The 57671-nt window shown below is 64.5% G+C and carries 49 protein-coding genes, 1 pseudogene and 1 riboswitch (2 of these 51 cut by a window edge); of the genes and pseudogenes, 27 read left to right on the top strand and 23 right to left on the bottom strand.

From position 1 onward, the window contains the following. The 5 genes in view from ABD742_RS17950 to ABD742_RS17930 are tightly spaced (at most 35 nt apart) and all read left to right on the top strand, a layout consistent with a single transcriptional unit that may run on beyond the window. On the top strand, positions 1 to 327 hold the 3' portion of the coding sequence (locus tag ABD742_RS17950; protein WP_234753193.1) for a Gfo/Idh/MocA family oxidoreductase. Its footprint begins 669 nt before the window's first position; the window shows 327 of its 996 coding nt (coding positions 670-996); the start codon falls outside the window, past its left edge; it ends in the stop codon at positions 325 to 327. Next, on the top strand, positions 327 to 1382 hold the full coding sequence (locus ABD742_RS17945) for a Gfo/Idh/MocA family protein (protein WP_234753194.1): 1056 nt from the start codon (positions 327 to 329) through the stop codon (positions 1380 to 1382). Before ABD742_RS17950 ends, ABD742_RS17945 begins: the two co-directional genes overlap by 1 nt. Positions 1383 to 1417: 35 nt before the next feature. After that, on the top strand, positions 1418 to 2521 hold the full coding sequence (locus tag ABD742_RS17940; RefSeq protein WP_234753195.1) for a Gfo/Idh/MocA family oxidoreductase: 1104 nt from the start codon (positions 1418 to 1420) through the stop codon (positions 2519 to 2521). Next, positions 2521 to 3351 (top strand): TIM barrel protein, encoded by an 831-nt coding sequence (locus ABD742_RS17935; protein ID WP_234753196.1) that lies wholly within the window; start codon positions 2521 to 2523, stop codon positions 3349 to 3351. The genes ABD742_RS17940 and ABD742_RS17935 overlap by 1 nt, the downstream gene beginning before the upstream one ends. Next, positions 3348 to 4379, top strand: a complete 1032-nt coding sequence (locus ABD742_RS17930) for a Gfo/Idh/MocA family oxidoreductase (RefSeq protein ID WP_234753197.1) — start codon at positions 3348 to 3350, stop codon at positions 4377 to 4379. The genes ABD742_RS17935 and ABD742_RS17930 overlap by 4 nt, the downstream gene beginning before the upstream one ends. Positions 4380 to 4476: 97 nt before the next feature. On the opposite strand, the gene iolB is transcribed toward ABD742_RS17930, so the two are convergent. The 5 genes from iolB to ABD742_RS17905 form a co-directional block, all read right to left on the bottom strand. Beyond that, positions 4477 to 5370: a 5-deoxy-glucuronate isomerase gene (iolB, locus tag ABD742_RS17925; protein WP_234753198.1), complete on the bottom strand. Its 894-nt coding sequence runs from the start codon at positions 5368 to 5370 to the stop codon at positions 4477 to 4479. A gap of 17 nt (positions 5371 to 5387) precedes the next feature. Beyond that, positions 5388 to 6128, bottom strand: a complete 741-nt coding sequence (locus ABD742_RS17920) for a GntR family transcriptional regulator (protein WP_234753199.1) — start codon at positions 6126 to 6128, stop codon at positions 5388 to 5390. 246 nt (positions 6129 to 6374) lie between these two features. Further along, a complete protein-coding gene (locus ABD742_RS17915; RefSeq protein WP_234753200.1) occupies positions 6375 to 6824 on the bottom strand; it encodes a hypothetical protein in 450 nt (149 codons plus the stop codon). A 25-nt stretch (positions 6825 to 6849) separates the two neighbouring features. Beyond that, complete coding sequence (locus tag ABD742_RS17910; RefSeq protein ID WP_234753201.1) at positions 6850 to 7245, bottom strand: cupredoxin domain-containing protein; 396 nt, start codon at positions 7243 to 7245, stop codon at positions 6850 to 6852. Between the two features lie 127 nt (positions 7246 to 7372). Beyond that, positions 7373 to 8152: a gamma-glutamyl-gamma-aminobutyrate hydrolase family protein gene (locus tag ABD742_RS17905; RefSeq protein ID WP_234753202.1), complete on the bottom strand. Its 780-nt coding sequence runs from the start codon at positions 8150 to 8152 to the stop codon at positions 7373 to 7375. Positions 8153 to 8215: 63 nt separating this feature from the next. On the opposite strand from ABD742_RS17905, the gene ABD742_RS17900 reads away from it, so the two are divergent. Beyond that, positions 8216 to 9349, top strand: coding sequence for an LOG family protein (locus tag ABD742_RS17900; RefSeq protein ID WP_234753203.1), 1134 nt, complete (start codon positions 8216 to 8218; stop codon positions 9347 to 9349). A 337-nt stretch (positions 9350 to 9686) separates the two neighbouring features. Here ABD742_RS17900 and ABD742_RS17895 read toward each other — a convergent pair whose 3' ends face one another. From ABD742_RS17895 to ABD742_RS17850, 10 genes are all read right to left on the bottom strand, one after another. Beyond that, on the bottom strand, positions 9687 to 10514 hold the full coding sequence (locus ABD742_RS17895; RefSeq protein ID WP_234753204.1) for an IclR family transcriptional regulator: 828 nt from the start codon (positions 10512 to 10514) through the stop codon (positions 9687 to 9689). 121 nt (positions 10515 to 10635) lie between these two features. Then, the gene (locus ABD742_RS17890; protein WP_234753205.1) at positions 10636 to 11892 is read right to left on the bottom strand and encodes an aminopeptidase P family protein; all 1257 of its coding nucleotides are present in this window, start codon (positions 11890 to 11892) and stop codon (positions 10636 to 10638) included. Between the two features lie 32 nt (positions 11893 to 11924). Beyond that, positions 11925 to 13331: an MFS transporter gene (locus ABD742_RS17885; protein WP_234753206.1), complete on the bottom strand. Its 1407-nt coding sequence runs from the start codon at positions 13329 to 13331 to the stop codon at positions 11925 to 11927. Positions 13332 to 13613: 282 nt separating this feature from the next. Continuing rightward, complete coding sequence (locus ABD742_RS17880) at positions 13614 to 14588, bottom strand: ABC transporter substrate-binding protein (protein WP_234753207.1); 975 nt, start codon at positions 14586 to 14588, stop codon at positions 13614 to 13616. Positions 14589 to 14632: 44 nt separating this feature from the next. Beyond that, the gene (locus ABD742_RS17875; protein ID WP_234753208.1) at positions 14633 to 16666 is read right to left on the bottom strand and encodes an ABC transporter permease; all 2034 of its coding nucleotides are present in this window, start codon (positions 16664 to 16666) and stop codon (positions 14633 to 14635) included. Further along, complete coding sequence (locus ABD742_RS17870; protein WP_234753209.1) at positions 16666 to 17700, bottom strand: quaternary amine ABC transporter ATP-binding protein; 1035 nt, start codon at positions 17698 to 17700, stop codon at positions 16666 to 16668. Before ABD742_RS17870 ends, ABD742_RS17875 begins: the two co-directional genes overlap by 1 nt. Then, entirely contained in the window at positions 17697 to 19217 is a 1521-nt protein-coding gene (locus ABD742_RS17865; protein WP_234753210.1) for an aldehyde dehydrogenase family protein, read from the bottom strand. Before ABD742_RS17865 ends, ABD742_RS17870 begins: the two co-directional genes overlap by 4 nt. 8 nt (positions 19218 to 19225) lie before the next feature. Next, positions 19226 to 20968: a choline dehydrogenase gene (betA, locus tag ABD742_RS17860; protein ID WP_234753211.1), complete on the bottom strand. Its 1743-nt coding sequence runs from the start codon at positions 20966 to 20968 to the stop codon at positions 19226 to 19228. Positions 20969 to 21023: 55 nt separating this feature from the next. Beyond that, positions 21024 to 23531: a GcvT family protein gene (locus ABD742_RS17855; RefSeq protein ID WP_234753212.1), complete on the bottom strand. Its 2508-nt coding sequence runs from the start codon at positions 23529 to 23531 to the stop codon at positions 21024 to 21026. 50 nt (positions 23532 to 23581) lie between these two features. Continuing rightward, the gene (locus ABD742_RS17850) at positions 23582 to 23932 is read right to left on the bottom strand and encodes a bifunctional 3-phenylpropionate/cinnamic acid dioxygenase ferredoxin subunit (protein WP_234753213.1); all 351 of its coding nucleotides are present in this window, start codon (positions 23930 to 23932) and stop codon (positions 23582 to 23584) included. Positions 23933 to 24165: 233 nt separating this feature from the next. Between ABD742_RS17850 and ABD742_RS17845 the strand changes: the two genes are divergently transcribed. Genes ABD742_RS17845 through ABD742_RS17830 form a run of 4 tightly spaced genes read left to right on the top strand, consistent with a single transcriptional unit; the run spans position 24166 to position 28322 of the window. Then, complete coding sequence (locus tag ABD742_RS17845) at positions 24166 to 25362, top strand: NAD(P)/FAD-dependent oxidoreductase (protein ID WP_234753214.1); 1197 nt, start codon at positions 24166 to 24168, stop codon at positions 25360 to 25362. 45 nt (positions 25363 to 25407) lie between these two features. Then, a complete protein-coding gene (locus ABD742_RS17840) occupies positions 25408 to 26544 on the top strand; it encodes an aromatic ring-hydroxylating oxygenase subunit alpha (RefSeq protein ID WP_234753215.1) in 1137 nt (378 codons plus the stop codon). A 60-nt stretch (positions 26545 to 26604) separates the two neighbouring features. Continuing rightward, positions 26605 to 27693, top strand: a complete 1089-nt coding sequence (locus tag ABD742_RS17835) for an S-(hydroxymethyl)mycothiol dehydrogenase (protein ID WP_234753216.1) — start codon at positions 26605 to 26607, stop codon at positions 27691 to 27693. Beyond that, entirely contained in the window at positions 27690 to 28322 is a 633-nt protein-coding gene (locus ABD742_RS17830; RefSeq protein WP_234753217.1) for an MBL fold metallo-hydrolase, read from the top strand. The genes ABD742_RS17835 and ABD742_RS17830 overlap by 4 nt, the downstream gene beginning before the upstream one ends. Before the next feature lie 6 nt (positions 28323 to 28328). On the opposite strand, the gene ABD742_RS17825 is transcribed toward ABD742_RS17830, so the two are convergent. Beyond that, on the bottom strand, positions 28329 to 29153 hold the full coding sequence (locus ABD742_RS17825; protein ID WP_234753218.1) for an IclR family transcriptional regulator: 825 nt from the start codon (positions 29151 to 29153) through the stop codon (positions 28329 to 28331). 103 nt (positions 29154 to 29256) lie between these two features. Between ABD742_RS17825 and ABD742_RS17820 the strand changes: the two genes are divergently transcribed. After that, positions 29257 to 29994, top strand: coding sequence for a VOC family protein (locus ABD742_RS17820; protein WP_234753219.1), 738 nt, complete (start codon positions 29257 to 29259; stop codon positions 29992 to 29994). Between the two features lie 545 nt (positions 29995 to 30539). Continuing rightward, positions 30540 to 30782 carry a hypothetical protein gene (locus ABD742_RS17815; protein WP_234753220.1) on the top strand — a complete coding sequence of 81 codons (243 nt, stop codon included), beginning with the start codon at positions 30540 to 30542 and terminating at the stop codon, positions 30780 to 30782. Between the two features lie 377 nt (positions 30783 to 31159). Here the strand turns inward: ABD742_RS17815 and ABD742_RS17810 are convergent, their stop codons facing one another. Next, positions 31160 to 31831: a GntR family transcriptional regulator gene (locus ABD742_RS17810; protein WP_234753221.1), complete on the bottom strand. Its 672-nt coding sequence runs from the start codon at positions 31829 to 31831 to the stop codon at positions 31160 to 31162. A 154-nt stretch (positions 31832 to 31985) separates the two neighbouring features. On the opposite strand from ABD742_RS17810, the gene glyA reads away from it, so the two are divergent. The 7 genes and pseudogenes from glyA (at position 31986) to purU (ending at position 40784) form a co-directional block, all read left to right on the top strand. Then, a complete protein-coding gene (gene glyA, locus ABD742_RS17805; protein WP_234753281.1) occupies positions 31986 to 33356 on the top strand; it encodes a serine hydroxymethyltransferase in 1371 nt (456 codons plus the stop codon). Further along, positions 33353 to 34573: a sarcosine oxidase subunit beta family protein gene (locus ABD742_RS17800; protein ID WP_234753222.1), complete on the top strand. Its 1221-nt coding sequence runs from the start codon at positions 33353 to 33355 to the stop codon at positions 34571 to 34573. Before glyA ends, ABD742_RS17800 begins: the two co-directional genes overlap by 4 nt. 24 nt (positions 34574 to 34597) lie before the next feature. After that, positions 34598 to 34879, top strand: a pseudogene (locus ABD742_RS17795) (sarcosine oxidase subunit delta); the annotation flags it as partial. Positions 34880 to 34908: 29 nt separating this feature from the next. Further along, a complete protein-coding gene (locus tag ABD742_RS17790) occupies positions 34909 to 37854 on the top strand; it encodes an FAD-dependent oxidoreductase (protein WP_234753224.1) in 2946 nt (981 codons plus the stop codon). Continuing rightward, positions 37847 to 38482 carry a sarcosine oxidase subunit gamma gene (locus ABD742_RS17785; protein WP_234753225.1) on the top strand — a complete coding sequence of 212 codons (636 nt, stop codon included), beginning with the start codon at positions 37847 to 37849 and terminating at the stop codon, positions 38480 to 38482. Before ABD742_RS17790 ends, ABD742_RS17785 begins: the two co-directional genes overlap by 8 nt. Next, positions 38482 to 39873: an L-serine ammonia-lyase gene (locus tag ABD742_RS17780; RefSeq protein WP_234753226.1), complete on the top strand. Its 1392-nt coding sequence runs from the start codon at positions 38482 to 38484 to the stop codon at positions 39871 to 39873. The genes ABD742_RS17785 and ABD742_RS17780 overlap by 1 nt, the downstream gene beginning before the upstream one ends. Before the next feature lie 2 nt (positions 39874 to 39875). Next, positions 39876 to 40784: a formyltetrahydrofolate deformylase gene (purU, locus tag ABD742_RS17775; RefSeq protein WP_234753227.1), complete on the top strand. Its 909-nt coding sequence runs from the start codon at positions 39876 to 39878 to the stop codon at positions 40782 to 40784. 140 nt (positions 40785 to 40924) lie between these two features. On the opposite strand, the gene ABD742_RS17770 is transcribed toward purU, so the two are convergent. Continuing rightward, positions 40925 to 42409, bottom strand: a complete 1485-nt coding sequence (locus tag ABD742_RS17770) for a PucR family transcriptional regulator (RefSeq protein WP_234753228.1) — start codon at positions 42407 to 42409, stop codon at positions 40925 to 40927. Positions 42410 to 42517: 108 nt separating this feature from the next. On the opposite strand from ABD742_RS17770, the gene ABD742_RS17765 reads away from it, so the two are divergent. Beyond that, a complete protein-coding gene (locus ABD742_RS17765) occupies positions 42518 to 44047 on the top strand; it encodes a purine-cytosine permease family protein (protein WP_234753229.1) in 1530 nt (509 codons plus the stop codon). 11 nt (positions 44048 to 44058) lie between these two features. Then, the gene (locus tag ABD742_RS17760; protein ID WP_234753230.1) at positions 44059 to 45006 is read left to right on the top strand and encodes a polysaccharide deacetylase family protein; all 948 of its coding nucleotides are present in this window, start codon (positions 44059 to 44061) and stop codon (positions 45004 to 45006) included. Between the two features lie 166 nt (positions 45007 to 45172). On the opposite strand, the gene ABD742_RS17755 is transcribed toward ABD742_RS17760, so the two are convergent. Beyond that, positions 45173 to 46036, bottom strand: coding sequence for a matrixin family metalloprotease (locus ABD742_RS17755; RefSeq protein WP_234753282.1), 864 nt, complete (start codon positions 46034 to 46036; stop codon positions 45173 to 45175). Between the two features lie 103 nt (positions 46037 to 46139). Next, positions 46140 to 47303 (bottom strand): VIT1/CCC1 transporter family protein, encoded by a 1164-nt coding sequence (locus tag ABD742_RS17750; protein WP_234753231.1) that lies wholly within the window; start codon positions 47301 to 47303, stop codon positions 46140 to 46142. A gap of 268 nt (positions 47304 to 47571) precedes the next feature. On the opposite strand from ABD742_RS17750, the gene ABD742_RS17745 reads away from it, so the two are divergent. Beyond that, the gene (locus ABD742_RS17745; RefSeq protein ID WP_234753232.1) at positions 47572 to 47760 is read left to right on the top strand and encodes a hypothetical protein; all 189 of its coding nucleotides are present in this window, start codon (positions 47572 to 47574) and stop codon (positions 47758 to 47760) included. 38 nt (positions 47761 to 47798) lie between these two features. On the opposite strand, the gene ABD742_RS17740 is transcribed toward ABD742_RS17745, so the two are convergent. Together ABD742_RS17740 and ABD742_RS17735 are read right to left on the bottom strand one after the other, a co-directional pair. After that, positions 47799 to 48113, bottom strand: coding sequence for a hypothetical protein (locus ABD742_RS17740; protein ID WP_234753233.1), 315 nt, complete (start codon positions 48111 to 48113; stop codon positions 47799 to 47801). A 14-nt stretch (positions 48114 to 48127) separates the two neighbouring features. Further along, positions 48128 to 48247, bottom strand: a riboswitch (SAM riboswitch). An 85-nt stretch (positions 48248 to 48332) separates the two neighbouring features. Continuing rightward, positions 48333 to 49865, bottom strand: coding sequence for a sodium:solute symporter family protein (locus ABD742_RS17735; protein WP_234753234.1), 1533 nt, complete (start codon positions 49863 to 49865; stop codon positions 48333 to 48335). Positions 49866 to 50168: 303 nt separating this feature from the next. Between ABD742_RS17735 and ABD742_RS17730 the strand changes: the two genes are divergently transcribed. The 3 genes from ABD742_RS17730 to ABD742_RS17720 all read left to right on the top strand — a co-directional run bounded on the left by ABD742_RS17730 (position 50169) and on the right by ABD742_RS17720 (position 52766). After that, on the top strand, positions 50169 to 50744 hold the full coding sequence (locus ABD742_RS17730) for a helix-turn-helix domain-containing protein (protein ID WP_059388136.1): 576 nt from the start codon (positions 50169 to 50171) through the stop codon (positions 50742 to 50744). 271 nt (positions 50745 to 51015) lie between these two features. Next, positions 51016 to 52428, top strand: coding sequence for an ammonium transporter (locus tag ABD742_RS17725; protein ID WP_234753235.1), 1413 nt, complete (start codon positions 51016 to 51018; stop codon positions 52426 to 52428). Beyond that, positions 52425 to 52766 carry a P-II family nitrogen regulator gene (locus ABD742_RS17720; protein WP_234753236.1) on the top strand — a complete coding sequence of 114 codons (342 nt, stop codon included), beginning with the start codon at positions 52425 to 52427 and terminating at the stop codon, positions 52764 to 52766. Before ABD742_RS17725 ends, ABD742_RS17720 begins: the two co-directional genes overlap by 4 nt. Before the next feature lie 65 nt (positions 52767 to 52831). Here the strand turns inward: ABD742_RS17720 and ABD742_RS17715 are convergent, their stop codons facing one another. Continuing rightward, positions 52832 to 54820, bottom strand: coding sequence for an APC family permease (locus tag ABD742_RS17715; protein ID WP_344788665.1), 1989 nt, complete (start codon positions 54818 to 54820; stop codon positions 52832 to 52834). 244 nt (positions 54821 to 55064) lie between these two features. Between ABD742_RS17715 and speB the strand changes: the two genes are divergently transcribed. Next, a complete protein-coding gene (gene speB / locus ABD742_RS17710) occupies positions 55065 to 56129 on the top strand; it encodes an agmatinase (RefSeq protein ID WP_234753238.1) in 1065 nt (354 codons plus the stop codon). Beyond that, positions 56126 to 57671, top strand: the 5' portion of a protein-coding gene (locus tag ABD742_RS17705; RefSeq protein ID WP_234753239.1) for a thiamine pyrophosphate-binding protein. 119 nt of this gene lie beyond the right edge of the window; 1546 of the gene's 1665 nt are visible here — the first part of the coding sequence; the start codon lies at positions 56126 to 56128; its stop codon lies off the right edge, out of view. Before speB ends, ABD742_RS17705 begins: the two co-directional genes overlap by 4 nt.

The following is a 57671-nucleotide window of genomic DNA, read 5'->3' as shown; positions in this document are numbered from 1 at the left end:
GCCACCCTCGAACTCTTCCTCAACGCGCAGTACGGTTACACCACCCAGTGTGAGGTCGTTTCAGAGTTCGGCATCACGGCACTCCCGGAACCGGCTGCCCTGGCGACACGGCAGGAGCGGAGACGCAGTTCCGAAATCCCTGCCGACTGGCGTCCACGCTTCGCCGACGCTTACCGCTTGCAACTTCAGGCCTGGATTTCAGCCCTCGAAAAGGGAGAGCCTGCGCCGCTCGCCACGGGTGAGGACGGCCTGCGCGCCTCGCAGCTTGCACAAGCGATGATCCGCTCGCTCCACAGCGACGGAACCTACACGAAGGTGGTCTACTGATGGCTTCATCCGGCCTGCGGACATCGGGTCTGCCGGTGTCCCGGGTGCCGGATTCCCGCGACGCTCCCGGGTTGCGCTGGGGGATCATGGGCCCGGGTTGGATTGCCGAACGCTTCACGGAATCGGTGCAGGCCCATTCAACGCAGGTGATAGCCGCCGTCGGCTCCCGCTCTTTGGACCGGTCCAAGGCTTTCGCGGACGCTTTCGGCGTGCCTGCCGCGTACGGGAGCTACGAAGAGCTGGCCGCAGCTTCGGACATCGACATCGTGTACGTGTGCACTCCACACAACTTCCACCACGCGGCCGCCGTGCTCGCCATCGACGCCGGCAAACACGTCCTCATCGAGAAACCGATCGGCCTGAACGCTGCGCAGGCCCGGGATATCGCCGCGCGGGCCAAGGCAGCGGGCGTTTTCGCCGCCGAGGCCATGTGGAGCTTCTTCCTTCCGAAGTTCGACATGATCCGGCAAGTGCTCGACGCCGGGACGCTGGGTACCGTAACAACGGTCCTGGCGGAATACGGCGAGCACTTCGAACGCAGCCACCGCATCTTCGACCCCGCGCTGGCTGGCGGGCCTTTGCTGGATCTGGGCACCTACCCGCTGGCCCTCATCACCGAAGTCCTGGGGGCACCGGAACGCTTGGGCGCTTTCGGCCAGCACCACGAATCAGGTGTCAACGCCCAGCTCTCCGCCATCATGCAATTCCCGGGCGGAAGCCAGGCCGTCATGAATACGCACCTGCATAACTTCACCCCCACCGCGGCAACGATCGTTGGCTCCGAGGCCACGTTGACCATCGATGGCCCCTTCAACATGCCCGGCGGTTTCGAGATCCGGTTCCCGGACGGTACGCGACTTCGCCACAACGAGGCTGCGGGCGGGCATTTGGAAGGCCTGCACTACGAAGCCGCAGCGGTGGCCCGCGCCATCGCCGCCGGTGAGACGGAAGCCCAACATCGGCCCTTGGCCTCCTCCATCCGGACGATGGAAGTTGCCGATGAGATCCGCCGCCAAGTGGGCATTGAATTCCCGGGCGAAGGCAACGCCGCCTGAGCAATTGTTGTACTGACTATCGAAAGGACGGGCCCATGGCCTACATCGAACAGCACTCTTCCAGTCTTCCCACGCCCGTGCGGCTTGGCCTCATAGGCTCCGGCTGGATGGGAGCGTTCCACGGCGAAAGCATAGCCCGCAGGGTTCCCGGTGCGGTCCTGGCCGCCGTCGCCGATCCCAACGTGGACTCCGCAGCGTCCGTGGCTGCCCAGCTTGGTACCGCCAAGGTCACCGCAGACGCCGCGGACATCATGGCCGATCCGGACATCGACGCCGTGATCATTGCCAGCCCGGCGCGCTTCCACGCTTCCCTGATCGCCCAGGCCGCAGCCGCCGGCAAGCACGTGTTTTGCGAGAAGCCTGCGGCGCAGAGCCTCGAAGAGCTCGACGCCGCCGTCCTCACCGTCGAAACGGCAGGGGTACATTTCCAGATCGGCTTCAACCGCCGCTACGCCACCGACTTCCAGGCCGCGAAGAAGGACCTGGCCGAAGGAATTGTGGGGGAGCCGCAGCTCTTGCGCTCGTTGACGAGGGATCCGGGCACCGGGAGCATCGGACACGCAGCCAGGATTCCGGCCTGGACGATCTTCCTGGAAACCCTCATCCACGACTTCGACACCCTGAACTGGTTCAACGAAGGTGCCGAGCCGGTTGAGGTGTACGCCGTCGCGGACGCCTTGGTGGAACCGAGCCTGCGTGACCAGGGATTCCTGGACACCGCCGTCGTTACCATCCGCTACAGCAATGGAGCCTTGGCGGTGGCGGAAGCCAACTTCAGTGCCCTATACGGCTACGACGTCAGGGGCGAAGTCTTCGGCTCCAAGGGCATGGTGCAGGCCGGTCGGCCCACTGAAACGGCCGCCCTGAGGTACACCGCAGAGGGCCTCTCCGCGGAAACTCCGAGGCTCAACGTGGAACTGTTCCGCGATGCCTACACCGATGAACTCGTCGACTTCGCGGCGGCAGTCCGCGCACGCCGCGATGGCACGCAACCGCCGTCGGGCGCTTTCACCCTCACCCCGGGGGCGGCTGACGCGCGCCGCGCCCTCGCGATGGCTTTGGCCTGCATCGAGTCGGTCCAGCAAGGCGGACCGGTGGAGGTACCTACCGTCTCCGGCAACAGCAAGGCCGGTGTCTGATGCGGCTGGCCGTTTGCGCCGAAATGGTCTTTACGGAGCTGCCGTTCGTCGAACGGGCACGTCGGATCCATGAGGCCGGATTCGACGTCGAACTCTGGGACTCGAGGAGCAAAGACATTGCGGCACTCAAGGCGAGCGGCGCGGTCTTTTCCTCGATGACCGGGTACACCTCCGGGAGCCTGGTTGACGCCGACACCGCCGATGACGTCGTGAGGACGGCGGAAACGCTGATTCCGACCGCTTTGGAACTCGGCGTCAGCCGCATGGTGGTGCACTCGGCGGAACTGATCGACGGCAAAGCCGCCCGTCCTGTCTACCGGTCCAACGGGAGCATGTGGATCACGGGTGCCCGGACCTTGGAGCGCCTTGGCGCGCTCGGTGAAAAGCACGGACTGACGTTCTGCCTGGAAAACCTCAACACCGTGCTGGATCACCCCGGAATTCCACTGGCCCGCGCCAAGGACACTTTGGCGCTCGTGGAGGCGGCCGGACACCCCAACGTGAAAATGATGCTGGACCTCTACCACGCACAATTGGGGGAAGGGAACCTCAGCGAGCTGGTCCGCACCGCCTTGCCGCACATCGGCGAGATCCAAGTGGCGGACGTCCCCGGCCGCTGCGAGCCCGGCACCGGCGAAATCAACTACTCGGCCGTGGCCCGGGCGCTCGTGGCTGCCGGCTATGAAGGGACCGTCGGCATGGAGGCATGGGCCAGCGGAGACAGCATGGAGGCGCTTGAGGCGTTCCGCCGGGCGTTCACGATTGACGCCGACCCATCCGGGGGCGCGTCCCGGAACAGCTCAGCTTTTTCAACGGAGGTAGCACTATGAAGGACGTCATTCTCGGGCTGGTTGGAGTAGGGCGGATCGGCGTGATGCACGCCAACAACATCGGCGCCATCAACGGGCAACTGAATGCGCAGGGCATCAACGTGGAGTTGCGGCTCACGGACGTCGCCGAAGACCACGCGCGCAAGGTGGCAGCCGGTCTCGGGGCTCAATTCCTGCCGTCGGTAGAGGCTTTGATCGCCTCCGGAGTGGACGGACTGGTCATCGCGACCGGAACGGGCACGCACCCGGAACTGATCCGAGCGGGAGTGGACGCCGGTATCCCAGTGTTCTGCGAGAAGCCCGTGGCCATGAATGTGGCTGACTCTCTGCCTGTCCTGGAACATATCCGTGCCAACGACGGAGTGGTGCAGATCGGCCACCAGCGTCGCTTCGACGCCGGCTACCTCGAGGCCAAGCGCGCCTACCAAGCGGGGGAGCTCGGCTGGATCCACTCGCTGCGCGCTGTAACCTGCGATATGGCTCCGCCGCCCGTGGAGTTCCTGGCAACGTCCGGCGGGCTGTTCCGGGATTGCTCGGTCCACGACTTCGACATCCTGCGCTGGCTGACCGGCCGCGAAATCGTGGAGGTCTATGCAAAGGGCTCCAATAACGGTGATCCTGCCATCGGTGAAGTGGGCGATGTGGACACGGCCTTGGCTTTGATCACGTTCGACGACGGGACGGTCGGCACAGTGTCGGCCACCCGTTACAACGGTGCAGGGCACGACGTCCGCCTCGAAATCCAGGGCTCCAAGCGCTCCATCATGGTCGGCCTGGACGACAAGACGGCCATGGAATCAGCCGAGTCCGGGATCGCCTTCCCGTCCGGAGAACCCCACAAGACCTTCGCCGAACGCTTCGACCAGGCCTACCGTTCGGAAATGGCGGCCTTCGTTGAGCTGGTGCTGGGCCAGCGGGAAAACCCGTGCACCCCGGAGGACGCCGTCGCGGCTTCCCGCGTGGCGGATGCCGCGCAGGAGTCCCTGGCAAGCGGGGTCCCGGTCAGGGTGGCACTCGCTACGGCGTAGGCCGGTTAGGCGATTACAGGCCCCAACTGGCTCGCAGTTGTTGTCGTTTTGACGGCCCAGAACGACAACAACTGCTAGTTAGTTGGGTGTGGGAACCCTAGGCGCCGAACGGCAAGCGGGGGTCGATGTCTTGTCCATCCCAGCTCTGCCGCACCCACCCGTGATGGGGGTCGTCGCTGATGAGCCACTCGCGCACAGGTCCCGGGCCTGCCATGACGTTCAGGTAGTACAAGTCGTAGCCGGGAGCGGCCATGGCGGGGCCGTGCCAGCCATACGGAACAAGAACGACGTCGCCCGTCCTAACCTCCGCGGACACATCGATCGGGCGGTCATCGGAGGCGTAGACGCGCTGGTAGCCGATAGCATCGGCGTCTTCAGGGGCGCGGGAGCCTTCGGTCACCCGGGTCTCGAAGTAGTAGATCTCCTCGAGCTGCGTTTCGCCGTCCTTTTCCTCGTCATGCTTGTGCGGGGGATAGGAGGACCAGTTTCCCGCGGGGGTGAGCACTTCGCAGACGATGAAACGGTCGGCCTCGAGGGCGGCAGGAGTGCCGAAGTTATGGACCTGGCGCGAGCAATTTCCTGCTCCGCGCAGCTCAACCGGGGTTTCCGCGGCGGTCACGAGCCTGGTGGGGTACGACGCGTTGGCCGGGGCGGTCGCGACGGCGACGCGGCCGCCGTCGGGCGAACTGATGGTGACGGCAATGTTCGCGCCGGAATACAGGACATCACTGGGGCCATGGAAAACCGATGCCCGCCCCGCAAGGGGATATTCGACGTCGTCGACCGTCACCGTAAAGGCGCCGTTGAGCGGCACAATGATCCGCTCTTCAGCTGCGGCGGGGAGCTCGACGACGGCGCCCGCGGCGAGCGTGGCGACCTTGAGCCCGGTGTGGGCCCAACCGTCCACAGTCAAGGCGGAATCGGAAGTTCCGAGCGAGATGTCCCAATCGCCGTCGTTGGCGGTTCCCAGTGGATAGACCCAGTTGGCCATGAAGTTATATCCTTGCGTTAGCGCTGTACGAGTGTCATTTCAAAGCTGTAGGAATCGGCCCGGTACACGTGGTGGCCGGTCTCGACCATGCGTCCGGTGTCGTCGACGGCGGTGCGCTCCATGGTGACCAAAGCCGAGCCGACTTCTGCCTCCAAGAGCGGTGCCTGGTAGTCGTTGGCGATCATGGCGCCGATCCGCTGCGAGGCGAGGCGGAAGTTGACTCCGCCGCGGCGGAGGATGGCGTAGAGGCCCTCCGCCTGGAGCATGGACTCGTCCATGGTCGTGATGTCATCGCGGACCCAGTTCTCCATGAGCGCCAGCGGCTTACCGCCCACTTTGCGCAGGCGGGTGAAGTGATAGACCTTTGAACCGGCCGGAAGCTGGAGGGCGGTCAGCGTGGCTGCGTCGGCTTCCATGTGCGAGAAGCTGAGGACCTGCGTTGTGGGCTTTTTGCCATTATTAGTCAGGTCGTCATAGAGGCTGGAGAGCTCCAGGGGCCGGCGGACCTGGCTCGACACTACCTGGGTGCCGACGCCGCGTTTCCGGACCAGCAGGCCCGAGCGGACGAGTTCGTCCATGGCTTTGCGCATGGTGGGCCGGGACAGGTTGAGCTGGGCGGCGAGGTCGATTTCGTTGTCCAAACGGCTGCCGGGTTCCAGCACTCCGCTGTGGATGGCGGCCTCGATGCCCTGGACCACCTGATGGTACAAAGGCACAGGGGAAGAACGGTCGATAGTGAGGCCAAGTTGATTCGCCATTGCATGCTCCCTCGCATTCCGGGACTGTCCCGGAAGTTGCAAGCATGTCCGCTCATGTTCGCTTGATAGGACATACTGCTTTACTGATGATAGCAGGAGCATTGTGCGGGTCAAGGGTGACGAATGCGCGTCTATTGTGCCGTTTCAGGCCCCTTGTTTGGACCCTTGTTGGGACATGTCCAGACATCAGAACTATGCGTGGATGGCCCCGGCCGCGGCGACCCTGGCTTTCGGCGTCGGCCGCCTTCAGCGGCGGCGGCGGGCGCTCCCGCGTTGCCTGAGGTAACCGACGCCCGCCAGGACCGCGCCCAGTCCCTCGGCGACGGCGCTGAGGGACTTCTCGAAAAACCATACGGGCTCGTACATGGCGGGGATTGGGCCCAGGGCAGGTATGTCGACGTAACGATAGAGGAGGACCGCAATGAAGGCGCTTCCAGCGATGACCACCGCAGCCGCGTAGGCCGGCCGACTGCCGCGGACCAGGACATACAGGCCGACGAGAACTGCAGCGACGGCCTCAATCCGGAACAGGTTGCCTTCCCCGATTCCGCCAGGGGCACCCAATTGGTAGCCGGAGGCAAGATCGAAGTGCACCACTGCGTCGACGACCAGGGCTGCCGCCACAAGCAGTCGCAAAAGGATGTCCTTGGGCCTGCGGCTCATCGGCTTGCGCCGGGCCGCTTCACGAGTGCTCATTTCACTGTGCTCATTTCCCGAGTGCTCATTTCACGACCAGGGTTCCGTGCATATTGGGGTGGTAAGTGCAGTGGTAGGGGTAGCTGCCCGGTGTGGTGGGCGCCGTGAACTGGGCTGTTCCGCCCCCTCCGTCGACGGCGGCGTCGAAGGCCTTTCCATCGTCTGCGGTGACCGTGTGGGCCTGGGTGTCCTCGTTCTTTACCGTGATTTTGGCGCCCGGGCTGACCGAGACAGGTCCTTGATAGCCGAAGTCCTTGATGGTGATGGTGAGCGATTGGGAGGACGGAGCGCCGGAGGACGCGGCGGAAGGTGGGCTCGATGATGCGCCATAGCCGCCGGTTCCGGACGACCCGCAACCGCTCAAGGCGATCAGGGCGGCCGCCGCAACGATAACCATCATGGCTTTGGGGTTGTTCCTCATGATTGGTTCCCCGCTTCTCGTGTCCGGTGGCCGCAATGTGCTTGCCACATTGATGAGACGAATTCCGGAGCGGTCAGGTTCACCGGTGCGGGAAATTGATTCCGGCAGGTGGAGGAGGGCCGCTCGATCACCCCACGGGACGCAGCGTCCTGCAGACCTCCACGAAAGCCTTGAACGGAGCGAGCCGCTCCTCCTCAGGCAGCTGCGAGGCCTCGGGATGCCATTGCACGGATGCCACCCAGCGCTGCGGATCCTCGAGGGCCTCCACGGTCCCGTCCTCCGCGACCGCCGTCACCACCAAGCCATCGCCTACCCGGGCCACGGCCTGGTGATGTCCCGAAGCAATCCGCACTGAGGCCCGAGAGCCATAGAGCCCGGCCACCTTGGAACCCGGTGAAAGTTCGACGTCGTGCCACGCCCAGGCGCTGAGCTCGCCTTCCGCCGGTGTCAGGCCGTTGTGCTCCACCAACGATGGGTGCATGTCCTGGATGAGCGTCCCGCCGTAGACCACGTTGAGGAGCTGATGGCCGCGGCAGATGCCGAGGGTGGGCAAACCGGCGTCGAGCGATCCGCGGGCGACCGCCAAGTCCAGGCGATCCTGGTCAGGGTTGACGTCGTAGCAGGCGTCGGTCGCTTCTTCACCGTAGAGTCGCGGATCCAGGTCCCCGCCGCCGGGCAGCAGGACCCCGTTGAGGGAACGGAGCTCGTCGGCCAGCGGACCGGCTTCGTCGGTGAAGGAGGCGTCCAGCAGTACAGGCTCCGCACCGGCGTCGCGCACTAGTTCGACGATGAAGTCGAAGAGTTCGTTCGCCTCTCCGACGCGGGGATCCGTGCTTTCGGAGCTGCTGAGGCGGACAGGAATGCCGATCCGGGGCCTTAAGCTGCTTTGCTGTTCGGAAGTCTGCATGCTCCATGATGCACCGGCCGGTCGACTCCTGCGCAACGGGAATCGCGGGCTTACGCTGATGCCATGAATCCGTCCCGCGCCCTGACTCCCAGTCCCCGCACGCTCGACATTGAGAGCGTGGCCCATTTCGACAGGCTTCTGAGCTCCGGTGCCGCAACGATGCACGGATGGCACGCCCAGTCGCTGGACTTGCGAGGCCGACGCGCGGACCTGCAGAGGCTGGATCCCCAAGGCGCCATCTTCCTCGGCTGTACCTTCGACGACGGCGTGGAGGACTCGCTGCGCAGCCGCGGCGCACTGATCTTTCCGAAGCTGCGCGGCGTGCCGTTCAACCCGTACCGGGGCAGCCTCTACAGCGCCGCCGAACTGTACGAGGACATTGACTCCACCGAGTACGAAGCCACGCTCGACGCCCTGGTCTACCAATGGAGCATCATGCCGGGGCAGCGGACCAGTCTGGACGCCACCCTCGCCGCCGCGCTGCACGACCACGCCATCGGAGACGCCCTGGACGAACTCATGGGCAACGGGGATTTCGCGGGGAACAAGATCGTGGGCGTCATGGGCGGGCACGCCGCGCAACGCGGAACGACGGACTTCGACGACGCGGCGCGCCTGGGTCGGCTCTTGGCCGTGTCCGGCTTCACGGTGGCCACCGGCGGGGGACCGGGTGCCATGGAAGCCGCCAATTTGGGTGCCTACTTGAGCGGCCTGTCCGACGCCGACTTCGCCGTCGCGCTGCAATCGCTCGCGGCGGTGCCGGGTTTCCGTCCCTCGGTGACGGCCTGGGCGCGGGCGGCGGCCGTCGTAGTCGGGCATTATCCGAGCGGAACGACGTCGCTGGGCATCCCCACCTGGTTTTACGGGCACGAGCCGCCCAACCTCTTCGCCACCCACATCGCCAAGTACTTCGCCAATTCCATGCGCGAAGCGATCCTGCTCGAGCTATGCAACGGCGGCATCGTGTTCCTCCCGGGCTCCGCCGGCACCGTGCAGGAAATCTTCCAGGATGCGTGCGAGAACTTCTACGGCGCCCCGGAAACCGTCACGCCCATGGTGCTCGTCGGACGCGACCATTGGGAGCACAAGTATCCCGCGTGGCCTATGCTGCAGAGCCTCGCGGCGGGGAAAGTGATGGAGGCCCGGATCTTCCTGGTGGACAGCGTCGAGGAGGCGCTCGCCGTCGTCGCGGGCTAACTGCTGACTGCGTTCGGGCGCCGTGAGCTTGGCCCCCGGCCCCGCCCGCCCCGCCCCGGCACATAGGACATGCCCAGCCCGGGCACACCCCGCCCGCCCCGCCCGGGCACACCCCGCCCGGGCACATAGGACATGCCCAGCCTTGGCTCGGAGCAATGGACATATTGCGCATATGTCCATCCCTCGAGTCCAAGGCCGGACATGTCCCTCGGAGTGAGAGCGTTATGTCCGCCGCTCGGGTTTGGGGCTGGGCATGTCCCGTGGATGACGAGTGGGCATGTCCATTTCTGGGGTCCAGAACTGGGCATGTCCCCGTGTGGTGAAGGGTGGTGTCGGGTCAGTGGGGGGCGCGACCGCCCAGGCGCGTGGTGATTTTGCGGGCTGCGTCTTGGCATGCCTCGCCGAGGCTGGCAAGCGTGTCCTGCGAGACGCGGAACTTCGGCGCGGGGATCAGGACGGAGGCCACGATGTCTCCGCGATGGTCAAAGACGGGGGAGGCAACGCCGACTTCTTCGATGGATGTTTCGCCGAAATTGAAGGCCCAGCCCCGCTCCACAGACTCCTGAAGCCGAAGCAAGTAGGCCTCGAGGGCTTCCTCGTCGAGACCGGGCAATGTGATGGAGCCGCTGCGCAGGAGCATGCGCACGCGGTCGGCGTCTTCGGCTGCAAGGAAGACCTGCACCGAGGAGCTCAGCGCCTCGTTGTAGCGGGCACCCAACGGGGCAAGATGCTTGACCTGGTGACGGCTCGCGATTTGCTCAACGCACATGGATTCGTTCCCGTTCCACACCATGAGCGCGCTCGTCTCGCCCGTCCGTTCGCTCAGCTCCCGCAGCACGGGATAGGCCACCCGGCGCTCTTCCAGTTCGGCGAGGAGCGGGCCGGCGAGGGCGATCATCCCCAGGCCAAGCCGGAAGCGGCGGGACTCGGCATCGCGCTCCACCAAGTGTTCTTGTTCGAAGGTTGCGAGGATCCGGGACACCGTGCTCTTGTGCAAGCCGATCCTGCCGGCGATCTCGGTGACTCCCAGCAAGGGTTCCTCGGCGGTGAAGCTGCGGAGCACGGCGATGGCGTTCTCGAGTACCGAAGCGCCTTTCGAATCGCCGTTGGCCGGGGTGTCACTCGTGGTTGCACGCGGTTCTGCACGCAGTTCTGCTGGGGTCATGATGGTCACTATATGGCTCTTTTTATTGGGACATGCCCAGCCTTCGCCTAGAGCAATGAGCATATGAGTCATATGTCCACTGCTCGGGCGCAAGGCTGGGCATGTCCATTGGAGGTGGGTGTCAGGCGCCGATGATGTTGTATTCCGAGCCGAACGGGAACTTGGTGATGTTCTCGGCACCGTCTTCACCGACCACCAGGATGTCGTGCTCCCGGTACCCGCCGGCACCCGGCTGGCCGTCGAGGACCGTGATCATCGGTTCCATGGAGACCACCATGCCTGGCTCCAGGACCGTGTCGATGTCTTCGCGCAGCTCTAGTCCGGCTTCGCGGCCGTAGTAGTGCGAGAGGACGCCGAAGGAGTGTCCGTAGCCGAAGGTGCGGTTGGCGAGCAGTCCATGCGAAACGTAGATCTCGTTGAGCTCCGCGGCGATGTCCTTGCAGACGGCTCCGGGCTTGATGAGTTCCAGTCCGCGCTTGTGCACCTCTACGTTGATGTTCCACAGCTCCAGGGAGCGGGCATCGGGTTCGCCGTAGAACAAGGTCCGCTCCAGTGCCGTGTAGTAGCCCGATGTCATGGGGAAACAGTTCAGCGACAGGATGTCGTGTTCCTGGATCTTGCGGGTGGTGGCCCAGTTGTGGGCGCCGTCCGTGTTGATGCCGGACTGGAACCACACCCAGGTATCGCGGATCTCGGAGTCGGGGAACGTCCGGGCGATCTCGTGGACCATGGCCTCGGTGCCGATCAGGGCGACCTCGTACTCGGTGATTCCCGCCGTGATCGCATTGCGGATCGCCTCTCCGCCAAGGTCGCCGATCCGGGCGCCGTGTTTAATGACCTCGATCTCCTCGGCAGACTTGACCATGCGCTGGCGCATCGCGGCCTGGGCGACGTCCGCAAGCGTCGCGCCGGAGAAGGCAGACTGGATCTTGTTGCGGTTGTCCAGCGGAAGGGAATCGTCCTCGACGCCCAGACGCCGGACGTTGATCCCGCGGGTGCGCAGCACTTCCTGGATGCCGAAGATGTAGTTGTCCCGGCGCCAGTCCGTGTAGACCAGGTTGTCCCCGTAGCTGCGGCGCCACGGCATTCCGGCGTCGATGTTGGCGGTCACGGTGACGGTGTCGTCGGCCGTGACCACCATGGCGTAGGAGCGGCCGAAGTAGGTGAACAGGAAGTCGGAGTAGTACTTGATGGAGTGGTAGCTGGTCAGGACGACGGCGTCCAGTTCCTTCTCGGCCATGATCCCGCGAAGTCCGGCAAGGCGTCGCTCAAACTCTGCGTCGGAGAAGGTCAGGGAGACCTTCTCTCCGTTGTTGAGGACCTTGAGGCGCTCAAGCTTGGTGACGTCGCTTAGGGCTTCATTTTCGGTGATGGTCATGGGTGGTGTTCCTTTCAATGGGTGGGTTGTTTTCAGTCCTGCTGCAGGGGCTTCTTGGAAGTCTCCACAGCGAAAAGGACCGCGATGAGGGAAATGACGGCGGCCGCCACGAGGTACCAGCCGGGAGCCAGCTGGTTGTGGGTCAGGCCGATGAGGAGGGTTGCCATGAATGGGGCGGTGCCGCCGAACAGGGCGTTGGAGAGATTGAAGCTGACGGCGAAGCCGCTGTAGCGGACCCTCGTGGGGAAAAGCTCGGCAAGGAAGCTGGGCAGGGTGCCGTCGTTGAGCGTGAGCATGCCGCCCAGCAGGATCTGGACCAGGACAATGACCAGGAAGTTGCCGGTGTCGAGCAGCATGAACGCCGGAACGGTCAGCACCACGAACAGTACGGAAGCCGTGATGAGCATGCGCTTGCGGCCGAAGCTGTCCGATGCGATCCCTGTCAGGAAAATGAATCCGATGTAGCTGAGGAGGGCAATGGTCGTGGCCAGGAACGATTCGGCTGCGCCGAAATGAAGCTCCTCGGAGAGGTACGTCGGCATGTAGCTGAGGATCACGTAGAAGCCGACGGCGTTGAGCAGCACTGCGCCCGTCGCAATGATCAACTGCTTGCGGTACGTCTTGAACATCGCGAAGGCTGGAGCCTTGACCGCGGTGTCTTTCGCGGCCATTTCGCGGAATGCCGGGGTGTCCTCGAGCTTCGTGCGGATGTAGCGGCCGATCAGGCCCATCGGGGCGGCCAGGAGGAAGGGCAGGCGCCAGCCCCATTCGCCGAGCTGCTCGGCGCTCAGCACCGAGCTGAGCAGCGCCGCCAGCAGGGAACCGAGCAGCAGGCCCGCCGCCGTACTGGCAGGTACGACAGCGGCATAGAGTCCGCGCCGATTGGTCGGCGCGTATTCCACCAGGAAGGCTGAGGCACCTGCGTATTCGCCCGCTGCCGAGAAGCCCTGGACAACGCGGACGAGCAGCAGGAGGACCGGTGCCATGACGCCGATGGTGTTGTAGCCGGGGATCAGGGCGATGCAGAACGTTGCCACGGACATGAGCACGATCGACAGGGAGAGTGCCTGTTTCCGTCCGAGCCGGTCACCGATGTGGCCCCAGATGAATCCGCCCAGTGGACGGACAAAGAAGGAGACGGCAAAGACGCCGAACGTCGCGAGCAGGGCGGTCTGCCGGTCCGATGCGGGGAAGAAGACGGTCGAGATAATCCCGGCGAGGTAGCCGTAGACGGCGTAGTCGAACCATTCGACGAAGTTGCCGATGAAGCTCGCAGTGATGACGCGGCGGCGGGTGTCCTTGCTGACCGTGTGGTTGTTGGCTGGCTTTGACGGGCCGCCCGGGGTGGCTGTTGCGTCGGGAAGCTCGCCGGATCCGCCTTTGGATCCGGCACTAGCGCTTCCCGGGATGGCTGCCACGGAGGATGTTTCGTTTTTCATGAATCCACCAAGAATTTTTGGGTTGCATTCAACGCAACGCTGTTGCACCAGAATAGATGTGTTGCGCATCACCGTCAAGGGTCTCCAGGTTCAGCCCAACTGGCTCGCATTACTTGTCGTATTGGGCGCTCTAAGCGACAACAAGTGCGAGCTAGCTGGGGGAGAGGTAGCGCACTCGCTGCAACGCGGTTGCGGAGAATGAGTAGGACCCTGTCCCGGAACGCAAAAAGAAGCTCCCCGGATCCAAAGGATCCGGGGAGCTTCACAGCAAGCGTTAAGGGACTATTTGAGCCAGGCAGCCACCACGTCGGGGTGGGCATCCACCCATTTCTTGGCCGCGGCATCGGGCTTCATGCCGCCCTGGATGTCGGTTGCGACGGAGTTCTGGTCCGCGTTGGTCCACGAGAAAGCCTTGAGCAGTTTCGCGGCGGGAGAACCGCTGTCCGCAAACTTCTTGGCCATCACCTTGTTCAGTTTGTAATCGGGGTAGTCACAGGCCACCTTCTCGGCGTCGGCATCGCAGCCCGGAGTGTAGGCGGGCAGGCTGACCTTCTTGAGGGGGACCTCGGAAAGGAACCATTGCGGTTCGTAGAAGTAACCCAGTAGCGGCGTCTTGTTCTTCTCGGCCGAACGGAACGACTGGATCAGTGCTGCTTCCGAACCGGAGAAGACCACTTTGTAGTCGAGGCCAAGGTTCTTGACGAGGGCTTCATCGTTGGTCACGAACGCGGGGTCGCCATCCAACACCTGGCCCTTGCCGCCCGATTCGGACGTGGCAAGGAGGGACGCGTATTTGTTCAGGTTCTTGCTGTCCAGGATGTCCGGGTACTTCTGGACCATCCATGGCGGTACGTACCAGCCGATGTGCCCTTCATTGCCCGTGGGACCAGCGTCCACCGCTACTTTCTGATCCGTGATGTACTGCTTCGCGAGGTCCTCGTGACCCCAGTTCTCAAGAATGACATCGACTTCACCTGAGCCGAAGCCCTGCCAGGAAATCTGTTCCGACAGGTCCTTCTGGACTACGGTGCAACCGAGCTTGTTTTGGGCTATGTAGCTGTAAACAGCCGCATTCGCCGTGTAGCCCACCCACGCGTTGAGGGCCACGTTGACGGTTCCGCAGGGGGTGCTCGAAGCACCGGCTGCGGCCGCCTGATTGACTGTTGCGCCGCCGCAGCCGGCGAGCAACAGGGCGGCAGCCATGGTTCCGGCGAGCGTGGGAATTGTTCGTTTCAACAGCAGTCCAGCTTTACTCATGGTGGGGTCTCCTTGTTGGGGGCAGTGCGTGAGTGTCAGGGCCGTTAGTGGGCGGGTGATTTTGCTGAGGGGACTTTTCGGACGGGGTTGGCAGCGACGGCCTGCGTCATACGGTCCAGCAGGATGCCGAGGAAAACGATGGCCAGGCCTGCGGCGAGGCCCTTGCCGAACAGTGAACTTTGGACAAAGCCGGCGACGACGTCGTACCCCAGGCCACCTGCTCCGACCAGGGCTCCGACCACCACCATGGCGAGGACGTAGATCAGGCCTTGGTTGGCGGCGAGGGCCAAGGATTGCCGAGCCATGGGCAGCTGGACCTTGGTGATGACTTGCCAGGGGGTTGAGCCGCTGGAGACGGCCGCTTCCATGACGGTGGGGGAAATTGCGGCGATGCCGTCGGCCGTGATCTTGATGGCCACGGGCGCCGCGTAGATGATGCCTGCGATGATGGCGGTGAAGCGTGTTGCGCCGAAGAGGCCCAGGAACGGAACCAGGTAGACGAAAGCAGGCATGGTCTGGCCCGCGTCAAGCATGGGCCGCATGAGCTGGTCCACTTTGTTGGACCTGCCCATGGCCACGCCGAAGATGACGCCCAGGACCATGACGACGGCGGTGGCAACGAGGGTGCCTGCCAGGGTGACCATGGAATCGCTCCACAGGCCCAAATAGATGATCACGGCCAAGCACGATGCCGTGACCGCTGCCAGCTTCCAGCCGCCGAGGGCAAAAGCCGCTACGACGATCACGGCGACCAGGAGGTAGAAAGGCGTTTCCGTCAGAAGTGACTGGAACGGGTTGAGGATTCCGTTGGTGACTGCCTCGCGGAAGGACACCGTAAAGAGGAAGAGGTTGGTCTGCAGCCATTCGCTGGCCGAGCTCACTCCGCTGACAATGGCCGGGCCGATGTTGAGATCCTTCGGGAAGGCGGCGGCCCAGAGCATTGTGCGGGACAACTGGACCATGGCGAGCACCACAAGCAAGCTGAGCGCCAGCAAAATGTACCGGGTTCGCCGCGATATCCGGCGCTTTCGGTTTGCTCCGGGTTCGGCCCGGCGGCTGGCGGCCGTGGTCACGCGGTCCAGCACAATGGCCAGCAGGACGATCGACAGTCCGGCATTGACCGCCGTGCCGACGTCGAGCGACTGCAGGGCGCGGATAACCACTTGTCCCAGCCCGGGCGCTGCGATCAGCGCCGCGATGGTCACCATGGACAGCGCGGCCATGGTGCTCTGGTTGATCCCCATCACGATGGTGCGCCGAGCGAGGGGGAGCTGAAGGGTGAGGAGCCGCTGCCAGCCGGTGGTTCCCAAGGAGTCGGAGGCTTCCCGGGTGTTTTCCGGGATGCACCGGATGCCATGCGCCGTCAGTCGGATGACCGGAGGCGCCGCGTAGATCACGGTGGCGATCACGGCGGAGGCGGGGCCGATCAGGAAGATGAGGGCCAGCGGTGCCAGGTAAACGAAGGTGGGAAGGGTCTGCATGAAGTCGAGGACCGGAGTGATCACCTTGGCAACCCGGCCATAGACTCCGGCCAGCACTCCGAGGGGGATGCCGATCAGCAGCGTGAACAGCACGGCTGTGATGACGAGGGCGAAGGTGTAAGCCGCTTCCGTAAACAGCCCCTGGAGGCCGAAGAACACGAAGGCCGCCGCGGTCAGCAAAGCCACGCGGGCATTGCCCACCGCGAAGGCGATCCAGCTGAGCAGCGCGACGGTTCCCAGCCAGCCGATTTCCGGCAGGCGAAGCCCGGTGGAGCTGGCGGCGAAAATGCCGATGAACAGGTTGGCGACGGCGTCGACGGCGGAGCGGAGGGGGGTGAAAACGTACTGGAAGACGGGATTATCCGCACGGTTCGATGCCACCCAGGCGTTGAATTGGTTGAGGGAGCGGTGGAGATCAGTAAGCTCCGACGCCGGCAGCGTGAGGGTCGCCGTGCCGTGGAGGAACAGGAATCCAACAAGCCACACGACGCCGGCCCCGCTCAGGATCAGGGTGCGCCGGCTGAGCCGCTTGCGCGGTGCGCGGACGGAGACAGGGGTAGCTTGGACCGGGGCGCGATCGCGAACGAGAGTGGACATCACGCCGCAACTTCCGCGCTGCGGATGACCGACAAGATGCTGTCGCGGTCGATCTGGCCGGTGATCTTGCCGGAGTCTTCCACCAGGACAGGACACGATGAGTTCATGACGGTGGGAATGGCGTCGCGGATGATCATGCCTGCGCTCAGGACAGGAGCATCCCCGGGAGTGCCCAAAGCCAAAGGATCGGTGATCCACTTGAGCGTCAGGACATCCGCGCGAGGTACTTCGGAGACGAAGTCGGCAATGTACTTGTCCGCAGGCGATCCGACGAGATCATCGCCAGTGCCGCATTGGACCGTCTCCCCGTTCCGCATGATCAGGATGCGGTCCCCGAGTTTGAGCGCTTCCGAAAGGTCGTGGGTGACGAAAACCATCGTCTTGCCCATCTCTTTGTGCAGCCGGATGACTTCCGCCTGCATGTCGCGCCGGATGAGCGGGTCCAGGGCAGAGAACGGTTCGTCAAAGAGGATGGTGTCCGGATCGCCTGCCAAGGCGCGGCCGAGTCCGACGCGCTGTTGCATTCCGCCGGAGAGCTGGTCCGGGAAATGCTGTTCGTAACCCTTGAGGCCTACGAGCTCGATGATTTCGCGGGACCTGGCGTAGCGCTCGTTCTTGGCGGCGCCACGGATCTGCAGCCCGTAGGACACGTTGTCCAGGACGGTGCGGTGCGGCAGGAGGCCGAAATGCTGGAAGACCATGGACATTTTCCGCCGGCGCAGCTCCCGAAGCTCGCCGGTTCCTGCCTGCATCACGTCCTTGCCGTCCACCAGGACGCTCCCCGACGTCGGTTCGATCAGCCGGGTGAGGCACCGGATCAGGGTGGACTTTCCTGATCCGGACAGGCCCATGACGACGAACACCTCGCCCTTCGCGACGTCGAAGTTCATGTCGCGTACTGCAGCATTGCACCCGGTGCGTTCAAGCAATTCAGCCGAGCTCAAAGCCGAGAGTTCGGGGTCCTTGGGGATCTTTTCACCTCCGGGTCCGAAGACCTTCCAGAGGTTGCGCACTGATATGTCAGGACTGCTCATTGCTGTACTCCTGCCTGCGACGGCTCGAACCAATAGCTGGGCCCGGGGCTGATGTTTTGCCAGATGTGCTTTGTTTCTCGGTATTCGGCCAAGCCCGCGAGCCCCAATTCGCGGCCATTGCCTGACTGTCCGAAGCCGCCCCATTCGGCTTGCGGGACATAAGGGTGGTAGTCGTTGATCCAGACCGTCCCGTGGCGCAACGCTTCCGAAACCCGCTGGGCTTTCGACGCGTCTGCCGTCCACACAGCGCCGGCCAGTCCGTAGACGGTGTCGTTGGCCAGCCGGACGGCCTCTTCCTCGGTGGTGAATGTTTCCACCGTCATGACGGGGCCAAAGGATTCCTCCTGCACAACGCGCATCGAGGTCGTGCACCCGTCCAGCACGGTGGGCGGGTAGAAACTGCCACCGGCCAGCTCCGGGCTGTCCGGAATGAAGCCCCCGCACAGCAGCCGGGCGCCTTCCGCAACACCGGCCCGCACGTAGGCGTGGACCTTGTCCCGGTGGGCCGTGGAGATCAGCGGGCCTGTCTGGGCTTTCTGGTCGAAGGGGCCGCCCAACCGGATCTGGCGTGCCCGGCGCACCACTTCGGCCACGAACTCCTCGTGAATGGACTCTTCGACAATGAGCCGTGCCCCGGCCGAGCACACCTGGCCCGAGTTCAGGAAGACGGCAGTCAAGGCGTTGTCGATCGCGGCCTCCCGGTCGGCGTCGGCGAACACGACGTTCGGGTTCTTGCCGCCGAGCTCAAGGGCCACGCGCTTGACCGTCTCCGCCGCGGCCACCATGATCCGCTTGCCGGTTTCGAGGCCGCCCGTGAAGGAGACCAGATCGACCCGCGGATCCGAGCTAAGTACCGCACCCACCTCGGGTCCCGTTCCCGTCACAAGGTTCGCGACGCCGTCGGGCACGCCGGCTTCCCGCAGCGTGTCCATAAGCAGGATGGACGTCGAAGGCGTCAACTCACTGGGCTTGAGGACAAAAGTGTTGCCGGCCAAGAGTGCGGGCGCAACCTTCCACGAAGCTTGCAGGAGCGGGTAGTTCCACGGCGTGATAAGGCCGCAGACGCCTACGGGCGCATGGACGACCCGGCTGATGGCGCCGGGCCGGCCGGTATCGATCACGCGGCCCGCGTCCGTGCCTGCCACGCTGCCGTAGTAGCGGAAGCAGGCTATGACGTCGTCGATGTCGTATTCGGCTTCAATCAGCCGCTTCCCGGTGTCGAGGGCTTCGGCCGCCGCGTATCCGGCTTTGTCCCGTTGCAGCAACCCGGCCACGCGGAGCAGGATCGCGCCGCGTTCCAGTTCCGGCGTGTTCGGCCAGCCGCCGTCGTCGAACGCCTTCCGGGCGCTCGCCACAGCGGCCTCCGCGTCGGCCGAGGTGCACTCCGCGACGTCGGCAACGTGCGTACCGTCCGCCGGGCAGCTGATGCTCCGGGTGCCTCCGCTGGACTGCTGCCAGCCGCCGTCGACGTAGCTGCCGCGCACCGTGTGGATCCGTGAAAGTTGTGGGGTGTTCATGCCGCTCCTTAGTTCCTTGCCGAAGTTGCCTCGGGCTGGCTTTCCAGGCTGACCGGAACCGGCCCCTCTGCACCCGGAACCGTACCGTGCCGGTAGAACTCGGCGGCGATCGGAGCGAGGGGTTCGCGGCCCTGAATCAAGTCCGCAGCTTTCTCGGCCAGCATCATGACCGGCGCGTAGATGTTGCCGTTGGTCACGTAGGGCATTGCCGAAGCGTCAGCCACCCGCAGGCCCGAGGTGCCATGCACCCTCATGCTGAGCGGGTCCACTACGGCCATGGGATCGGTGGCCGGGCCCATCTTGGCTGTGCAGGAAGGGTGCAGGGCGGTTTCGGCGTCGCGGGCCACCCAGTCGAGGATTTCCTCGTCTGTCTGGACGGCTGGGCCGGGGGAGAGCTCGCCGCCATTGAAAGGCGCCATGGCAGACTGCTCCAGGATGTTCCGGGAAATCCGGATGGCTTCGACCCACTCGCGCCGGTCCTGCTCTGTGGAAAGGTAGTTGAATTTCATGGACGGGTGGGCGGTGGGGTCCGTGGAGGTGATCTTCAGGCTGCCACGGGCGTCGGAATACATGGGCCCGATGTGCACTTGGTAGCCATGCTTGGCGTCGGCCTTCTGGCCGTCGTAGCGGACGGCCACCGGCAGGAAGTGGAACATCAGGTTGGGGTAGGCCACGTCCTCGTTGGAGCGCACAAAACCGCCGCCTTCGAAATGGTTGGTGGCCGCAGGCCCCTTGCGCCCGAACAGCCACTGCAGGCCGATCCACGGATAGCGCCACAGGCTCAGGCTTGGCTGCATGGACACCGGCTGGGTGCAGGCGTGCTGGATGTAGACCTCCAGATGATCCTGCAGGTTTTCGCCGACACCGGGAAGGTCAACCACGGGTTTGATGCCCAGGGACTTGAGGTGCGTGGAGTCCCCGACGCCGGACAACTGCAGGAGCTGCGGCGTGTTGATGGCTCCTCCGCACAGGACGACTTCCTGGGCGTCCACGCTGTGCTGCTTGCCGTTGCGGCGGTAGCTGACGCCCGTGGCCCTGACATCGGAAGTTCCAATGTCGTCGAAGTTGATTTTCGATACGAGCGCCCGGGTCCGCACGGTGAGGTTGGGCCGGTCGAGGTGCGGCCGCAGGTAGGCACGGGAGGCGGAGAGCCGCTGCCCCTTGTGCACATTGCGGTCGAAGGGGCCGAAGCCCTCCTGCCTGTACCCGTTGACATCGTTGGTCCGTGCGAATCCGGCTTGTTGGGCGGCGCGGAAGAATGCTTGGAAGAGGGGATTGCGCGCCGGGCCGCGTTCCAGGACCAGCGGTCCGTTGTGTCCACGTAGCTCGTCGTCGGGATCCGCGGCGAGGGCGGTCTCCATGCGGTTGAAGTACGGGAGGCAGTGGGCGAAGTCCCAGGTCTCCATCCCGGCGTCGGCTCCCCAGCGTTCGTAGTCCAAGGGATTGCCGCGCTGGAAGATCATCCCGTTAATGGAGCTGGAGCCTCCCAAAACCTTGCCGCGGGTGTGGGCGATCCGCCGTCCGTGCATGTGCGGCTCGGGGTCGGATTGGTAGCGCCAGTCGTAGAACCTGTTCCCGCTGGGGAACGTGAGCGCTGCTGGCATCTGGATGAACAGGTCCCAGGGGTAGTCGCTCCGGCCAGCCTCCAGGACCAGGACGGTCTTGGTCCGGTCTGCGCTGAGCCTGTCTGCCAGCACCGATCCGGCGCTGCCCCCACCCACAATGACGTAGTCAAACTTTTCGTTGGCCATTAGTTGAACTCCTTTGAAGTGATCCCCATTGCTGTGTCCGGTAGCCAGGAGGGCGTCAGCCCCGCAGCTTTTCCATGTTTGGATCCACGAGGGGATCGGCGGAGATGGTGGCCGGGATCCGCTTGCCGAAGTATTCGATCTCGACGGCGTCACCCTCGCCCGCCTCGGCGGGCAGCCAAGCGTAGGCGATGGGCTTCCGGACGGTGTAGCCGTAGGCGGCGCTCGTGACGTAGCCGGAAGGCTCTCCGCGGAAATAGACAGGTTCCTTGCCCAACACCACGGATGTGCCGTCGTCGACCGTCAGGCAACGCAGGCGGTGGTTGACGGGCAGTTCGCGGCGGGCTTTGAGGGCCTCGGCGCCGATGTATCCTTCCTTGTCCTTCCCGACGGAGAAGCCAAGGCCGGCCTGGAAAGGCTCGTGCTCCGGGGTTACGTCGGTACCCCATAGCCGGTAGCCCTTCTCGAGGCGCAGGCTGTTGAACGCGCCGCGGCCGGCCGCGATGATGCCCTGCTCCTGGCCGGCCTCGAACAGCAGGTCCCAGAGCCTTTGGCCGTTTTCCGCCGTCGTGTACAGCTCCCAGCCCAACTCGCCTACGTAGGACAGCCGCATCGCGGTGACAGGGATCCCGCCGATCTGGACCTTCTTGGTGCGGAAGTACTTCAAACCGTCGTTGCTGAAATCGTCGTCGCTCACCTTGGCGATGACCTCGCGGGCCAGCGGCCCCCAAAGCCCCACGCAACACGTGGAACCGGTGATGTCGCGGACCTGGACCCACTGGCTGACGTCCCCGGCGGTCTGCTTGCGGGCTTCGGTGGTGAAGTAATCGAAATCGATGTTGCCGTTCGCGCCTACCTGGAACGTGGTTTCGTCGAGGCGGGCCACTGTGATGTCGCTGCGGATGCCGCCGTCGTCGTTGAGGAGCAGGCAGTACGTCACCGCACCCGGCTTCTTGTCGACTTTTCCGGCGCTGAGGCGCTGCAAGAGGGTTACGGCGCCCGGGCCGGAAACTTCCAGCCGCTTGAGCGGCGTCATGTCATAGAGCGCGACGGCGGTGCGCGTCTTCCACGCTTCGGCGGCGGAAATGGGGGAGTGGAACATGGCGGCCCAGGACCCGCGCTCCGGAGCTTTCCATTCTTCCGGGAGCTCTTCGAGCAAACCGCGGTTGGCCTCGAACCAGTGGGGGCGCTCCCAGCCGTGGGCTTCGAGGAAAAACGCCCCGAGTTCCTTCTGCCGGGCATTGAACGGGCTCACGCGCAGCTCGCGGGGGGAGACCCTCGGCTGCAGGGGGTGCAGGACGTCGTAGATCTCCACGAAGTTCTGTTGCGACGTTTCGCTGACGTAGCTCTCCGCGGTCTGGATTTCTTCGAAGCGGGAGACCTCGCATTCGTGGAGCGGAATCCGGGACTGGCCCTCGATGAGGCGCTCTGCCAGGGCGCGGGCCACGCCGGCGGAGTGCGTCACCCAGACGGCCTCGGCCACGAAGAATCCGTCAACGTCCTTGGACTCGCCGACGAGGGGACCGCCGTCGGGGGTGAACGAGAAGATCCCGTTGAAGCCATCGGCAATCCGGCCGCCGGCGAGTGCCGGAAGGAGTTCCTTGGAGTCTTCCCAGCACGGCAGGAAGTCTTCTTCGGTGAACGGCAGTCGGGACGGCATCCGGTGCTCGGACATGTCAGAGGCGGCAACCTCGGGCAGCTCCCGGAGGTCCACGGGCATGGGCTTGTGGGCGTAGGAGCCGATGCCCATCCGGTCCCCGTGCTCGCGGTAGTAGAGGTCTTTGTCCTGGTGGCGGAGGATCGGCATCCAGGCGCCGTTGCCGGGGTCAAGCAGCCGCGAGGCATCGTTCCGGCCCACGAGCCCGGGCACGGAGGTGGTCTTGACGTACTGGTGGGCCAAGGGGAGGAGCGGCACGGACATGCCCACCATGGCGCCGATCCTGGGTCCCCAGAACCCGGCGCAGGAGACCACGATGTCTGCCGGGATCACGCCGTCGGGCGTTTCGACGCCGGTGACCTTGCCTCCGGGCTGTTCAATGCCGGTGACGGGAGTGGAACCGCGGAACGTGACCCCTGCTGCGCTCGCCTTGGCGATGAGCAGGCCGACGGCGCGGGCCGCGGAAGCCAGGCCGTCGGAGGGGACGTAGAGACCGCCGAGTACCTTTTCCTGGTTGAGTAGGGGGTAGTGCTTGGCGCACTCGTCCGGATCGATGAGCCGGCCTTCGACACCCCACGACGCCGCGTAGCCCAGCTTGCGCTTGAGGTCCTCCAGGCGCTCCGGCGTGGTTGCCACTTCGAGGCCGCCTACCTGGTTGAAGCAGGACACTCCGGATTCGTTGAGCGAGAGCAGTTTGTCCACGGTGTAGGACGCGAATTGGGTCATGGCCTTGGAGGCGTTGGTCTGGAACACGAGGCCGGGGGCGTGCGAAGTCGAGCCGCCCGTCAACGTCAACGGTCCCTGCTCGACCACGGTGATGTTGGTCCAGCCGCGGGTGGACAGCTCATCGGCGAGATTGGCGCCGACGATGCCGGCTCCGATGATGACGACGCGGGGTGTTGTGGACATGCGGGTTGCTCCTGAAGTAAGTGGTGTGGAAGTTTGGGGCTCGCCGGACCCTAGACGTGGCCGTCGACGGTCAACCCGGGTGGAAGGTTGGGGGCGTCTTCGGATTCTTTGACCATGATCTGGCCATCCACTACCAGGACTTCGTGGACCCTGATGGGCAATTTGGCGGGAGGCGCGTCGGCGGCTCCCGTGCGGAGGTTGAACTTTGAAGCATGAAGGGGGCACTCTACCCAGCAGTCCTCTACCCAGCCGTCGGCGAGCGAGGCGTCTTGGTGGGTGCAGGTGTCGTCGAGGGCAAAGAGTTCGCCCTCTTCGGTGTGAAATACGGCAATGGGCGGAGACGTGTCGAGTCGAATCGCGTCCCCCGGAGCCAACGAGCTAAGCGGGCAAGCACTGTGCATCTCACGAACCTTCTTTCACCGGGCTGGTCGAAACCTGTGGGGCGGTTGTCTCATGATCAACGCTGATCACAATACGCAACAGAGTGATTGACCTCACAGGGACTTGTCAAGGGGTTTAATTTCCTGCGCAGATTCCTTGACACGCGATGTGAAGTCGGTCACGCTGTTTCGCATAATGAAGTTGGTTGCGTATTGCGCAATAACTTTTCGAACGGCTCGGCGAGGAGGAAGCCATGGAGACATTGGCGATCGTGGGTGCATCATTGGCGGGTCTTTCCGCCGCCCGCGCTGCCCGGGCGCAGGGTTTTTCTGGCCGGTTGCTCATCATTGGCGATGAGCAGCAGCGGCCCTATGACCGCCCGCCCCTGTCCAAGGAGTTCCTGGCGGGAAAAATCGGTATCAAGCACCTCATGTTGGAAGCCGAGGAGGCGGGTGCAGATGACCCGCTCCAGGCCGAATGGCTGCTGGGCTCGCCGGCACGAAGCTTTGACGCCGCCACCAGGACCATCACGCTAGGCGACGGGCGCACTGTGGTGGCTGACGGCGTCGTGATTGCCACAGGAGCCTCGGCCCGCACACTGCCTGAACTTGCGGGCCTAGCCAATGTGTTCACGCTGCGGACTCTCCAGGATGCCCAGGATCTGGCCCCGGAGCTCGTTGCCGGCAGCCGCCTGTTGGTTGTGGGCGCGGGCTTTATCGGCGCGGAGGTCGCATCAACAGCCAAGGGTTTGGGAATGGACGTAACCGTCATCTGCAAGAGTGGAGTGCCGCTTAGCGCTCCGCTCGGTCCGGAGATGGCTGCCGTCATGGCCACGCTCCATGGGATCAATGGAGTGGAGCTGATTTGTGACACGGGAATCGACTTGTATTACAGCTACGAAGGAAATGTGACCGGTGTCCGGCTCAGCGACGGCCATTACCGTTCCGCCGACGTCGTACTCCTCGGAATCGGTGCGGTCCCCAATGTCGGGTGGCTGGCCGGTTCGGGCCTGGCGATCGACGACGGCGTTACGTGCGATTCGATGGGCCGGACCAACGTTCCCGGCGTGGTTGCGGTGGGAGACTGTGCGGCCTGGTTCGACGAACGCAGCGGGCGGCACCACCGCGTGGAGCATTGGAGCGGCGCGCAGGAACGTGCCGCCCTTGCCGTGACCGGGCTCTTGGATCACTCAGCCGCGCCTCTTCCCCTCAACCTGCCGTACTTCTGGTCTGACCAGTACGGAGTGACGCTCCAGTTCGCCGGCCATGCGCGGGACGCAGAGCGCGTCGAGATCGAGGCGGGGCAGCTCGAGAACCACAGCTTCCTGGCCGTGTATTACCGGGGCGAGGAACCGGTGGGCGTTCTGGGTGTGAATCAGCCGCGCCTGTTCACCCGTTGGCGCCGACAACTCAACGCCCGCAACGCCCCGCCCGTCCTGGCAACCCCTTAGACACCCTCAAGCCCCACCCGCTTTCATCACTGAATAGGAGTCAGCATGACCACTGAAGTTGTTTCCCCCAGCCTGATCCCCACTCTCCCCGGCCACACGTACGTCAGCGAAGACATCTTCCGCGCCGAGCAAGAACATATCTTCGAAGAAATGTGGTTCTGCGCAGTGCGGACCGCGGACCTGGAAAAGGCCGGCTCGTTCAAAACGGTGCAGATCGGCCGCGAGAGCGTGCTCATCAACCGCACCCGCAAGGGGGAAGTCCGCGCGTTCTACAACATCTGCCGGCACCGCGGCGTGAAGCTGTGCATGGAGGAGTCCGGCGAAGCCAACCGCTCGTTCCAGTGCCCGTACCACGCCTGGACCTACGATCTTGAGGGAAAGCTCATCGCGGCCCCCAACCTCACCAAGATGCCGGATATCGACCGCAACGAATACGGGCTGGTCAAGGTCCACGTCCGCGAATACATGGGCTACGTCTGGGTCTGCCTCGCGGATGAGCCACCGTCGTTCGAGGAAGACGTCATGGGGGCGATCGAGGAGCGCCTCGGGGACCTGCGGGCTGTTGACGACTATGACATCGCGAACCTGAGCCTTGGCCGGCGCATCAAGTACGACGTCAAGGCCAACTGGAAGCTCATCATCGAAAACTTCATGGAGTGCTACCACTGCGCTACGATCCATCCCGAACTCACCGAAGTCCTGCCCGAGTTCGCCGACGGCCTGGCAGCGCAGTATTTTGTGGGCCACGGCGCCGAGTTCGGCGACGACATCAAGGGCTTCACGATTGACGGTTCCGAGGGCCTGGACCGAATTCCCGGAGTCGGCGATGACCAGGACCGCCGCTACTACGCAGTGACCATCAAGCCGAATGTCTTCGTCAACCTGGTTCCTGACCACGTCATCATCCACCGCATGTTCCCGTTGGCAGCGGACCACACGATCGTTGAATGCGACTGGCTGTACCTCCCCAGCGTGGTGGAATCCGGCAAGGACGTGAGCGCTTCGGTGGAGCTCTTCCACCGGGTCAACGAGCAGGACTTCGACGCTTGCGAACGCTGCCAGCCAGCCATGGGCTCCAAGATCTACGCCAAGGGCGGCGTCCTGGTGCCGAGCGAGCACCACATTGAGGCGTTCCACAGCTGGGTCACCAGCAAAATCGCCGACGTACCCGCCGACAGCTAGCCCGAGGACTGTCTGTCTTGTAACGAGCTACCGCGAACCTAGGAAAAGGAAACGCAGCCAATGGTTTACAAAGTAAGGGCGGTCATCGCCAAGGAAAAGAACGCTCCGGTCTCGGTGGAGACCATCCTGGTGCCGGACCCCGGTCCGGGCGAGGCACTGGTGGACATCCTCACCTGCGGCGTCTGCCACACCGACCTGCACTACAAGCAGGGCGGCATTACCGATGATTTCCCCATCCTGCTCGGCCACGAGGCCACAGGCGTGGTCAGCGCGGTCGGCCCCGACGTCACCGAAGTGGCGCCAGGGGACCGGGTCATCCTGAACTGGCGGGCCGTGTGCGGGGAATGCCGGGCGTGCGCCAAAGGCCAGCCGCAGTACTGCTTCAACACGCACAATGCCACCCAGAAGATGACCCTGGAGGACGGCACGGAGCTTACACCGGCCCTGGGGATCGGCGCCTTCGCAGAGAAGACCCTCGTTGCTGCCGGGCAGTGCACCAAAGTGGACGACGACGTCGATCCGGCCGCCGTCGGGCTGCTCGGCTGCGGTGTGATGGCAGGGATCGGTGCCGCCATCAACACCGGTGAGGTCAAGCGGGGCGAGTCCGTGGCCGTGATCGGCTGCGGCGGCGTCGGCATCGCCGCCATCGCCGGGGCAAAGCTCGCCGGCGCCACCACGATCATCGCCGTGGACATCGACGCCAACAAAATCGAGATGGCCAGGTCCCTGGGAGCCACGCACGGTGTCAACTCCAGCCAGGAAGACCCCGTGGAGGCCATCCGGGCGCTGACCGGCGGCAACGGCGCCGACGTGGTGATCGACGCCGTCGGACGTCCCGAAACGTACAAGCAGGCCTTCTACGCGCGCGACCTCGCCGGCCGCGTGGTGCTGGTCGGCGTCCCGACGCCGGACATGAAGCTCGAACTGCCCCTGCTGGACGTCTTCGGCCGCGGCGGTTCGCTGAAGTCCTCCTGGTACGGGGACTGCCTGCCTTCCCGCGACTTCCCGATGCTGGTGGCGCACTACAAGCAAGGCAACCTTGACCTGGACGCGTTCGTGTCCGAACGGATCACCATCGACCAGGTGGAAGAAGCGTTCGCCAAGATGCACGAAGGCAAAGTGCTCCGTTCGGTAGTGGAAATCGCATGAGCGTCACCATCGAAAACCTCGTCACCTCGGGCACGTTTTCGCTCGACGGCGGCACGTGGGACGTGGACAACAACGTCTGGATTGTCGGCAACGACGACGAATGCGTGATCATCGATTCGCCGCACGACGCGGAGGCGATCATCAACCAGGTCCGTGGCCGGAAGGTGCGCGCCATCCTGCTCACCCATGCGCACAACGACCACATCGGAGCAGCGCTCGACGTGGCGAAGGCCGTGAACGCGCCGATCCACCTGCACCCCGCAGACATGGTTCTCTGGGAGCAGGTGTATCCGGATGCCGCGCCGGACCGTTACCTTGCAGACGGCGACATCTTCGACGTGGCGGGCACGGCCCTGCGGGCCATCCACACGCCGGGCCACTCCCCGGGTTCCACGTGCTTCTACCTGGAAAGCGAAGGCACGGTGTTCACGGGAGACACCCTCTTCGACGGCGGCCCAGGAGCCACCGGCAGGTCCCACAGCGACCACCCGACCATCCTGGCCTCGATCCGGGAACGCCTTCTGACGCTTCCGGCGGAAACCGTGGTCCGGACCGGCCATGGCGGGGACACCACCATCAAAGCCGAGGACGAAAACCTCTCCCAGGCAGCGCGTGATCGCCAGGTTTGACGGACCCTAGGCGCCGCTGGCTGCGGTGTAACCCATCTTGACGCTGATTGAATACCCGGCCTGCTTGAGCGCATCGAGCAGGCCGGGTATTTTTTCCGGCTCGAATCGGAAGGCCGGGCCGGAAAGGCTAATTGCTCCGATTACCGTGCCGCTGTGGTTGCGGATCGGAACGGCGACGGCGTTGAGTCCGCGTTCGAGTTCTTCATACGTGGCCGCGTATCCGGCCTCCTCAATGACCGGCATTTGCTGCTCCAGCTCGTCGCGGTCGGTGATGGTGTGTGGCGTGTATTGCGCTTGGCCGGCTTCCCTGAGAACGCGGTCACGCGTCGCAGGCGGCAGGGCGGCAAGCATGACCTTGCCGCTGGACGTGGCGTGGAGCGGGGTGAGCCCACCGATCCAGTCCTGCGTGCCAAGCGTGTTGGGGCCAATGGCCTGGTCCACATTGACCGCGAAATTTGACCGCAGCACTGCCAGGTTGGCGGTCTCAGCGAACTTCTCCGCCAGGGCCTCGAGGTCTTCCCGGGCCTCCCTTACCAAGCTGAGTCGGGCCGGAATGGCACTGGCCAAGCGCAGGATGTTGAAACCGAGTTGGTATTTTCCGCGCTCGTGGTTCTGCTGCACCATGCCACGTGCGTCCAAGGCGCTTAGCAGGCGCGACGCCGTTGACTTGTGGACGCCCATTTCCTCCGCGATCTCACTCACGCCGGCATCGCCGTTGCGGGCGATGATTTCGAGCACGGTGATGGCCCGGTCTACGGACTGCACACCGGCGTGGTGCGCGCCGGCGGGATCGGTATCGGGGTCGTTGGCAAGGCTTGCGTCAGCGTCCATGTGGTTCATCGTCTCAAACGCCGTCAAATGCGCGGCCTCTCCGGGCTGCGTGTCCTGGATGCTGGCGTCTATCCGGTGTTGCCTGGTTATAGGATCGGTCGGTATGGCACTGCGACTCGTTCAAGTGAATTTCAAGGCCCGGGACGACTCGGCTCTCGGCCGGTTTTGGGCGGAGGCGCTCGGCTGGGGTGTTTCCAGCGAAGGACCCGGCGTGACCAATGTCGAACCCGTGGGCTTCGTCGGACCGGACCCTGCCGCCGTGTGTGTCGATGTCGTCACCGTCCCGGACCCCGAGACGGTGAGGTACCGCGCCCACCTGGACCTCGGCACCACCTCAGCGGCCCATCAAGCGGAGCTTGTGGCGCGCCTGTTGAAGCTCGGCGCGACGCCCGCCGACATCGGCCAGGGCGATGTGCCGTGGACGGTCCTGGCCGACCCGGAGGGCAACCTGTTCTGCGTGCTGGAGCCTCGGCCGATCTACCGGGACACCGGGCCGATCGCCGCGGTGGTGGTCAACTGTGCGGATCCGCGGGCCATGGCCCGGTTCTGGAGCGGGGCGATGGACTGGACCCTGCACGAGGTGACCGACGATTTTGCGAGGCTGCGTTCGGCCAAGGGCGTGGGGCCGTATCTGGAGTTCGTCCGCACACCCGCCGCGAATGCCGTTTCCGGCCGTGTCCATCTCGACCTGAGGCCGTATCGCGGCGATGATCAAGCGGCAGAGGTGGCCCGGCTGCGGACCTTGGGCGCCACGGACGCCGACGTCGGCCAAGGCGATGTGCCATGGGTGTGCCTTGCCGACACGGAGGGCAACGAATTCTGCGTCCTCACCCCCGGCTAACGCAGCGCTTCGGGGCTAACGGCTCGCCGAACCGGCAGGGGAGCTGGGACCGAAAGGCGGAGGCCTAAAATCATTGTCCGTTAGGTTCCCGGGTCCATGCGTCATCCAGCGAATGACTAGGAGGGCCACAATCAAAGCAAGTGCGGCGCCAACCAGTAAAACAGGAAATTGCCACTTCATTCTCCGCATCCGCAAACCCCTCGATCCAAAACAGCTGGTCAAGACGTGATCCGGTGCGACAGGGATACCGAACTGGCCAGCCTGCCCGCATTCCTTCGCCCACCTCGAACCTAATGGCCCATGTTGGAAGTTGTTTTTGGTTTGGCTTTGGCGAGGATTTCCTTGGGTGTCTTGATCACGCCCTCACGCTCAGGGTTCTATGTGCTTCCCCTCGCTACCACTCAAATATGGGCGATTCGCCACTCATTTTGATTCGGAAGACCACTCAGTGCAGTTTTCCCTTGTTAGCGTTTGCGATGAGGGCCCCGTCGCGCCTTAAAGAACTCGGTGTATCTGTCTCTTTCGATTACCGAAAAGGAACATCGATGAGGCCTTCGTGGCTGGGAGCGGCCATCTTGTTGATTTTGCCGCTCTATCCATTCACAGCTATCTCTGCTGTCCTGTCAGGATCTGCCCTCTTTCTTGCTGCCAGAGAAGCCCCCAGTCGGAACCGCACCCTCACGTTGGCCACGGCCGTTGTGCTGCTCGGAATGGTCATCCTCGTGACGCTCCTGAGCCTGCAGACAGGAACCATTGGCCCCCACAGTGGCGAGGTCTCGAAAGTGTAGCTCCCGCTGTTCAACGCTCTCCGGAGCGAACGACGGCGACACGCCCCGAAAAGGACGTGTCGCCGTCGTTGTTAATTCCTTTGGTGCGGCCCACCGTCGATCGCCAAAGCCGTTCCTTCTTCGGCGCCGTCGTGCCACACTTGGTGGACTATCGATTGACTGGGGGATCCGGGTCAGGAGATTGGTATGAGTGTTCTGATGCAACCCCGCACCTCGGGCCGCCGACTGGTGGTGATCGAGCCATGATCATCGGTTGGGCTTACTTCATGGCGGGAGTAATGACGGTTGATGCGCTCTTGCTGGGGCTGCTGCTGTTGAACGCAAAGTGGCCGAAGCACTGGAAGAGAAACGGCTAAGGGCAGCGGTATCCCACGAACCTAGAGCACCTTGCGGATCGTCTCTTCGAAACTCACCACGTGGTGCAGGGCGAGGGCTGCCGCGCGGTCCTCATCGCCGTCGGCGATTGCGGTGAGCAGCTCAGCGTGCTCGGCGACGTGGCCTGTCACGGAAGGCATCTTGTCGAGCATGTGGCACCAGATGCGGGTTGCCAGGTTGTCGTAGCGGATCAGTACGTCCTCGAGGTGCGGATTGGCCGCGGCCTTGTAGATGAGCCGGTGCACCTGGATGTCGTAGCGCATGAGTTCCTGCTGGCCGGCGTCGTGTGCTTCCAGGCCGCTGATGGCTGCCGCGACCTCGCGGAGTTCTTCCCGCACCTTGGGGCTGGCCATGCGGGCAGCCCGCCGTGACGCCAAGGGCTCAAGCAGCTCGCGGATTTCCGAGACGTCCGCCAATTGGGTGATGTCGACGCCGGTGGCGAACGTTCCGCGGCGGGGATATGACACGACGAGGTGGTCGCTTTCGAGCCGTTTGATGGCCTCGCGCACGGGAGTCCGTCCGATGCCGAGTTCCGTGGCAATCTGCCCGTCGTTGATAGGGTCTCCGGGTTTGATGTCCAGCATGATGAGCCGGTCGCGCAGGAGCAGGTAGGCGTTTTCCGCCAAGGACGTTCCCTGCGTGCCTGTGTCCGGTGCTTCCAGTGCAGTGCTCATGTGCCCTCTCCCGTTTGCCACAATTCCAAGTCTGGCTGATCAGTTGCTGCCGGGCTGTTGACGGTTGTGTGATCTCCAACATACTATGGCAACAGTTCTAATATATCAGTTGCTGATTAGTCAGTAAATATAAGTATCTCAAAAGGAGAACATGATGGTTGAACCGCTGATCCGCCCGCTCGCCGAGGCGGACCCGGAGGTTGAACAGGCGATCGCCCAGGAACTCATCCGCCAGCAGTCCACGCTGGAAATGATCGCCTCCGAAAACTTCGCCCCTGCAGCCGTCATGCAGGCCCAGGGCTCGGTCCTGACCAACAAGTACGCCGAAGGCTATCCGGGCAAGCGCTACTACGGCGGCTGCGAGCATGTGGACGTCATCGAGCAGCTGGCCATCGACCGCGTCAAAGCCCTTTTCGGCGCCGAAGCCGCAAATGTCCAGCCGCACTCCGGCGCACAGGCCAACGCCGCAGCCATGTTCGCGCTCCTCGAGCCGGGGGACACCATCATGGGCCTCGACCTCGCACACGGCGGGCACCTGACCCACGGCATGCGCATCAACTTCTCCGGCAAGCTGTACAACGTCATCCCGTACCACGTCAGCGAATCCGACCTCCGGGTGGACATGGCCGAGGTTGAAGCCCTGGCCCTGGAACACCGCCCGAAGCTGATCGTTGCCGGCTGGTCCGCGTACTCGCGCCATTTGGATTTCGCCGACTTCCGCCGCATCGCCGACCTCGTGGGTGCCTACCTCATGGTGGACATGGCCCACTTCGCCGGCCTCGTCGCAGCGGGACTGCACCCCAACCCGGTGCCGTATGCCGATGTCGTGACCACCACCACCCACAAGACCCTCGGCGGTCCGCGCGGCGGAGTGATCCTGTCGAAGGAAAAGTACGCACGCAAGATCAACAGCGCAGTCTTCCCCGGCCAGCAAGGCGGCCCGCTGGAGCACGTGATCGCGGCCAAGGCCGTCGCGTTCAAAATGGCGGCAGAGCCCGAATTCCAGGAACGCCAGGTGCGGGTGCTGGAAGGCGCCAAGCTCCTTGCCGAACGGCTCCTGAAGGAAGACGTGGCCGCAGCAGGAATCTCGGTGGTCAACGGAGGCACCGACGTGCACCTGGTCCTCGTTGACCTGCGCCACTCGGAACTCGACGGCCAGCAGGCCGAGGACACGTTGCACCGCATCGGCATCACTGTGAACCGCAACGCCGTCCCGTTCGACCCCCGGCCGCCGATGGTTTCCTCGGGACTCCGCATCGGCACCCCGGCACTCGCCGCCCGCGGCTTCGGCGCCAAGGAATTCGCGGAGGTCGCAGACATCATCGCGACGGCGCTGATCGCCGCAGCAAGCAGCGGCACGGACAACTGTGGCACCCCGGGCGACCACGCCGCCGTCGAACTCCGGGCGAGGGTTACCGCGCTCGCCGAACAATTCCCGCTTTACCCGCATCTTTCCCAGACCGGCAGCGGCAACGACGCCGCTGCCACCGAACTTGAGGCAGAAATGATTGGAGCAGCCCAGTGAGCGCAGACCAACTCCCGGAACACCCGGATTTCCTGTGGCGTAACCCGGAGCCCAAGGCCTCCTACGACGCCGTGATCGTGGGCGGTGGCGGCCACGGCCTGGCCACCGCGTACTTCCTGGCCAAGAACCACGGAATGACCAACATCGCCGTCCTGGAAAAGGGCTGGCTGGCCGGCGGCAACATGGCCCGGAACACCACCATCATTCGTTCCAACTACCTTTGGGACGAGAGCGCTGCCATCTACGAGCACGCCCTGAAGCTCTGGGAGATCCTGCCCGAGGAACTTGAGTACGATTTCCTCTTCAGCCAGCGCGGCGTCATGAACCTTGCCCACACCTTGGGCGACGTCCGCGAAAGCGTCCGCCGCGTGGGTGCGAACAAACTCAACGGGGTCGACGCCGAATGGCTGGACCCGCAGCAAGTCAAGGAACTCTGCCCCATCCTGAATATCAGCGACAACATCCGGTACCCGGTCATGGGCGCCACCTACCAGCCCCGGGCCGGCATCGCGAAGCACGATCACGTCGCCTGGGCCTTCGCCCGGAAGTGCGACGAACTCGGCGTGGACATCATCCAGAACTGCGAAGTGACGGGCTTCCTCAAGGACGGCAACCGCGTGGTGGGCGTCAAGACCAACCAAGGAACCATCCACACCGAAAAGGTTGGGCTCGCCGCCGCCGGCCACAGCTCGGTGCTCGCCGAAATGGCCGGCTTCCGCCTCCCGATCCAGTCCCACCCCCTCCAGGCGTTGGTGTCCGAACTCCATGAACCCGTGCACCCCACGGTGGTCATGTCCAACCACGTGCATGTCTATGTTTCCCAGGCCCACAAGGGCGAACTGGTCATGGGCGCCGGCGTCGACTCCTACAACGGCTACGGCCAGCGCGGCTCCTTCCATGTGATCGAGCACCAGATGGCTGCCGCGGTCGAACTCTTCCCGATCTTTGCCCGGGCCCACGTGCTCCGGACCTGGGGCGGAATTGTGGACACCACCATGGATGCCTCGCCGATCATCGGCACCACCCCGGTGGAGAACATGTTCGTCAACTGTGGCTGGGGAACGGGTGGCTTCAAGGGCACCCCGGCTGCCGGCCTGACCTTCGCCCACACCATCGCCACGGGTAGGCCGCACGAGCTCAACAAGCCTTTTGCGCTGGAACGCTTCGAGACCGGTGCCCTGATCGACGAACACGGCGCCGCCGCCGTCGCCCACTAGCTGCAGCCCTTTAGGAGACCAACCATGCTGCTCATCAGCTGCCCCAATTGCGGGCCACGAGACGAAACAGAATTCCACTACGGCGGCCAGGCCCACGTGGCCTATCCGGAAAACCCGGACGCGCTGACGGACCGCCAGTGGGCCGAGTACTTGTTCTACCGCGACAACACGAAAGGCGCCTTCGCCGAACGCTGGGTGCACAGCACCGGTTGCCGCCAATGGTTCAACATGCTCCGTGACACCGTCAGCTACGACATCCAGGCCGTCTACAAGATGGGCGAACCGCGCCCCGATGTGAACACCTCAGCAGCCACCATTCCGGAAGGAGCCACGAAGTGACCCCGCAGAACGCCCGCCTCGCCACCGGCGGCCGCATCGACCGCAGCATCTCCTGGCGGTTCACCGTAGACGGCCAGGAATACACCGGCCACCCGGGTGACACCGTTGCTTCGGCATTGCTGGCCAACGGCCGCATCAGCGTCGGCAACTCGCTCTACGAGGATCGGGCCCGCGGCATCATGTCCGCCGGCGTGGAAGAGTCCAACGCCCTGGTCAAGGTGGCCGCCCGCTTCCCCGGCCATGTCGCCGAGTCGATGCTTCCCGCGACCACCGTGTCCCTCGTGGACGGGCTTGGCGTTGAGTTCCTGAACGGCCTTGGCAAGCTCGATCCCAACGAGGACCGTGCAGAATACGACAAGAAATACGTCCACACCGACGTCCTGGTGGTTGGCGGCGGCGTTTCCGGCCTCGCGGCAGCCCGCGAGGCGGTCCGCACCGGCGCCCGGGTCATCCTGATCGATGACCAGCCCGAACTCGGCGGCTCGCTGCTTTCCAGCTCCACTGCCCCGAAACTCGCCGAAGTGATCGAAGGCAAAGCGGCGCTGGAATGGATCGCCGACGTGGAGGCCGAGCTCGTTTCCGCCGCCGAATGCACCGTCCTCAACCGCACCACGGCGTTCGGCTCCTACGACGCGAACTATGTGATCGCGGCACAGAACCGTACGGACCACCTCGGCAGCCCGGCCGCGGACGGCGTCTCCCGCCAGCGTATTTGGCACATCCGTGCCAAGCAGGTGGTCCTGGCGCCCGGCGCCCATGAGCGTCCGCTCGTCTTCGAAAACAACGACCGGCCCGGCATCATGCTGGCCTCGGCGGTCCGGAGCTACCTCAACCGATACGCCGTCGCTGCCGGGCGGCGTGTAGTCATCGGCACCACGAACGATTCCGCCTACCTGCTTGCCGCGGATCTGCTGGCCGCGGGCGTCAAGGTCGCCGCCGTCGTCGACGCCCGTCCGAAGCTCAGCGACAGGGCCGCAGCCGCCGTGGAAAGCGGCATCCGCGTCCTCGTCGGCAGCGCCGTCGCCGATACCTCCGCCGCGGGGGAGAACGGCCGGATCGACGGCGTCACCATCCGCAGCCTCAACGACGACGGCGAGGTCACCTCGGGCGTCGAACGGCTCACTTGCGATCTGCTGGCGGTTTCCGGTGGCTGGAGTCCCGTGGTCCACCTCCACAGCCAGCGCCAAGGTAGGTTGCGTTGGGACGATGACCTGGCTGGCTTCGTTCCAAGCTCCGTGGTCAAGGACCAGCACGTGGTCGGCGCCGGACGCGGAAGCTACGAGCTCGCGGACTGCCTCGGCGAAGGCGTATCCGCGGGTGCAGCGGCCGCCATCGCCGCGGGGTTCAGCTCCCAGACGGTGCCCGCCGAAATCAAAGCGCCCGTAGCTTCAGCCCCTACCCGCCAGTTGTGGCTCGTGCCGGGCCAGAGCGGAAACGCGGGGGAGTGGCACCACCACTTCGTCGACTTCCAGCGCGACCAATCCGTGGCCGACGTACTCCGCTCCACCGGGGCCGGAATGCGCTCTGTGGAACACATCAAGCGGTACACCTCCATCAGCACCGCCAACGACCAGGGCAAGACCTCCGGCGTCAATGCCATCGGGGTGATCGCGGCGGCTCTCAAGCAGGCTGGCGAAGCATCCCGCGGCATCGGCGACATCGGCACCACGACGTACCGTGCCCCGTTCACGCCGGTCGCCTTCGCGGCGTTGGCCGGACGCCAGCGCGGCGAGCTTTTCGATCCCGCCCGAGTGACCTCCATCCACCCCTGGCATGTTGCCCAGGGCGCGCTCTTCGAGGACGTCGGCCAGTGGAAGCGTCCGTGGTACTACCCGCAAGCAGGTGAGGACATGGACGCCGCCGTGCTCCGTGAATGCGCCGCAGTCCGGGAATCCGTGGGTTTCATGGACGCCACCACCCTCGGCAAGATCGAGATCCGAGGCAAGGATGCCGGTGAATTCCTGAACCGTATCTACACCAACGCGTTCAAGAAGCTCGCCCCTGGCTCGGCCCGCTACGGCGTCATGTGCACCCCGGACGGCATGATCTTCGACGACGGCGTGACCTTGCGCCTCGACGAGGGCCGCTACTTCATGACCACCACTACCGGCGGCGCTGCCAAGGTCCTCGACTGGCTCGAAGAGTGGCACCAGACCGAGTGGCCGGAACTCGACGTGGCGTGCACCTCGGTGACTGAACAGTGGACGACGATTGCCGTCGTCGGGCCCAAATCCCGTGCCGTGATCGCCAAGGTCGCCCCGCAACTGGCGGCCGACGGCGGGCTGGACGCCGAAGCGTTCCCGTTCATGACGTTCCGCGAGACCACGTTGGCCTCCGGAGTGCAGGCCCGGGTTTGCCGGATTTCGTTCTCCGGTGAGCTTGCCTACGAAATCAATGTTCCCTCCTGGTACGGGCTCAACACCTGGGAAGCCGTTGCTGCCGCGGGTGCCGAGTTCAACATCACCCCCTACGGCACCGAGACCATGCACGTGCTGCGTGCCGAGAAGGGCTACCCGATCGTCGGGCAGGACACGGACGGCACCGTCACCCCGCAGGACGCCGGGATGGAGTGGATCGTTTCCAAGGCCAAGGACTTCATCGGCAAGCGTTCGTACAGCCGCGAGGATGCGGTCCGCACGGACCGCAAGCACTTGGTCAGCGTCCTGCCGGCGGACGGTTCGTTCCGTCTTCCGGAGGGCACCCAGCTCGTGGAAAAGGGAATCCCGGTCAACCCGGCATACGGCCCCGTGCCGATGCAGGGCTTCGTGACCTCGAGCTACCACAGTGCCGCTTTGGGCCGGTCCTTCGGCCTGGCACTGATCACCAACGGCCGCAACCGGATCGGCGAGACCCTGGTGGCCTCCGTCGGCGACCAGTTGCTGGACGTCGTTGTGGGAGAAACCGTACTTTTCGACGCTGAAGGGACCCGTAAAGATGGCTGAAACAGCAACACCCGCAAACCCCGAGACGCTCCGTGCGGCACGCCGCAGCCCGGCGTCGCACCTTGCACCGACCTTCGAGTCCGGTTCCGTCGTCGGAACCGTGGCGTTGAACGAGATCCCGTTCCAGACCATGGTGGGGATCCGGGTTGACCGGGCGTCCGACGCCGGAGCCCGCCTCGCGTCCGTGACCGGCGGCCTGCCGGCCGCCTGCGGTGAGATCAGCGGTGGTGAAAGGGCTACCACGTTGTGGCTCGGCCCCGGCGAATTCCTGGTGGTCGCACCGGAATCGGCCCACGATTCCCTCGGCGGAGACCTTGTCCGCGCACTGGTGGAGGCCCTGGGTGACGACCCGGGCCAAGTGGTGGACTTGTCCGCCAACCGCACCACCTTCGAGCTGTCCGGCGTCCGTGCCCGGGACGTCCTTGAAAAGGGTTGCTCGCTGGACTTGCACCCCCGCGCTTTCCGGACCGGGACGGCCCTGGCCACGGAAATCGGCAACATCCCGGCGATGCTGTTGAAGACCGGCGAGGACAGCTTCCGGATCTTCCCACGGGCTTCGTTCGCCGACTTCCTGGGCCGTTGGCTGCTTGACGGCATGAGGGAATTCGCCTCTCCTGAGGTTCCCTGATGGCACTGAGTGTGCTTGACCTGTTTTCCATTGGCATCGGGCCGTCGTCGTCGCACACGGTTGGCCCGATGCGGGCGGCAAAGCAGTTCACCGACGGCCTGGAATCCTCCGGGCAACTCGCGGCAACGGTGCGCGTCCAGGCAGAGCTTTTCGGCTCGCTGGGCGCCACCGGCCGCGGCCACGGCTCGGACAAAGCCGTGGTGCTGGGACTGCAGGGCCAATCGCCGGAAACGGTGGACACCTCCACCGCCGACGACCAAGTTGCGGCCGCAGCCCTCGACGCCGAATTGCGGATCGCCGGATACCACCGCGTGGACTTCAACTGGGACGAAGACGTGGTCCTGCACCGACGCAAATCCCTGCCTGCCCACCCCAACGGGATGACTTTCCGGGCCCTCGGCCACACCGGGGAAGTGCTGCGCGAACGCAGTTACTACTCGATCGGCGGCGGCTTCGTGGTGGACGGCGATGCGTCCGGAAGCGACAAAATCGTTGCTGACGACACCGTGCTGCCCTATCCCTTTACTACCGCGGACGAGCTCCTGGCGATTTGCGCACGGGAGGACATGTCCATCTCCGATGTCATGCTCGCCAACGAGCTCGTGTGGCGCAGCGAGGCCGAACTTCGCGAGCGCCTGCTGCAGATCTGGGCCGTCATGCGCGAATGCGTCGACAACGGCTGCGCGGCGGAAGGAATCCTGCCGGGAGGCTTGAACGTGAGGCGACGGGCGCCGTCGTTGTTCAAGACGCTCGCCGCCACCGACGCCGGTCTGCACGGTTCAAGCTCGGCAGACCCGCTGCTCGCCATGGAATGGGTGAACCTGTTCGCGCTTGCCGTGAACGAGGAAAACGCCGCGGGCGGCCGCATCGTCACGGCACCCACCAACGGTGCGGCCGGCATTGTGCCGGCGGTGCTGCACTACTACACGAAATTCGTGCAGGGAGCCGACGACGACGGCGTGGTCCGCTTCCTGCTCGCGGCGGCCGCCGTCGGGATCCTGTTCAAGATCAACGCGTCCATTTCAGGCGCCGAAGTAGGCTGCCAGGGCGAGGTGGGCTCTGCCTGTTCAATGGCCGCCGCCGGACTGTGCGAAGTCCTCGGGGGTATTCCCGAGCAAGTGGAGAATGCCGCAGAAGTGGGTATTGAACACAATCTCGGCCTCACGTGCGATCCCGTAGGCGGGCTGGTGCAGATTCCGTGCATCGAACGCAACGCTATCGCCAGCGTGAAGGCCATCAACGCCGCCCGCCTTGCCCTGCACGGCGACGGCAGCCACAAAGTGTCCCTTGATAAAGCCATCAAAACCATGCGAGAGACAGGAGCGGACATGAAAAGCAAGTACAAGGAGACCTCCCGCGGAGGCCTCGCCGTCAACGTAGTGGAGTGCTAACCATGACTGTCACACAGAATGAACCCGCCCAGCGACGTGAAGCGGCGCTGCCGGCTACCACCGTTGAGCATGTCCTGACCCTCGATTGCCCGGAAACGCGGGGGATCGTGCACGCGGTCTCCGGCTTCCTCCTGGAACACGGCTGCGACATCATCGACAATAAGCAATTCGACTCCCAACTGGATCACCATTTCTTCATGCGGATCCACTTCGCATCGGATGGGGATCAGTCGACCATCGACTCGCTGAGGGATGCCTTCGCGCCTGTTGCCGAAAAGTTCGGCATGCGCTGGCAGCTGCAACGCCACGGTGCTAAGCGGCGGGTGTTGATCATGGTCTCGAAGTTCGAGCACTGCCTCAACGACCTCCTGTTCCGGGCCCGCATCGGGGAACTGCCCATCGACATTGTCGGGGTAGTCTCCAACCATCCGGACCACAGGCGGACGGTCGAATGGCACGGCATTCCGTTCTTCCACGTGCCGGTGACCCCGGACACCAAGGCGGCGGCAGAGGGACAACTCCTCGACCTCATCGATCGCCTGGATGTCGAACTTGTGGTCCTGGCCCGCTACATGCAGGTCCTCAGTGACGATCTTGCCCGCAAGCTCGATGGCCGTGCGATCAACATCCACCACTCATTCCTGCCTAGCTTCAAAGGCGCGAAGCCGTACCACCAGGCCTACGCGCGAGGCGTCAAGACCGTGGGTGCCACCGCGCACTACGTCAACGGTGAGTTGGACGAGGGGCCGATCATCGCCCAGCAAGTGGTGGAAGTGGACCACACCTTCGGTCCGGACGACCTGGTCGCGGCCGGGCGCGATACCGAGTGCAAAGCACTTAGCAACGCTGTCCGCTGGCATTGCGAAGGGCGGGTGATCCTGCAAGGCAGCAGGACCGTAGTGCTGAAATAACTGCAGCCGCGCCGCCCAAATCGCCGGTACCCGCCCGGCTCGACGTTGCGCATCGTCGAGCCGGGCAGGGTTCCGGCGATTTGGCGTTTGGCTGCAGGAGCGTCCACCGGAATGGCGCCAAAAGTGAGCGAGGTATCCGCTTAGAGCCGCGCCAGGCGGGTTGCCAAGTGAAGGGCGACCAGCCTGCCCGTTCCCCGTGGGTCCCCGCCGCACAGCTCGAAAATCCGCTGGAGCCGGTGGTGCATCGACTGCCTTTCCAGGTGAAGTTCCCGTGCCGCCTGCGCCGTATTGCACCCGGTATCCAGCCATACCGCCAACGTCCGCACCAGCTCCGAGCGCCGCTGCTCGTCGTGCTCGACGACGGCACCCAACTGCCGCCGCACGAATCCCTCGCGGGCGGCCGCGTCGAGGCTTGCTTCCGCCAAGCGCTCGACCGCGAAGTCCTCGGCATCGACCACACCGTTGCCGGTTTCCGACCCCGCTGTGAGCTCAAGCGTCCGGCGTGCTTCTGCCAGCGACCATGGTGCCTCGCCGATTCCCTGCGCCAGTGGACCGACGGCTATGACCGAGCCGTCGGGGATCTCCAAGGCCCCAAGCGCTAGGATGAGCGCGATGCGCGAAGCCACTGCCGTGGCGTGGGGGAGAGCGGCCAAGGCGATCAATTCGGCGTTGTCCGCGTAGCTCGCACTTTGCGGAACCGCGTCGTCCAGGATGCCGTCGAGCCGTGTCCGGAGCTGTCCCGCCGCTGAGGAACGCACCACGACGGCGGCTACCGGACCGCTGGCGGGGAACCCTGAGGCCGGTCCCAATTGCTGGAGACGCCATGACTGGGTGCCCGAACTGATGGCCCGCATGAGCTCGATGCCCGCAAGTTCCTTGAGCCCGGGTGGCATGCGTTGCAGCAACGCCAAGCCGAGGATATCGACGCACCGCTCGCCGGCCACCCGCGCAAGGTTGGCGTCGCCGTCGTCGGGCATTTCCAACTCCAGGCGGGCCGCCAGCACGCCGCGGACGGGCACATCGACTGCTGTGGTGACGGTGCCGGACTCGGGCTGGGCAGCGGCCGTTGCGCTTCCCAAAGTAATGCCCGACGGCGAGACGAGCCTCACGCTGGAACCCGTCCTGCTCGCCAGCACGGCCAGGAGCTGATCCAGTCCGCCTCCGTGCGCGAGTTCCGCCGCCATGGCATGGCTCGTTTCGTCGCCGAACTGCAATTGCGCGACCGATTCGCTGACCAGCAGCGAATTGATGGCTTGCATGATGCCGACGAAGGGCGCCACTTTGCACAACTCGATAATGGGCAGCCCCGCGTCCTGGCCGGCGTCGAGCATGGACTCCGGTATTACGGGAAGCTCGGGACCCGTCTCGATAGCCAAAGCGGTGATGCCGCGGGCCGCCAGTTCGCGGACATAGTCCACGCGCCGCTCGTCCGAAGCGGTGGCGAGGGCCTGCCCGCCGCTCAGAAGCAGCTCTCCGCCTCGCAGCAGAGGAGCGATGTCCAGCACTTCGCTCGAATGGACCCAGCGGAGCTGCCGGGACAGGGCCTCGGGCACATCCGTCCGCAAGATTGGCTCAGCGGCTTTCAGGCTCTCGTGCTCGAAAGCGTCGGCAAGGAGTAGGGGCATGACACTCCGTAACTAATTTCGGGGATCTATCGTACACATCGTATCTTGTTGCTGTGATGTGGGGCACATACATTGAAGTAGTCCCTTTCCTACACGGAGGATCCCCCAATGCACGAGAACTTATCCACGACGCCTGGGGCTGCAACGGCGCAGACCGACGTCGAGCAGAACCTGCAGTCCATCCCCGAATCAGCGCGCACCCGCAGCGTAGCGGGCCAATTCTGGATCTGGGCAGGCGCGAACCTTGCCCCCATCAACTGGGTCCTTGGGGCCCTCGGCGTCCAGCTCGGACTGGGCTTTGCCGATACCGTCACCGTCCTGGTGGTGGGAAACCTGATCGGTATGGCACTCTTTGGCCTGTTTGTCCTCCTGGGGCAACGGACCGGTGCCACTGGGATGGTCCTGGCCCGGGCCGTCTTCGGCCGCCGCGGCAACTATCTCCCGAGCGCCATCCAGGCACTCCTCGGAATCGGTTGGTGCGCGGTCAACACCTGGATCATCCTGGACCTGGTGATGGCACTCCTCGGCAAGCTCGGCATGGTCGATCCGGAGCAGCCCAACGTGGGCCCCAAGATCCTGGTGGCCTTCCTGATCATGTCCGCCCAGGTCACCATCGCCTGGTTCGGCTACAAGGCCATCGCGGCTTTCGAAAAGTGGACCGTCCCGCCCACCATCGTTGTGCTGATCGCCATGTCCGCCGTGGCCTGGTTCGGCATGAACATCGATTGGGGCTACGCGGGCCCTCCAGGTGCTGTCCTTGAAGGCGGCGCGCGGATCGCGGCCATGACCACCGTGATGACGGTCATCGGCATCGGCTGGGGGATTACCTGGTTCACCTACGCGGCGGACTATTCACGCTTCGTCAGCAAGTCCGTCCCACGGCACAAGGTTTACCTGGCCTCGGTATTCGGCCAGTTCCTCCCGGTAGTGTGGCTCGGCATCCTCGGCGCCAGCCTGGCAACGAAGAGCGGCACGGCAGACCCTGGCCACCTCATCGTCGACAACTTCGGCGTCCTGGCCATCCCGGTGCTCTTCCTGGTGCTGCACGGTCCCATCGCGACGAACATCCTGAACATTTACACCTTTTCGGTCGCTGCCCAGGCATTGGACATCAAGGCCAAGCGCCGTACCTTGAACGTCTTCGTCGGGCTCCTGGCCTTGGTCGGCGTCGTGTTCTTCATCCTGCAGTCGGACTTCGCGTCGACACTGAGTACTTGGCTCGGCGGGCTCGTGGCGTGGGTCGCCGCGTGGGGAGGCATCATGCTGGTGCACTACTTCTGGGTGGACAAGCGCAGCCCGGTGGAAGTCGACCGGCTCTTCGACCCCGTGGGCACCCGGCGGCTCCCGGCAGTCAACTGGGCGGGGATCACCGCGCTCCTGGTGGGCATCTTTGCCACGTGGCTGTTCATGTACGGCGTCCTGCCGATCATGCAGGGCCCCATCGCCACGGCTATGGGCGGGATCGACTTGTCTTGGCTGGCAGGCGGACTTGTTGCCGCGGCAGTTTACGGCGCACTGGGGCCACGGGTTCATGCCCGATACCTTCCGCTGACATCCGCGGCCAAAGTGCCTTCCGGAGCCGCGGCGCCGTCGCAGCCCCTTGCGGAAGACGCCGTCGCCAATCTGGTCAACGACTGAGAGGAAACCCGATGACCATCAACGCTTTTCCTGACGAGGCACACCCGATCACGTGGCCGGAAAATTTCAAGGCCGCGGCGTCGTTTACATTCGACGTCGACGCCGAATCCTGCACCATCGCGCACGACCCCACAAGCACCAGGCGCATGTCCCTCATGAGCCACCAGTCCTACGGCCCGAGGGTCGCTGTTCCGCGGCTCCTGAAGATCCTCGAGCGCCAAGAGATCCAGGGGACCTTCTTCATCCCGGGGTTCACGGCGGAGAGTTACCCGGACGTGGTGCGGCGGATCCTCGACGGCGGCCACGAAGTCGCCCACCACGGCTACCTGCACGAGCCCATGCAGGGAATCGACGCCGCCACCGAGGCCAGCTACCTGAACCGCGGGCTCGAAGCCCTCGCGAAGGCAGCCGGGGTCAGGCCGGTCGGCTACAGGGCACCGTGGTGGGAGCTCAACTGGCATTCGCCGGCACTGCTCGCGGACCGTGGTTTCCTCTACGATTCAAGCCTGCTCGACGGCGATGCCCCCTACCGCATGGCGGTTGCCCCGGGTGATTCACGGGACATTGTGGAAATCCCCGTGGATTGGGCCCTGGACGATTGGGAACAATACGCGTTCTACCCGGGAGTAACAGGAAGCGGCGTCATCGAGAGTCCTGCCAAGGTGTTGGAGATGTGGACCCTGGAAGCCGAAGCCCACCACACGCAAGGCAGTTGCTTCGTCCTGACCAACCACCCGTTCATCTCCGGCCGCCCCTCCAAGGCCGTTGCCTTGGAGCAGCTGATCGAACGCGTCAAGGCCATGGACGGGATGTGGGTGACCACCTTGGAACGCATCGCAGAACACACCAAGGCCACGGTCAACGAGATCCACAGCCACGCCCGGATCGAGGTCCGGTCCTACCCAGGCGCAGGAGCCAGCTTCAAGCCAGCCCGGCTGCTGGAAGCCATCCCCAGATAGGTCAACCGTTGAGCATGCTCAGCCTTGGCCGGGCGCACTGGACATAATGCCTAGTCGTCCATTGAGCATGCTCAGCCTTGGCCTTGAGCAGTGGACATAGTACTCATATGTCCACTGCTTAGACCGAACGGAGGGCATGTCCCTTGGGGGGAGGGCCTGAACTGGGCTAGAGATCGCTCCGGCACGGGGCGGTGTGGAGCTTGTAGAGTCCGTTCAGGTCCCCGGCTGCCAAACCATCGGGAGCGCCGATCTCCGGGTACATGAGCTGGATTGGATCTTCTACGTGGTCAAGGCCCACGACGTGGCCCAGTTCGTGTTGGATCACCGCGGAGACGTAATGGGCGCCGCCGGAGACGCCCAGCAGTTCCGTGATTTGCGGGGCGTCCAGGTCCAGGCTTCCCGAGACGTAGCTCTTGGGTCCGGTGCCGAAGCTGTACATGGTGCTGCCGCCGGTGCCGATGACGGATCCTGCCAACGCCGGAGCCGCCTCGGGAGTGGTCCAGGAAATCAGCAGGGGTGCCCAACGATCGCCGTAGAGCGCGGGCTGGTAGGGCTTGCGCTTCTCGGAGGGTTTTTCCGTGCTGGTGCCGTCGTCAACGAATTTGAGGCCGGTGGCGGCGGCGATCTTGGCGATGGCGTCGGCGATGAGCCCCTCGGATCCGGCCGGGGCGAGGGCTGCGTTGACCACGTAGTGCAATGGCCGGCACGGGGAGTAGCCCACCGGCGTGCCGTCGGCGTTGGTGGCCAGGAACTTGTACGAGTTGCTGGCCACGGCAGGCTTGGCGGGGGAGCCGAGCGGGTGCCCGGCTTCTTCCAGGCCAGGCGGCGGGGTATCCGGCGCACGGGCCGCCTTTTGTGGCCCCTGCCCGGGAGCCGCGCCCTGCCCGGGGCTGCTTGCCGTGGCATAGGCGGAGGGAGCCAGGTTTGGAAGCAACCCGGTGATGCCGGGGTCGCCGCGGAGGAAACCACTGACAAGCACGGCTACGGCAGCGACGACCGCCACCACCATCAAGTTTCGGAACAGCGCCAGAACGGTACTGGCGCGCTTGGGCGGCGGGCCGCCGTCGTACCCGTAGTTTGAATGCAAGTCTTCCCCCAAGTCCCTGCACCGGCGCCCCGTTGCGCCGGCGCTACTAACCGATGACAGCGCCGAAGACGAGTCCCAGCCCATACGTGGCCGCGGCCGCACCGAGCCCGATGGCAAGTTGCCGGAGGCCGCGGGTCAGCGGCGAGGTTCCGGACAACAAGCCGACGACGGCGCCGGTCGACAGAAGCGCGATGCCCACCAGCGTACCGGCCACAGCAAGCGCCGCGAAGCCCGTCATGCCGAAGATGAACGGCAGGATAGGCACGATGGCGCCCGAAGCGAAGAAGCAGAAGCTCGAGATCGCTGCGCCCCAGGCGGAGCCTACGGCCTCGTGCTCGTTCACGGTTTCTTCCACTTCGGGGTGGAGCGAGAGGCTGGGATCGCAGTCGCAGCTGTAGAGGCCCATGCGTTCTGCTGCGCGGTGTTCGGCGGCTTCCCGGGACATGCCCCGGGCCAGATACACGAGGACCAGCTCATTGTGCTCGATGTCCAGGGCCGGGGCTGCGGTCAGCGTGGCTTGGGTGGGTCGGGTGGCCTTGAGGAGCTCGAGCTGCGAGCGGACCGAGACATACTCGCCGGCACCCATGGACAGCGCGCCCGCCAAAAGGCCGGCGATACCGCTGAACAGGACCACGGCCGCGGGAACGCCCGTGGCCGCCATGCCCATCACGAGGGAAAGGTTGCTGACCAGGCCATCGTTGGCGCCGAATACGGCCGCGCGGAAGGTGCCGGACAACCTGTTGCGGCCGCGCGTCGCCAGGCCGCGGACTACTTCTTCGTGGATCTGTTCGTCGGCCGCCATGGCGCGGGTCGCTGCTGGATCCTTCGCGTAAGGCGAGCGGCCTTCAGCCCGTTGGGCGAGGGCCAACACGAACACTGATCCGAAGTTCCGGGCCAGGAAGCCGAGCATTTGGCTCCGGACCGAGGCCGCCTTCGGCATGCCGGCATGTTCGCCGAGGACCCTGAGCCAGTGCGCCTCATGGCGGCCCTCAGCCTCAGCGAGGGCCAAAAGGATTTCGCGTTCCTCGCCGTCCCGGCGCTGCGCCAGTTCGCGGTACACGGCGGCCTCGGCCCGCTCGTCCGCCAAGTACTGCCGCCAGCGCTTGATGTCCGACGACGACGGGGGAGTCTTGGTGGCTGCTGCGTCTTGCGATGGACTGCTCGAGTCCGAGGGATTGCCTGAATGCGAGGGTTTTGTGTGCGGTTGCACCGGGACTCCTGGGTTGCTGGGGCGGGCTTCATCGCCTCATTGCAGCTCCACTTTATCGCCAATTTCCGCGGCTTTTCGGCTGGCAATCCTTACTGGATATTTTAGGTGCACCTCAAAAACCGGGAGACTCGCGGGAGGCCTTGACCGCCGCAGGGGGCAGTGCTGGGATGGATGAACAGGGTCCACGAATTGGCGGGGTAGCGTGATGACCGGCTGCCTCATATGCCTGTGCGATGGGCTCAGCGGCACGTCGAACGGAGGTTGCACCATGGACAGCACCGAAACCCACGCCCGCCACCCCGACCGTCCCACGGTCGAGGCCGATCCCGCCTATGACTACAGCGAGGACCTGGCGGTGGAGGAAGACTGGGAGGACCAGCCCGAGGTTCTTGACGATGACGAACGGGTGGTTCCGCTCGATGCCGACGAACACCGTGAGTCCGAAGATATCGAATAGCCCCGGCTCGCTAAACCCGACGTGCTAAACCCTGGTAGCTAGAACGCGCTCAGGATGAAGTGCCTCTGCACGCCCGCCCGGTGCCCGGTTGCCGCCACCGTAAGGGTGAGTTTCCGTGTCGCGGGGAACCAGCGCGCGGGCTGGACTGCTTTTGAAAGCGCTTCGGTGATGAGCCGGGGCTCATGATGCCAATAGCGTTCCAGGTTTCCGTCCACCACGAACGTGATGGAGCCTTGGGAGAGGTCGACGCCGGGAATCACCCGGACGAACTCGTCCACCCGCCGGGGGCGGGGCAACAAGAGGGTGCCGGAGTGGGTGGTGCGGTCGGCTGTGGCGCCGTTTTCGAAAGGCATGGCCTTCTCCTGTGGAGTTGCTCTTGCCCGTTCGGTTGTCTCTGGTCCGAGCCGGGCCGCTTCTTCATCCGAACCACCCGTGAACATGGGGTTGGCGTGTGGCAAGTCGGAGCTTTGCACCACATCTCTTGAAGCTCTTCCTACTGTACATGCAGCAGCGGCGCCGCACCCTCCCAAGGAGAAGGTGCGGCGCCGCCGTTGTACTTGACTCTGTGAAGCTTAGTGGCTGGCCACCGGGTGGACTTCCAAGGGGAGTTCCTCCACGGCCGCCCCGGCAACGCGGCGGTCCCATGCTTCGCGGACGGCGGGCTCGGTTGGCGGCGTCAGGAGGGAGACCACAACGTAGACCAGGAGCGAGGCGCCGAGGCCCCAGTAGATGGGATCGTTGGCGTAGACGCCGTCTTCACTGGGGATGATTCCCGTGGCGTAAGCGATCAGCAGGCCCAGCGTCAGTATGGACCCGACCGCCATGGACCAAGCCGCGGCAATACCGGTGCCACGCTTCCAGACCAAGCCACCGAGGATAGCAACCAGCAGGCCGCCCACCAGGATGTCGTAGGCGATGGTCAGGGCCACGACGACGTCTTGCGCCGCCATGGAGATCAACACGGCCACGATGCCCAGGCCAAGGACCCAGTACCGGTTGGCCTTGACGTCGTGCTCGGGGTTTTCGGTGTCGTCGGTGTTGATCGTCTTGCCGAACCAGCTGGCCACGAACGGGACCACGTCGGCGCGGGCAACGGTGGCTGCGGCGATGAGGGCTCCGGAAGCGGTGGACATCATGGCCGCGACTGCCGCCGCCATGACGAGGCCGCCGATGCCGATCGGCAGGATGTGGGTGGCTACCTCGGCGTAGACAACGTCCTTGCCAAGGGCCTTGACGTCGATGTTGGGCAGGGCAACGCGGGCGGCAAGGCCGATCAAAGCGCCGGCGACGCCGTACAGGACGCAGTAGACACCGGCAGTGGCGCCGCCCCAACGGGCCACCTTGGGGGTCTTGGCAGTGAAGACGCGCTGCCAGATGTCCTGGCCGATCAGCAAGCCCAGGGTGTAGACCACGAAGTACGTGATGATCGTCTGGGCTCCGATGCCGTCCAACTGGAAGAAGCTGGCGTCAACACGGGCACGGATGCCGTCGAAGCCGCCTGCCGCGTTAAGGACGAACGGGAGCATGAGAAAGAAGATGCCCACCGTCTTGATGATGAACTGCACCTGGTCGGCGAGGGTGATGGACCACATGCCGCCGATGGTGGAGTAGACCAGGACGATGGCGCCGCCGACGGCGATGGCGAGCCAGCGCTCCCAGCCGAAGAGGACGACGAAGATGGTGGCGTAGGCGCCCGTGGACGTGGCGCACAACATAAGGGTGTAGGCCAGCATGACGATGCCGGAGGTCTGCGTGGCGCGCTGGCCGTAACGCAGGCTCAGCATCTGGGAGACCGTGTAGATCTTCAACCGCTGGATGGTGCCGGCGAAAAGCAGGCTCAGGAGGAGGACGCCCGAACCGATGGCGACTACCAGCCACATGCCGGATATGCCGAACTTGTAGCCGAGGCCGACGCCGCCAACCGTCGATGCGCCGCCGAGGACGACGGCGGCCATGGTGCCGGTGTAGAGCATCGGACCGAGGCGGCGCCCTGCCACCAGGAAGTCGCTGTTGTTCTTGGTGCGCGACTTGCCCCACCAGCCGAAGGCCAGCATGGCGAGCAAATACACCACCACGATCGCAATATTGATGAACGAAGAGTCCACGGTTGGCTCCTGAAAGTGATGCGCAGAGTTCCTGGGGATTCCGACGCCCGTCCGCTGGGTTTCGTTGCGGGTCGCGGAAGGTCTCTGCGCGGGTGATTGGGGAGAGTAGTCTGTGATGTATGCCTCACAAACAACACTTGTTGCCTATGAGGATACGTAGTGATGCGAGTAACAGTCAAGGCGCTGCTTTGCGGAGCGGACTCATCGGCGGACTTCTAGCTAGCCAAAGGCCCGGCCACGCGGGCGATCCGGCTACTATTGCTGCAATGACAGGGCCGCATAAACGGCCTGAAAGGTTCGTGAATGAAGGCTCTCCCCGTTGAACCGAGCAACGTCCCCGTTGCCATCGGTTCCAGAATCCGTGCCGCACGCCAATCGCAGCGGCTCACCATCGAGCAGGTTGCCGACGCCACCGGCCTGACCAAAGGGTTCCTGAGCCGTGTGGAGCGTGACCTGACATCGCCGTCGGTCGCTTCCCTTGTGACGCTTTGCCAAGTTCTTTCGGTGTCCATCGGGGACCTTTTTGCCGCGCCGGAGACCCATCTGACCCGGCGCGACGATGGGCCGCGGATTTCGCTCGGCGGCCAGGGAATCGTGGAACGGCTCCTGACCGCCCGATCGGAACGGAGGTTGCAGATCCTGCAGGCCTCCATCGAGCCCCGCGGCCGGGGAGAAGCCGAGCTTTACGCCGTCGATTGCGACGTCGACGTCCTGCACGTTGTCAAGGGCCGCATTAAATTGATCCTCACCAACGAGGAGTACGAGCTCGAAGAGGGAGACACGCTGTCCTTCCCGGGCCGCGAGCCGCACACCTGGGTCAATCCGACGGACGAGCCTGTTGAGGTGCTCTGGATCCTGGTGCCGGCAGCCAGCCGCTGACGCTGGCACCGCGCACACCCGGCATACGGGGCCGACACGCGGCGTGTAACACACCTGAAACATGACTGACTTCAGGATTTAACCCTGGGGCCGGCGGTGTTACGTGCCTGAAATGATGCATGCGGAATGCTGAAACAGGGCGACTGTACCTTCGAGTCAAGGCAACTCGTCAAGGTCGGTATCCCGTGGGGTACCAGGACCTGTTCGTTTTAAAAAATGGTCTCGCCGTGCGGGCGCCATGGAGCGCCGTATATGCAGGAAGGCTCCCGAAATGAACCCAGTATTCTTCAGCGTAGGGCTCGATGTGAACCCCCAGACCCTGGATCCCGGCGCAACAGCCTGGATGCTTGCAGCTTCCGCCCTCGTCCTTCTCATGACGCCAGGTTTGGCGTTCTTCTACGGCGGCCTGGTCAGGATGAAGTCCGTCCTCAACATCATGATGATGAGCTTCGGAGCCATTGGCGTGGTCGCGGTGGTCTGGGCCCTGTGGGGCTACGGACTCGCCTTCGGCCCGGACACCCTGGGCGGCTTCATCGGAGATCCCTTCGCGAACTTCGGACTCAGCGGACTGGCCAGCGTCATCGGCGGGAAAGCCCCGGGCTTGCCGGACATGGTCTTCATAGGATTCCAAGCCACCTTCGCCATCATTACGGTCGCATTGATCAGTGGCGCGGTGGCCGAACGTGTCAGGTTTGGCCCGTGGCTGTTGTTTGCCGGCCTTTGGGTCACCATCGTCTACGCTCCCATTGCCCACTGGGTCTGGGGTGGCGGCCTCTTCGGATCCACCGGGATCATCGGCAGCAAGATCTCAGCCCTCGACTTTGCCGGTGGCACCGTTGTCCACATGAACGCGGGCATGGCCGGGCTGATGCTCGCAGTCGTGCTCGGCAAACGGCTCGGATTCATGAAGGACCCCAACATCCGGCCGCACAACCTTCCCTTCGTGATGCTTGGGGCGGGCTTGCTGTGGTTCGGGTGGTTCGGCTTCAATGCCGGTTCGGAACTGGCCGCTGATGGAATCGCCGCACTCGCCTGGACAAATACCCTCCTGGCCACAAGCGCAGCGCTCCTCGGCTGGCTCCTTGTCGAAAGGCTCCGCGACGGCCACGCGACGTCCCTCGGTGCCGCGTCCGGCGCCGTCGCGGGCTTGGTGGCGGTCACCCCGGCCTGTGGATTCGTGGATCCCATTGGCGCGATCGTCATCGGCGTCATCGCTGGTGCCGTCTGCGCACTGGCCATCGGGCTGAAGTTCAAGATCGGCCTGGACGATTCCTTGGACGTTGTTGCCGTTCACTTTGTCGGCGGCCTGTGGGGGACCCTGTCCCTCGGATTCTTCGCCGTACCCTCGGCAAAGACTGAAGGCGGCCTCTTCTACGGCGGCGGCCTGACCCAATTCTGGCCCCAAATATTGACGGCCCTGATGGTCACCGCGTGGACGGCGATCATGACGACGCTCATCGGGCTGGCCATCCACAAGACAGTGGGCATGCGCGTCAAGGAACACGAAGAGCTGACGGGCATCGACATCACCGAGCACGCGGAAACCGCCTACGAGCTGGCCATGGTTGGCGGGTCCTTCAATCCCGGGGAACCACAGAACGGCAAAACCCCGTCTTCCAGCGGTGAACCAGAAACTAGCTCTAACGGGAAAACAGATCGGATGCGCAGCAAGGCGTCGACGTGAAATTGGTGACGGCCATCGTGAGGCCGGAGCGGATCGACGAGGTCCGGGAAGCCCTGGAACGCTTTGGAGTCAACGGGATGACCGTGAGCCAAGCGAACGGATATGGCCAACAACGGGGCTACATCGAGGTGTACCGGGGCGCGGAATACAACTCCGATCTCCTTCCCAAGATCCGGGTGGAGGTCCTGGCTACGGACGAGCTGGTGGACGGAATAGTGGACGCCGTCATCTCCGGCGCCAGTACCGGCCAGTTCGGGGACGGCAAAATCTGGACCATCGAGGTTTCCCAGGCGGTGCGAGTCCGGACAGGGGAGCGCGGCGCCTCCGCGATCAGCTAAGGCGATCAGCTAGAAAAGACTGTGTTGGTGCCGCTCCGCGGGGAGCGGCACCAACACTGCCATGTTCAGCCCACGTGCACCCACGGCCTGCGCGTGATGTCCGGTTCGGCTTCACGGAGCACTTCCCGGGTTACCGGGGCGATCTCGCCCTCGCCGAAGAAGAGGAACTTGCTCAGGTTGGCGATGGGGTTGCCTTCGGTCCAGCGGAAATAGATATGCGGCATGAGTCCCGTGACGTCCCGGATGTGGAGTAGCACCGCGGCGAGCGTGTTGGGCACGTTGTTGCTGTGAACCTCCAGGATCTTGAAGCCGTGGCGGCGCTTGCCTTCCACGAGGAGTTCCTGCTCGAAGTCGGAGCTGTCGTCCACGATGATCTCGATGAAGATCGCGTGGCTGTCTACCGGCAAGTGGTTGGCTTGCTGGGCATGCTGCAGCTTCAACTGGTACCGGTCGGCGCTCAGCCGCTTGGGCTCGTGGGCGATGATCCGGATAGGGCCTTCCTCGTTCGAGGCCGTGAACTCGAGTGCCATTTGGTCCATCTTGATGTGTGTGGCCCGCAGTTCGAAGGACCGGCGTACCCGCGACGCGAAGCTCACCAGGACAATGCCAAGGATGAACAGGGCCGCGATCCGGATGCCGTCCGGACGTTCCACGACGTTGGCCACGGTGGTGTAAGCGAAGACGACCGCCACCACGCCGAAAGCGATGGTCTTGCCCTTCTGCTTCTTCCGGCGCGCGGACAGGGTGACCGCGATCGAGGCCGAGGTCATGAGGACCAGGACGCCGGTGGCGTAGGCGCCGCCTTGGGCCTCAACGTTAGCCTCGAAGACCAACGTGATGATGAAAGCAACGGCGGTGAAGACCAGTACCAGCGGGCGGACGGCTTTGGTCCACGCCGGGGCCATGCCGAAGCGCGGCAAGTAGCGGGGCACGAGGTTCAGCAAGCCGGCCATGGCGGAGGCGCCCGCAAACCACAGGATGGCGATGGTGCTGATGTCATAGACCGTGCCGAAGCCGTCACCTAGGAATTGGTGCGCAAGGAATGCGAGGGCTCGTCCGTTTGCTTTCCCTCCCGGCTGGAATTCAGCGGCCGGAATGAGGAACGTGGTGATGAAGCTCGAGGCCACCAGGAAGGCACTCATGATGAGTGCCGCCGTCGTGAGCAGTTTGTGGGTGCCGCGGATGCGGCCCGCGGGATTTTCTTCCGTGTCGCTGGGGCTGCCCTTGATCTGTGGCATGACCGCGACGCCCGTCTCGAATCCTGAGAGGCCCAGGGCAAGTTTCGGGAAGACCAGGAGCGCGATCCCCACCATGATCAACGGGTTTCCGTGCTGCTGGTTCAGTGCGGCCCACCAGTCGGTCACCACGTGTGCCTCGGTCACCACGTGCACCAGGCCGACCGCGACGACGACGGCGTTCAGCACCAGATAGACGCCCACCAACACGACGGCGACGTTGATGGCCTCCTTGAATCCCCTGAGGAACACCACGCCAAGCCCGGCGATGAGCGCCAGGGTAATGGTGATTTCCTGGCCGTGGAGCCATTCCGGGGCAAAGGGGTTTTCGATGGCGTGGGCGCTCGCATCCGCGGCGGAGAGGGTCATGGTGATCATGAAGTCCGTGGCGGCGAATCCCAGCAAGGCGAGCACGAAGAGTTTGCCGCCCCAGCGGGGGAGGAGCCGCTCGAGCATCGCGATGGAACCTTCGCCGCGGGCGCTTTCGGCGGCGACCCGGCGGTAGACCGGCAGGGCGCCGAGCAAGGTGACGGCGACCAGGACAACCGTGGCCAGCGGCGAGACGATACCGGCCGCGAGCGCCGCAATGGCGGGCTGGTAGCCGAGGGTGGAGAAGTAGTCGACGCCGGTGAGGCACATGACTTTCCACCAGGCCTGGGGCGTGTGGTCCTCGTCCGGTTTGCCGTGTGGACCTTGGCGCTTTCCCGACGTCTCGGGCATTCCGTCGAGCAACCATCGTTTCAATTGCCCCTGTTTGAATTCGCCCGCGGGCTTGCGCCGGTCAGAGGGATCGGCAGGCGGCCTGGTCAGCGTTGTCACATGGGTCCTTTCGCGCAGCCTGGAAGCTGCTCCAGATGGAGCGTACGGGGGCGTCTGGTAGGGGTTGCCCGTCTTTATGGAATCTTTACGCCCCTTGTGAGGGGGGTCACTTCCCGGCAGACACATTCAAGGCATTTGGCATGTGAGCGGCGTAAACAAGTGATGCATATAAGGCAACTTTGAGTGTATGATTGGTGTCACAGTCACTGTCCGATCCCACCTATTCACAAAGGAGTGGCGCATTTTGGAAGAGCTTCGTATTGAGGCCAACGGCAACCTTGGTCCCATTGATTCGGCCCGAATCCCACGCTATGCCGGTGCTGCCACCTATGCCCGCTTGCCGCGCCTGGACCAGGTTTCCAAGGCCAATGTCACGGTGGTCGGTGTCCCCTTCGACTCCGGTGTTTCTTACCGCCCCGGCGCCCGCTTCGGCGCCAACCATGTGCGTGAAGCCAGCCGTTTGCTGCGCCCGTACAACCCGGCCTGGGACGTCAGCCCCTTTGAGAACATCCAGGTTGCCGACGCTGGCGACATGGCCGTGAACCCGTTCAACATCAACGAGGCCATCGAGACCATCCAGCAGAACGCGCTGGACCTGACCGCCAACGGAAGCAAGCTCGTGACGCTCGGTGGCGACCACACCATTGCCCTGCCGCTGCTCCGCGCCGCCGCCGAACGCGCCGGCGAGCCTGTTGCCATGCTGCACTTCGACGCCCACCTGGACACCTGGGATACCTACTTCGGTGCCGAGTACACGCACGGCACCCCGTTCCGCCGCGCCGTCGAAGAGGGCATCCTGGATACCGAGGCCATCAGCCACGTCGGTACCCGCGGCCCGCTTTACGGCAAGAAGGACCTCGACGACGACCACCGCTTCGGCTTCGGCATCGTCACCTCGGCGGACGTCTACTACCAAGGCGTCCTCGAAACGGTGGCCAAGATCCGCGACCGCATCGGCAACCGTCCGCTGTACATTTCCGTGGACATCGACGTCCTGGATCCGGCCCACGCTCCGGGTACCGGCACGCCTGAAGCCGGTGGCATCACCAGCCGCGAGCTCCTCGAAATCATCCGCGGGTTCCGTGGCATGAACCTCGTGGGCGCAGACATCGTCGAGGTCGCCCCGGCATATGACCACGCTGAGATCACCGGTGTCGCTGCCAGCCATGTTGCCTACGAGCTCGTCACCCTCATGGCGGACAACGCCGTCGAAGGCAACCGCCACGGCGCCCTGAACGGCTACGCCACCCAGGCCCTTGGCCAGGAATCCCGGCGCCCGGCCGGTTTCGCCCCGGCGGTCACGAAGTGACGGATCAGCGCAATGGCGGCGACCTCGTCGTCGAGACCCTTGAAGCGCTCGGTGCCAAGACGGTCTTCGGGATCCCGGGCCAGCACGCCCTGGGCCTGTTCGACGCCATGGGCCGCGGCAATCTGCACTTCGTGTCCTCCCGCGTGGAGAACAACTCGGCTTTCGCCGCGGACGGGTATTCCCGTGCCACGGGCGAGGTCGGAGTGCTGTTCCTGTCCACCGGTCCCGGCGCGTTGACGTCCTTGGCCGGCCTGCAGGAAGCGTATGCCACCGGCGTGCCGATGGTGGTCGTGGCGAGCCAGATCCCCTTGGAGGGCCTGGGGGCGCGCCGGAAGGGCATGCTGCACCAGCTCGATGACCAGAAGGCCTCTGCCGCGAACGTCACCAAGAGCCAACGCCTCATCCAGCACGCGTCCGGGATTCCCTCGGCCATCCAGGATGCCTGGACCGAGGCCATTTCCTCTCCCCAGGGCCCGGTGTGGATCGAAATTCCGCAGAACGTGCTCCTGGACCCCATCATGGTCCCGCCGGTGGAGGACGCCCTCGCCGAAGCGGCCGACAACCCGCCGCGCGTGGAGCTGATCCGCGAAGCCGTCAAATGGCTCTCGACGGCGGAGCGTCCGGCGATCATCGCCGGCGGCGGCACGCGCCGTGGCAGGGCCGAGAAGTCGCTCTTGTCGATCGCCGAGAAACTCCGCGCCCCGGTGATCTGCACGCCCGGTGGCAACGGGGCGTTCCCGTGGACCCACGAGCTGTCCATGCAGTCCTGGATCGAAGACCGCCACATGACCGATGTCCTCGAGGACGCCGACGTGCTGATCGTCATCGGTTCCTCCCTGGGCGAGGTGACGTCCAACTACTTCACCTTCGAGCCGCGCGGGCGCATCATCCAGATCGACGCCGAACCCCGGGTCCTGGAGTCCAACCGGCCCGGCCTGGGCATCCGCGCTGACGCCGGCCAGGCCCTTGCCGCCCTCGATTCTGCCTTGGATGAGGCACTGTCTGCGACGGCGGCGGCGCCGGACTGGCACGGCACGACTCCCGAGGACCTCGTCAAGGAGTCCCTGGCCAAGGTCAGGGCTCGACTTGAAGAGCAGGACCTCGGCAAGGAACTGAAGTTCATGGCCGACATCCGCGAAGCCGTTCCGGCGGACATGCAGACCTTCTGGGACATGACGATCTCCGCGTACTGGGGATGGAGCTGCTGGGATTCCCGCGAGGGCCAGTTCCACTCGGCCCAGGGCGCCGGGGGCCTCGGCTACGGCTTCCCGGCGGCCATCGGCGGTGCCGTTGGACTGGAAACCGTGGGCAAACCCGGCCGCGTGCTGGCGGTCTCCGGCGATGGATCCTCCATGTACTCGATCTCCGAGCTGGCCACCGCCAAGCAGCACAACGTCCCGGTCACGTGGCTGATCGTGGACGACGGCGGCTACGGCATCCTGCGCGAATACATGGTAGGTGCCTTCGGCAAGGCCACGGCAACCGAGCTCGCCCGCCCGGACTTCGTCAAGCTCGCCGAGGCCTTCGGCGTCCCGGCCCGCA

Origin of the sequence: Arthrobacter ramosus (assembly GCF_039535095.1) — a bacterium.
Lineage (GTDB): Bacteria > Actinomycetota > Actinomycetes > Actinomycetales > Micrococcaceae > Arthrobacter > Arthrobacter ramosus.
Note: the sequence above shows the minus strand (reverse complement) of the source record. Positions and strands in the feature narration are given on the sequence as shown.

Bases quoted from the DNA above. Each gene is read 5' to 3' on its own strand.
- ABD742_RS17825 (WP_234753218.1), bottom strand. From the start codon at position 29,153: ATGGACGCTGACGCAAGCCTTGCCAACGACCCCGATACCGATCCCGCC.
- ABD742_RS17765 (WP_234753229.1), top strand. From the start codon at position 42,518: ATGCACGAGAACTTATCCACGACGCCTGGGGCTGCAACGGCGCAGACC.
- ABD742_RS17935 (WP_234753196.1), top strand. From the start codon at position 2,521: ATGCGGCTGGCCGTTTGCGCCGAAATGGTCTTTACGGAGCTGCCGTTC.
- ABD742_RS17915 (WP_234753200.1), bottom strand. From the start codon at position 6,824: ATGAGCACTCGTGAAGCGGCCCGGCGCAAGCCGATGAGCCGCAGGCCC.
- ABD742_RS17760 (WP_234753230.1), top strand. From the start codon at position 44,059: ATGACCATCAACGCTTTTCCTGACGAGGCACACCCGATCACGTGGCCG.
- ABD742_RS17770 (WP_234753228.1), bottom strand. From the start codon at position 42,409: ATGCCCCTACTCCTTGCCGACGCTTTCGAGCACGAGAGCCTGAAAGCC.
- ABD742_RS17725 (WP_234753235.1), top strand. From the start codon at position 51,016: ATGAACCCAGTATTCTTCAGCGTAGGGCTCGATGTGAACCCCCAGACC.
- ABD742_RS17920 (WP_234753199.1), bottom strand. From the start codon at position 6,128: ATGGCGAATCAACTTGGCCTCACTATCGACCGTTCTTCCCCTGTGCCT.
- ABD742_RS17875 (WP_234753208.1), bottom strand. From the start codon at position 16,666: ATGTCCACTCTCGTTCGCGATCGCGCCCCGGTCCAAGCTACCCCTGTC.
- betA (WP_234753211.1), bottom strand. From the start codon at position 20,968: ATGGCCAACGAAAAGTTTGACTACGTCATTGTGGGTGGGGGCAGCGCC.
- ABD742_RS17815 (WP_234753220.1), top strand. From the start codon at position 30,540: ATGAGGCCTTCGTGGCTGGGAGCGGCCATCTTGTTGATTTTGCCGCTC.
- ABD742_RS17910 (WP_234753201.1), bottom strand. From the start codon at position 7,245: ATGAGGAACAACCCCAAAGCCATGATGGTTATCGTTGCGGCGGCCGCC.
- ABD742_RS17840 (WP_234753215.1), top strand. From the start codon at position 25,408: ATGACCACTGAAGTTGTTTCCCCCAGCCTGATCCCCACTCTCCCCGGC.
- ABD742_RS17940 (WP_234753195.1), top strand. From the start codon at position 1,418: ATGGCCTACATCGAACAGCACTCTTCCAGTCTTCCCACGCCCGTGCGG.
- ABD742_RS17900 (WP_234753203.1), top strand. From the start codon at position 8,216: ATGAATCCGTCCCGCGCCCTGACTCCCAGTCCCCGCACGCTCGACATT.
- ABD742_RS17730 (WP_059388136.1), top strand. From the start codon at position 50,169: ATGAAGGCTCTCCCCGTTGAACCGAGCAACGTCCCCGTTGCCATCGGT.
- ABD742_RS17930 (WP_234753197.1), top strand. From the start codon at position 3,348: ATGAAGGACGTCATTCTCGGGCTGGTTGGAGTAGGGCGGATCGGCGTG.
- ABD742_RS17810 (WP_234753221.1), bottom strand. From the start codon at position 31,831: ATGAGCACTGCACTGGAAGCACCGGACACAGGCACGCAGGGAACGTCC.
- ABD742_RS17945 (WP_234753194.1), top strand. From the start codon at position 327: ATGGCTTCATCCGGCCTGCGGACATCGGGTCTGCCGGTGTCCCGGGTG.
- ABD742_RS17820 (WP_234753219.1), top strand. From the start codon at position 29,257: ATGGCACTGCGACTCGTTCAAGTGAATTTCAAGGCCCGGGACGACTCG.
- purU (WP_234753227.1), top strand. From the start codon at position 39,876: ATGACTGTCACACAGAATGAACCCGCCCAGCGACGTGAAGCGGCGCTG.
- ABD742_RS17890 (WP_234753205.1), bottom strand. From the start codon at position 11,892: ATGACCATCACCGAAAATGAAGCCCTAAGCGACGTCACCAAGCTTGAG.
- glyA (WP_234753281.1), top strand. From the start codon at position 31,986: ATGGTTGAACCGCTGATCCGCCCGCTCGCCGAGGCGGACCCGGAGGTT.
- ABD742_RS17785 (WP_234753225.1), top strand. From the start codon at position 37,847: ATGGCTGAAACAGCAACACCCGCAAACCCCGAGACGCTCCGTGCGGCA.
- ABD742_RS17855 (WP_234753212.1), bottom strand. From the start codon at position 23,531: ATGTCCACAACACCCCGCGTCGTCATCATCGGAGCCGGCATCGTCGGC.
- ABD742_RS17845 (WP_234753214.1), top strand. From the start codon at position 24,166: ATGGAGACATTGGCGATCGTGGGTGCATCATTGGCGGGTCTTTCCGCC.
- ABD742_RS17905 (WP_234753202.1), bottom strand. From the start codon at position 8,152: ATGCAGACTTCCGAACAGCAAAGCAGCTTAAGGCCCCGGATCGGCATT.
- ABD742_RS17895 (WP_234753204.1), bottom strand. From the start codon at position 10,514: ATGACCCCAGCAGAACTGCGTGCAGAACCGCGTGCAACCACGAGTGAC.
- ABD742_RS17835 (WP_234753216.1), top strand. From the start codon at position 26,605: ATGGTTTACAAAGTAAGGGCGGTCATCGCCAAGGAAAAGAACGCTCCG.
- ABD742_RS17745 (WP_234753232.1), top strand. From the start codon at position 47,572: ATGGACAGCACCGAAACCCACGCCCGCCACCCCGACCGTCCCACGGTC.
- ABD742_RS17880 (WP_234753207.1), bottom strand. From the start codon at position 14,588: ATGAGTAAAGCTGGACTGCTGTTGAAACGAACAATTCCCACGCTCGCC.
- ABD742_RS17780 (WP_234753226.1), top strand. From the start codon at position 38,482: ATGGCACTGAGTGTGCTTGACCTGTTTTCCATTGGCATCGGGCCGTCG.
- ABD742_RS17740 (WP_234753233.1), bottom strand. From the start codon at position 48,113: ATGCCTTTCGAAAACGGCGCCACAGCCGACCGCACCACCCACTCCGGC.
- ABD742_RS17870 (WP_234753209.1), bottom strand. From the start codon at position 17,700: ATGAGCAGTCCTGACATATCAGTGCGCAACCTCTGGAAGGTCTTCGGA.
- iolB (WP_234753198.1), bottom strand. From the start codon at position 5,370: ATGGCCAACTGGGTCTATCCACTGGGAACCGCCAACGACGGCGATTGG.
- ABD742_RS17885 (WP_234753206.1), bottom strand. From the start codon at position 13,331: ATGAAAAACGAAACATCCTCCGTGGCAGCCATCCCGGGAAGCGCTAGT.
- ABD742_RS17850 (WP_234753213.1), bottom strand. From the start codon at position 23,932: ATGCACAGTGCTTGCCCGCTTAGCTCGTTGGCTCCGGGGGACGCGATT.
- ABD742_RS17865 (WP_234753210.1), bottom strand. From the start codon at position 19,217: ATGAACACCCCACAACTTTCACGGATCCACACGGTGCGCGGCAGCTAC.
- ABD742_RS17830 (WP_234753217.1), top strand. From the start codon at position 27,690: ATGAGCGTCACCATCGAAAACCTCGTCACCTCGGGCACGTTTTCGCTC.